The sequence below is a fragment of the Hymenobacter glacialis genome (assembly GCF_001816165.1).
GTDB lineage: Bacteria > Bacteroidota > Bacteroidia > Cytophagales > Hymenobacteraceae > Hymenobacter > Hymenobacter glacialis.
In genome coordinates this window covers 1-44,431 of the sequence record NZ_MDZC01000056.1, presented here as the reverse complement: position 1 = coordinate 44,431, position 44,431 = coordinate 1, and the positions used below count along the sequence as shown (strand labels likewise).

General features: G+C 63.4%; 29 protein-coding genes. 15 read left to right on the top strand and 14 right to left on the bottom strand.

Annotation, left to right across the window (positions count from 1 at the left end):
• The first annotated feature begins 469 nt into the window (after positions 1 to 469).
• Together BEN48_RS07860 and BEN48_RS07855 are read left to right on the top strand one after the other, a co-directional pair.
• Positions 470 to 3,412 (top strand): glycoside hydrolase family 3 N-terminal domain-containing protein, encoded by a 2,943-nt coding sequence (locus BEN48_RS07860; RefSeq protein WP_241502212.1) that lies wholly within the window; start codon positions 470 to 472, stop codon positions 3,410 to 3,412.
• Positions 3,413 to 3,589: 177 nt separating this feature from the next.
• Positions 3,590 to 6,352: a TonB-dependent receptor gene (locus BEN48_RS07855; protein ID WP_083320876.1), complete on the top strand. Its 2,763-nt coding sequence runs from the start codon at positions 3,590 to 3,592 to the stop codon at positions 6,350 to 6,352.
• A gap of 98 nt (positions 6,353 to 6,450) precedes the next feature.
• Here BEN48_RS07855 and BEN48_RS07850 read toward each other — a convergent pair whose 3' ends face one another.
• Complete coding sequence (locus BEN48_RS07850; RefSeq protein ID WP_083320875.1) at positions 6,451 to 7,689, bottom strand: redoxin domain-containing protein; 1,239 nt, start codon at positions 7,687 to 7,689, stop codon at positions 6,451 to 6,453.
• 196 nt (positions 7,690 to 7,885) lie between these two features.
• Between BEN48_RS07850 and BEN48_RS07845 the strand changes: the two genes are divergently transcribed.
• A complete protein-coding gene (locus BEN48_RS07845) occupies positions 7,886 to 9,511 on the top strand; it encodes a 3-(methylthio)propionyl-CoA ligase (RefSeq protein WP_193408664.1) in 1,626 nt (541 codons plus the stop codon).
• Positions 9,512 to 9,518: 7 nt separating this feature from the next.
• Here the strand turns inward: BEN48_RS07845 and BEN48_RS07840 are convergent, their stop codons facing one another.
• The 9 genes from BEN48_RS07840 to nagB all read right to left on the bottom strand — a co-directional run bounded on the left by BEN48_RS07840 (position 9,519) and on the right by nagB (position 22,428).
• Positions 9,519 to 10,265 carry a hypothetical protein gene (locus tag BEN48_RS07840; RefSeq protein WP_125932532.1) on the bottom strand — a complete coding sequence of 249 codons (747 nt, stop codon included), beginning with the start codon at positions 10,263 to 10,265 and terminating at the stop codon, positions 9,519 to 9,521.
• 171 nt (positions 10,266 to 10,436) lie between these two features.
• Entirely contained in the window at positions 10,437 to 11,147 is a 711-nt protein-coding gene (locus BEN48_RS07835; protein ID WP_070734042.1) for a hypothetical protein, read from the bottom strand.
• A 118-nt stretch (positions 11,148 to 11,265) separates the two neighbouring features.
• Positions 11,266 to 12,066: a pyrroline-5-carboxylate reductase gene (gene proC / locus BEN48_RS07830; protein ID WP_070734041.1), complete on the bottom strand. Its 801-nt coding sequence runs from the start codon at positions 12,064 to 12,066 to the stop codon at positions 11,266 to 11,268.
• A gap of 179 nt (positions 12,067 to 12,245) precedes the next feature.
• Positions 12,246 to 12,791, bottom strand: coding sequence for a hypothetical protein (locus tag BEN48_RS07825; protein WP_070734040.1), 546 nt, complete (start codon positions 12,789 to 12,791; stop codon positions 12,246 to 12,248).
• A gap of 323 nt (positions 12,792 to 13,114) precedes the next feature.
• Positions 13,115 to 14,296 carry an acyltransferase family protein gene (locus BEN48_RS07820; protein ID WP_083320874.1) on the bottom strand — a complete coding sequence of 394 codons (1,182 nt, stop codon included), beginning with the start codon at positions 14,294 to 14,296 and terminating at the stop codon, positions 13,115 to 13,117.
• Between the two features lie 138 nt (positions 14,297 to 14,434).
• A complete protein-coding gene (locus BEN48_RS07815) occupies positions 14,435 to 15,781 on the bottom strand; it encodes a RagB/SusD family nutrient uptake outer membrane protein (RefSeq protein ID WP_070734039.1) in 1,347 nt (448 codons plus the stop codon).
• Positions 15,782 to 15,874: 93 nt separating this feature from the next.
• Positions 15,875 to 18,922, bottom strand: coding sequence for a SusC/RagA family TonB-linked outer membrane protein (locus tag BEN48_RS07810; RefSeq protein ID WP_070734038.1), 3,048 nt, complete (start codon positions 18,920 to 18,922; stop codon positions 15,875 to 15,877).
• Positions 18,923 to 19,061: 139 nt separating this feature from the next.
• A complete protein-coding gene (locus tag BEN48_RS07805) occupies positions 19,062 to 20,273 on the bottom strand; it encodes an anhydro-N-acetylmuramic acid kinase (RefSeq protein WP_070734037.1) in 1,212 nt (403 codons plus the stop codon).
• Positions 20,274 to 20,493: 220 nt separating this feature from the next.
• On the bottom strand, positions 20,494 to 22,428 hold the full coding sequence (gene nagB, locus BEN48_RS07800) for a glucosamine-6-phosphate deaminase (protein WP_070734036.1): 1,935 nt from the start codon (positions 22,426 to 22,428) through the stop codon (positions 20,494 to 20,496).
• A 389-nt stretch (positions 22,429 to 22,817) separates the two neighbouring features.
• Here nagB and BEN48_RS07795 point away from each other — a divergent pair, with 389 nt between their 5' ends.
• The 3 genes from BEN48_RS07795 (at position 22,818) to BEN48_RS07785 (ending at position 28,945) form a co-directional block, all read left to right on the top strand.
• Complete coding sequence (locus BEN48_RS07795; RefSeq protein ID WP_070734035.1) at positions 22,818 to 25,952, top strand: SusC/RagA family TonB-linked outer membrane protein; 3,135 nt, start codon at positions 22,818 to 22,820, stop codon at positions 25,950 to 25,952.
• Positions 25,953 to 26,054: 102 nt separating this feature from the next.
• On the top strand, positions 26,055 to 27,605 hold the full coding sequence (locus tag BEN48_RS07790; RefSeq protein WP_070734034.1) for a SusD/RagB family nutrient-binding outer membrane lipoprotein: 1,551 nt from the start codon (positions 26,055 to 26,057) through the stop codon (positions 27,603 to 27,605).
• Positions 27,606 to 27,676: 71 nt separating this feature from the next.
• Complete coding sequence (locus BEN48_RS07785) at positions 27,677 to 28,945, top strand: hypothetical protein (protein ID WP_125932531.1); 1,269 nt, start codon at positions 27,677 to 27,679, stop codon at positions 28,943 to 28,945.
• Positions 28,946 to 29,176: 231 nt separating this feature from the next.
• On the opposite strand, the gene BEN48_RS07780 is transcribed toward BEN48_RS07785, so the two are convergent.
• Both BEN48_RS07780 and BEN48_RS07775 read right to left on the bottom strand, forming a co-directional pair.
• Positions 29,177 to 30,991: a glycoside hydrolase family 10 protein gene (locus tag BEN48_RS07780; protein ID WP_070734032.1), complete on the bottom strand. Its 1,815-nt coding sequence runs from the start codon at positions 30,989 to 30,991 to the stop codon at positions 29,177 to 29,179.
• Between the two features lie 284 nt (positions 30,992 to 31,275).
• Positions 31,276 to 31,554, bottom strand: a complete 279-nt coding sequence (locus BEN48_RS07775) for a hypothetical protein (protein WP_070734031.1) — start codon at positions 31,552 to 31,554, stop codon at positions 31,276 to 31,278.
• A gap of 151 nt (positions 31,555 to 31,705) precedes the next feature.
• On the opposite strand from BEN48_RS07775, the gene BEN48_RS07770 reads away from it, so the two are divergent.
• From BEN48_RS07770 to BEN48_RS07755, 4 genes are all read left to right on the top strand, one after another.
• On the top strand, positions 31,706 to 32,551 hold the full coding sequence (locus BEN48_RS07770) for a hypothetical protein (protein ID WP_070734030.1): 846 nt from the start codon (positions 31,706 to 31,708) through the stop codon (positions 32,549 to 32,551).
• A gap of 112 nt (positions 32,552 to 32,663) precedes the next feature.
• The gene (locus BEN48_RS07765) at positions 32,664 to 33,533 is read left to right on the top strand and encodes a rhomboid family intramembrane serine protease (protein ID WP_070734029.1); all 870 of its coding nucleotides are present in this window, start codon (positions 32,664 to 32,666) and stop codon (positions 33,531 to 33,533) included.
• 210 nt (positions 33,534 to 33,743) lie between these two features.
• Positions 33,744 to 34,754, top strand: coding sequence for a zinc-binding dehydrogenase (locus tag BEN48_RS07760; RefSeq protein ID WP_070734028.1), 1,011 nt, complete (start codon positions 33,744 to 33,746; stop codon positions 34,752 to 34,754).
• A gap of 139 nt (positions 34,755 to 34,893) precedes the next feature.
• Positions 34,894 to 35,166: a hypothetical protein gene (locus tag BEN48_RS07755; RefSeq protein WP_070734027.1), complete on the top strand. Its 273-nt coding sequence runs from the start codon at positions 34,894 to 34,896 to the stop codon at positions 35,164 to 35,166.
• A 92-nt stretch (positions 35,167 to 35,258) separates the two neighbouring features.
• Here the strand turns inward: BEN48_RS07755 and BEN48_RS07750 are convergent, their stop codons facing one another.
• Together BEN48_RS07750 and rfaD are read right to left on the bottom strand one after the other, a co-directional pair.
• A complete protein-coding gene (locus tag BEN48_RS07750) occupies positions 35,259 to 36,647 on the bottom strand; it encodes an FAD/NAD(P)-binding protein (RefSeq protein WP_070734026.1) in 1,389 nt (462 codons plus the stop codon).
• Between the two features lie 144 nt (positions 36,648 to 36,791).
• Positions 36,792 to 37,760 (bottom strand): ADP-glyceromanno-heptose 6-epimerase, encoded by a 969-nt coding sequence (rfaD, locus tag BEN48_RS07745; RefSeq protein WP_070734025.1) that lies wholly within the window; start codon positions 37,758 to 37,760, stop codon positions 36,792 to 36,794.
• A gap of 149 nt (positions 37,761 to 37,909) precedes the next feature.
• Here rfaD and BEN48_RS07740 point away from each other — a divergent pair, with 149 nt between their 5' ends.
• From BEN48_RS07740 to BEN48_RS07720, 5 genes are all read left to right on the top strand, one after another.
• Entirely contained in the window at positions 37,910 to 38,785 is an 876-nt protein-coding gene (locus BEN48_RS07740; RefSeq protein ID WP_070734024.1) for an ABC transporter substrate-binding protein, read from the top strand.
• A gap of 3 nt (positions 38,786 to 38,788) precedes the next feature.
• Positions 38,789 to 39,790 carry a FecCD family ABC transporter permease gene (locus BEN48_RS07735; RefSeq protein ID WP_070734023.1) on the top strand — a complete coding sequence of 334 codons (1,002 nt, stop codon included), beginning with the start codon at positions 38,789 to 38,791 and terminating at the stop codon, positions 39,788 to 39,790.
• A gap of 97 nt (positions 39,791 to 39,887) precedes the next feature.
• Positions 39,888 to 40,304, top strand: a complete 417-nt coding sequence (locus BEN48_RS07730; RefSeq protein ID WP_070734022.1) for a 6-pyruvoyl trahydropterin synthase family protein — start codon at positions 39,888 to 39,890, stop codon at positions 40,302 to 40,304.
• Positions 40,305 to 40,415: 111 nt separating this feature from the next.
• Positions 40,416 to 41,528: a lipid-A-disaccharide synthase gene (gene lpxB / locus BEN48_RS07725; protein ID WP_070734021.1), complete on the top strand. Its 1,113-nt coding sequence runs from the start codon at positions 40,416 to 40,418 to the stop codon at positions 41,526 to 41,528.
• Positions 41,529 to 41,785: 257 nt separating this feature from the next.
• The coding region (locus BEN48_RS07720; RefSeq protein ID WP_125932530.1) for a reprolysin-like metallopeptidase at positions 41,786 to 44,431 on the top strand (2,646 nt) is incomplete at its 3' end.

Genomic DNA, 44,431 nt, shown 5'->3' with positions numbered 1-44,431 from the left:
GACCACGAGCGGCTCAGCCAGACCTTGCAGCAGCTGCATTTTGTCGTTTTCGCCTGCATTATGCTCGCCAGGCATACGAATAGTGCATAACAGCCTCTAACGAGCACAAAAATAACTGGCCGTACAAAAGCAGAATAAACCATTATGCAAACAATGAATATTATATTATTGATTACCAATAATTTACAATAAAATAAGTATGCTGTTGTTCATGCTGGGCAGAACTGTGCTTCATTGCCAAGAGGTTCCGACATTTGCAGCGCCTGACACAACGGGCCACTAACACACATCCGGCACCTTGTCACTCTTCAAGTACATCATTCTGCTTGGGTTTCTGATTGCTCCACTGCTCTCGTGGGCACAACGCCTGCCCGAACCCGCTCGGTCCCCAACCCGACGCTCATCCGCAACGATTTCTCCTAAGAGGAAGCAGACCAAGAAACCGGCTCGTAAGCAAGCTGACATCTCATTGCAGCCCGGTGACCCCGCCTTCATCCAGTACCTGCACTCGCCCTGGGTCGATAGCCTCATGCGGGTGCTCACGCCCAACCAGCGGGCGGCGCAGCTGTTTATGGTGGCGGCCTACTCCAACCGCAAGCGCATTGATGAGGACTCGATTTCGGCCCTAATTCAGCAGTACGGCATTGGCGGGCTGATATTTTTCCAGGGCGGGCCGGGGCGGCAGGCGCGCCTGCTCAACCGCTACCAGAGCCAGAGCCGGGTGCCCCTGCTGGTGGCCATGGACGGCGAGTGGGGCGTGGGCATGCGCCTCGACAGCGTGGTGAAATTCCCCTACCAGATGAGCCTGGGCGGCGATGTGGACACCACCCTGCTCTACGACATGGGCACGGAGGTGGCCCGGCAGTTCCGGCGGCTGGGCATGCACGTCAACTTCGCGCCAGTGGTCGACGTGAACAACAACGCCGCCAACCCCGTCATCGGCTTTCGCTCCTGGGGCGAAAACGCGGCGGCCGTGGCCCGCGATGGTCGCCAGTACATGCGCGGCATGCAGGACGCGGGCATTCTGGCCGTGGCCAAGCACTTCCCCGGCCACGGCGACGTGGACGCCGACTCGCACCTGGCCCTGCCCACGGTGCGCGTCGACCGCCGCCGGCTCGACACCCTGGAGCTGCCACCCTTCCGCAGCCTGATTGCGGGCGGCCTGGGCGGCATGATGGTGGCCCACCTCAACGTGCCGGCCCTGGACGCGGTGCCGGGCCCCAGCACCCTGTCGCGGCCCATCGTCACGGATTTGCTGCGCGATAAAATGGGCTTCAAAGGGCTGATTTTTACCGATGCCATGAACATGAAGGGCGTCATCAGCATGTACCCGCCCGGCGAGGCCGACGTGCGTGCCCTCATGGCCGGCAACGACATTCTGGAGTTCAGCAAGAACGTGCCGCTGGCCATCCAGATGGTGCGCGCCGCTGTGGACAGCGGCCGCATTTCGCAGCGCGAAATTGACGAGCATTGCCGCCGCGTGCTGGCTCTCAAGCAGTGGGCCGGCCTGCACCGCTACCGGCCCATCGAAACCAAAAACCTCATTCAAGACCTCAACCAGCCGCATGCCCAGTACCTCAGCCACCGCCTCACGGAGCTGAGCATGACCCTGCTGCGCAACCAGAAAAACCTGTTGCCCCTGCAGCGGCTCGACACACTGCGCATTGCCACGCTGGTAATTGGCGGCACGGCACGCGACACTACCGACTTCCAAAAAACCGTGGCCGACTACGCGCCCGCGGCCCATTTCCGGATAGCAGCCACGCCCACGCTGGATGAGCTCACCCGGCTGCGCGACGCCCTGAAGCCCTACAACACGGTGCTGGTGGCTCTGCAGGGCCTCGGCCGCCTGCCCGCCACCAGCTTCGGCATCACGGCCGAAACCAACCTGCTGCTCCGCGAGCTGGTGAGCCAGACGCAGCAAGTGGTGCTGAGTGTGTTTGGCTCGGCCTACGCCGTGGCCCGCGTGCGCGACCTGGACCGCGCCGGCGCCGTGGTGCTGGCCTACCAGGAAAGCAAAGACGCCCAAAGCCTGGCCGCGCAGGTCATCTTCGGGGGTAGTGCGGCCAGTGGCAAGCTGCCCGTCACAGTCTCGGACCGCTACCCGCGCGGCTTTGGGCTGCGCACGTCCGGCAGCACCCGCCTGCGCTACGCCCACCCCGAAACCGTGGGGATGGACGGCCGCCTGGAAGCCCGCGTAGACAGCCTGGTGGGGCAGGCCCTGGCCGCCCAGGCGTTTCCGGGCGCGCAGGTGGTCATTGCGCGGCGCGGCACGGTGGTGCTGCGCAAAAGCTACGGCAGCCAGACGTACGCGGGCTTCACCGCAGCTGCCGGCAGCGGCAGCAAATTCCGGGAGCCAGCTTCCGGCCCGAAGGAAGTCTCGGTGCCCCGGCCGGTGCAGGACGGCGACATCTACGACCTGGCCTCGCTCACCAAGCTCATGGCCTCTACTCCGGCGCTGCTGCGGCTGCAGGAGCAGGGCAAGTTCAGTCCCGACAGCACCATGGGCAATTACTTCCCCTTCCTGCGCGGTACCAATAAGGAGGGCCTGAAAATGCGCGACGTGCTGGCCCACCAGGCCCGGCTCAAGGCCTGGATTCCGTTTTGGAAGGAACTTACGAACAAGAAAGGCAAGCTGCGGCGGCGCTACTTCCGGGCCGATTCGTCGGCGCGGTTCCCGCTGCAGGCGGCCCACGAGTTGTGGGCCCGCAAAACCCTGCCGGCCCGCATCTACGAGGAAATAGGGGAGTCGCCGCTCAATGAGAAACCGGGCTACGTGTACTCCGACCTCTCCTTTATCCTGTACCCCGAACTGGTGAAGGCCCGCACCGGGCTGCCGTTTGATGCGTTTTTGCAGCGTGAGGTGTACGGGCCGCTGGGCGCCACCACCCTGGGCTTCCGGCCCACCAACCGCTTTCCGCTCGCGCGCATTGTGCCTACGGAAGTGGACTCGGCCTTCCGCGGGCAGCTGCTGCACGGCACCGTCGACGACGAGGGCGCGGCCCTGCTCGGCGGCCTCTCGGGCCACGCCGGCCTGTTTGGCAACGCCAACGACGTGGCCAAGCTGGCCCAGACCTACGCCTGGGGCGGCCGCTACGGCGGCCAGCAGCTGTTCAGCCAGGAGATTCTGGCCGACTGGACGCGCTGCCAGTTCTGCCCCGACAACCGCCGCGCCCTGGCCTTCGACCGGCCGGCCGCCAACCCCACGGTGAATTCGGCCAAAGGTGCCTCGCCCGGCAGCTACGGCCACACCGGCTTTACGGGTACTTATTTCTGGGTCGACCCCAGGGAAGAGCTGGTGGTGGTGCTGCTCACCAACCGCGTGCACCCGTCGCGGCTGAATAACAAGCTGAGCGAATTGAGCGTGCGCTCGGCCTTGCTGCAGCTGGCCATCGAAGCAGTGAGCAAGTAAGCTGCCGGCCCGCCCGCACCCCGGCCTCACCATGGCTCTTTAACCTACTCCGGTTGTAAAACCTGGCTCAGCTATAGGTGTTAACCAAAATTATTATGCTTGCATACTATAAATTCTTTTTCAATTAGGCATTAAGTGGTTAGGTTTGTGGAATCAATCCCACTAAAACCTGACGGTATGCGCCACCTCTTCGCTAGTATTCTATTGATTCTGTGGCTGCCGCTGTGCGGGTGGGCCCAAACCTTGCAAACCGTGCGCGGCACGGTGCAGGACGAAGCGGGCCGGCCACTGCCCGGCGTCACGGTACTTATCCGGGGCACGGGCACCGGCGACGCCACCAACGAGCAGGGCAACTTCGAGCTAAAGGCCGACTTTGCCAAAGCTCCCGTGGTGCTGGTGGTTTCGTTTGTGGGCTACGCCGCCCAGAACATTCCGCTGAGCGGCCCCGAAAGTGCGCTGGTAGTGAAGATGCGCACCAGCGGCATGCTCGACCAGGTGGTGGTGTCGGCCTCGCGCATCGAGGAGAGCATTGGCCAGGTGCCGGTGACGGTGGAAAAAATAGACCAGCGCCAGGTGAACAACGTGACCACTCCCGACCTTGTGGCGGGCCTGGCCCGGTTCAAATCCATCGACGTGAGTAGCTCCAGCATGCTGCTGACCAGCTTCAGTACCCGGGGCTTCAGCTCGTCGCGCTCCGACCGCGTGATTCAGCTGGCCGACTACGCCGACACCCAGCTGCCCAGCCTGAGCTCTAACTTTGGTAACCTGCTCGGCACGCCCATTCTTGATGTGGCCAGCGTGGAAGTAGTGCACGGCCCGGCCTCGGCCCTCTACGGCGCCAACGCCTTCAATGGCGTGCTGCTCACCAACTCAAAAGACCCTTTTAAGGACACCGGCCTCACGGTGCGCCTGCGCGGCGGCAACCGCAACCTGCTCGATGGGCAGCTGCGCTACGCCGTGAAGCTCGGCGAGCGGGTGGCCTTCAAAATATCGGGCGGCGGCATCCGGGCCGATGACTTCACCGGCCGCAACTTCGACGCGACCTCCAAATTGCTTGAGCCAGCCAACAACCCCGCCGGTTCCAACCTGGGTTATGATGCGGTGAGCGTGTATGGCGACGCCGGCAACACCTTTGGCGCTACCGGCGGCGCGCTCAATGGCAAAACGGTTTTCCTGCCCGGCTTCTCGGAAGCCGACCTCATCACCGATAACAACCCCACGTACTCCGTTAAGGTGTCGCCCAGCCTGGCGGTGAAGCTCACTGAAAAGATAAAAGCCACGGCCAGCTACCGCTACGCGGCCACCAACACCACCTTTCAGGCGGCCAGCCGCTATCGCATTGTGGATGCCGGCGCCCACCAGGGTAAGTTGGCCATTGAAGGACGCAACTGGGTGGTGCGGGCCTTCCAGACCCGCGATTTCTCGGGCAAGCGCGACCCGCTCACCGACGGCTCCTACAACCTGGGCTTCCTGGGCGGCGTGCTGCAGCTGCAGCAGGCCACGGGCGCCAACGGCCAGCCTGTGGTGGACGCCAACGGCGCTCCGGTGAGCTACGCCACGCGCTACTTTGGCACCTATGCGGCTGCGTATAACCAGGCTTTCCAGGCCAACGGCGGCAACGCCGACGCGGCAGCCCTCTCGGCGCGCACCACGGCCAACGCCAACGCGCCCGTGCTGCAGCCGGGCACCCAGGCTTTTAAAGACGCCCGCGACCGCATCATTCACAACCCTACGCCGGGGCAGGGCGCCCGCCTCATTCTGCGTTCGGTGCTTTCCGAGGCCAGCGGCCAGTACAACTTCAACTCCGAAATAGTGGACGTGGTGGTGGGCGGCGCCTACCGCCGCTACGACCTGGGCTCCGACGGCAGCCTGCTCGAAGACACCCGCGAAAGCGGCCGCATCCGTAACTACGAGTACGGTGCTTACGCTCAGGCCAGCCGGGCTTTTCTGGACGACCACCTGAAGCTGGCCGCCGCCGGCCGCGTCGACCGGTTCCAGAACTTTGGCACCGCTTTCTCGCCCCGCGTATCGGCCGTGTATTCGCTGGGTGCTGAGAAGCAGCACAACTTCCGCTCCAGCTACAGCCGCGCCTTCCGCGCAGCCTCGCAGGACGCCCAGTATATCCGGCTCGACGTAGGCCGTGCCATTCTGGTGGGCAACGTCGGCTCGGGCTTCCGAGGCTACACCACGGGTCTGGCTACCCAGCTGCCCGGCATCCTGGCCCCCACCCGCACCGCCGACCTGGCCGCCCTGGAGTACCAGAGCCCCGGCCTGAAGCTTGAGAAGGTGAACAGCGGCGAGGTGGGCTACCGCGGCCAGCTCACCAGCAAGCTGTTCGTGGACCTTGATTACTTCTACAGCGCCTACGACAACTTCATTGCCACCCGCAACTTCATCGGCAACCTCGACGGCAGCCGGCCCACCCCGGCGCAGATTGGCGCAGCCGCACCGTTCCGCTTCGCCAACGCGGCCCTGCCTACCCGCGTTATCCAAATCAACACCAACGTGGACCAGACGGTGAAAAGCCAGGGCGCGGGCATCTCCATGGGCTATAACTTTGGCACGGCCCTCACCCTGACCGGCAACTACAGCTACAACGCCCTTATTACGAAAAACTTTCAGCCCGGTACGCTCTCGTTCTTCAACACGCCCGAGCACAAGTTCAACCTTGGTGTTGACGGCCTGCTGCTTGAGCGCAAGCTGAGCTACAACGCCAACTTCCGCCAGGTGAGCAGCTACACGTTCGAGTCGACATTTGCCACCGGTACCATTCCCTCGGCGCAGGTAGTGGATGCGCAGCTGGGCTACACTGTACCCAAGCTGCATACCACCGTGCAGGTGGGCGGTACCAACCTCTTCGACAGCCGCAACTTCCAGGTATACGGCGCGCCCAGCCAGGGCCGCATTGTGTACGCGGGCCTGCTGTTCGACATCGACTAGGTGCCGCTGAAACTGGGCAACGATGCTTGAATAGGCGCAAAAAAGGGGGAAGTGAGGCCGCAGAAGGCTTTACTTCCCCCTTTTGCGTTGGGGCGGAGCTACCGAGCTACTGCCTTCCCCAATATCGGCTGGCCGGCCGGGGCAGGCGACAGCCGGAGCATGCTGATACTGCGCGGGGCCTCCATCACTTCCAGGCCTAAGCGGGCCAGCGCGGTGGACACGGATGCTTTGATGTCTTCGTTCTGGGTGGTCAGGGTCACATCGTATCGGCCGGTGAGGCCGGTTTCGTCCACCACGGGTTTGCCGAGCTCGTTTTCGAGGTAGTCGCGCAGGGTTTCCATCGGGCTGCCTTCCATGCCAAACTCCCCGCCGCCGAAGCTGTACTTTTTTGGTTTGGTGGAGGTGGGCAGCGCGGGCGCGGCTTTGCGCCGCCGTAGCACGTAGGCGGGTTTGGTTGTCGGTACCCACTCGGCCTTCACCGGCAAATACTGCCGCAGGGCTTCGCGCATAATGGGCCGCAGGTTGGCTTCCTGGCCGGGCGGCACTATCAGGTCGAAGCAAACCAGGTTCAAATCGTCGTACTGTCGCAGGCTGTCGGGCAGCTGGTTGAGAATGCGCCGGCTGGTGGTTTCGTAGGCCAACTGAAACAGCACGTTGGCACTCACGTTGATGGCCGTCAGCCGTCGCTGCGCAAACGGACCCTTGCGCTCCGGTCGCATCATACCCTGCAGGCCCTGAATGTACGGGCGCACGTTCACGCCGTAGCTGGTGGTCGAGTCGACGGAAAAGTAGCTCATGGGGTCGCCGTTCAGCACGTCCTGCTTCAGCTTGAGGCGCACTGGCCGGCCGGCGGCCACGTCGAGCAGGGCCGCTTCGGTAAGTTGCTCCGGCGAGGTGATGGCCACCACGCGCCGGTTTTTATCGACCACCACTGTGTGCGACACCATGCGGTGCGGAAACAGCTTGTTGATTTCATCAGCATCAGGTGCTGACGCCAGCGGCACCGGGAGCGGCCGTTTTGCCAGAAACTTCTGCAGCCGGGCTTCTGAGTCTGTGGAGATGCCCACCACTTGCAGTTCCTTGGGGTGGCGTTGCTGCAACGCAGAAAGCTTTTCCAGCGCCGGGATGCAGGGGCTGCAGGTGGTGCTCCAGAATTCGAGCACAAGCACTTTGCTTTTGGCGTCGTCGGGCGTGAAGGTGGGGGCCATGCCATTCACCACGCGGGGCAGCACAAAGTCGGGCAGCTGGTCGCCCACTTTCAGGGGCGTTTGGGCGGCGGCATTCGGTGCAGCAATCCCCAGGATTGCCCCCAACGCTAACAGAAGAGGCTTTTGCATAAACAGGATAGAATCTGGTGGAGGTGTCGGGCAACAAATCGTAAACGTAGTTATTATCCAGCATCCCACGGCTTTTGTGCGCTAGCAAGGCGCCGGTAGGTGGAGCAGTCGCGCGGGTGGTCCGGCCGCTGTGCGCCAACCCATTATTATTGGGTAGCTTGGCGTTTCGTACTTCTCACCCCACTCGTTCCCTCCCATGCAAGGACTCATGATGGCCGACCAGCTCCGCGTAGCTGGCCTTCTCGAACACGCTGCCAAGTGGCACGCCGATACCGAAATTGTTTCGCGTTTGCCCGAGGGGGGCATCCACCGCTACGGCTACGCCGCCGCGCACGGCCGCAGCAAGCAGCTGGCCAATGCCCTGCTGAAGCTGGGCATGGCCAACGGCGACCGGGTGGGCACGCTGGCCTGGAATACCCACCGGCACTTCGAGCTGTACTACGGCGTGGCGGGCATTGGAGCGGTGTGCCACACCATCAACCCGCGCCTGTTTCCGGAGCAGCTCGTCTACATCATCAACCACGCCCAGGACCGGTTGCTGTTCTTCGACCTGACCTTTCTGCCCCTGGTGGAGCGGCTGGCGCCCTTGTGCCCCACCGTGGAAAAGTGGGTGCTGATGGCGCCCGCCGCGCACCTGCCCGCCACTTCCGTGATGCCCGGCCTGTGCAGCTACGAAGACCTGCTGGCTGCCGAAACCGCTGACTACGAGTGGCCCATGCTTGACGAGAACACGGCCTGCTCCTTGTGCTACACCTCCGGCACCACCGACCAGCCCAAGGGCGTGCTGTACTCGCACCGCTCCACGGTGCTGCACGCGCTGGGTATTTCATTGCCCGATGCCCTGAGCTGCTCGGCCCGCGACGTGATAATGCCCGTGGTACCCATGTTCCACGTCAACGCCTGGGGCCTGCCGTATGCCGCGCCGCTCAACGGGGCCAAGCTGGTGCTGCCCGGCGCCGGCATGGACGCCGCCAGCCTCTACGAGCTGTTTGAGGCCGAAGGCGTTACGTTCTCGGCCGGGGTGCCCACCATCTGGCTGGGGCTGCTGCAGTTCATGCGCGAAGGCAGCCGCAGGTTCTCCACCCTGAAACGTACCGTAGTGGGCGGCTCCTCGTGCCCGCCGGCCCTGATGAAGGCGTTCGAAGAAGAGCTGAATGTGACCATTCTGCACGCCTGGGGCATGACCGAAACCAGCCCCCTGGGCACCACCAGCAGCGTGAAACCCAAACACGCCGCCCTCAGCCCCGCCGACAGCCTGGCCCTGCGCGCCAAGCAGGGCCGCCCCGTGTACGGCGTGGACATGAAAATTGTGGGCGACGACGGCCACGAGCTCCCGCACGACGGCGTGGCCTTTGGCGACCTGCTGGTGCGCGGCCCCTGGGTGGTGCGCGACTACTACGGCAGCGGCACGTCCGGTGAGCTCACCGCCGACGGCTGGTTTCGCACCGGCGACGTGGCCACCATCGACGGCGACGGCTTTATGCAAATCACCGACCGCTCGAAGGACGTCATCAAGTCCGGTGGCGAATGGATTTCCAGCATCGACCTCGAAAACCTGGCCGTGGGCCACCCCGCCGTGGCCGAGGCCGCCGTTATTGGGGTGCCCAGCGCCAAGTGGAGCGAGCGGCCCCTGCTGGTGGTGGTGCGCCGCCCCGGCATGGAGGTGTCGGCGCAGGAGCTGCTCGACTTTTTTCGGGGAAAGGTGGCCAAGTTCTGCGAGCCTGACGCGGTTGAATTTGTGGAGCAATTGCCCCACACGGCCACCGGCAAGCTACTCAAAACGCAGATTCGCAAGGACTTTGCTGGGTATTCGGTGGCGTAGGGTGTCTTCAGAGCGAATCGTAGTAGACCAAGAGCCGGACCGCGTCGGTCTCGCGCCGAAGGTCCAGCTGCTGGGCGCGGGCGTAGGCGGCCAAGGCGTCGGCGTGGGCGGGACCCAAGGCGGCCAGGAAGGGCGCGGGGCTCAGCTTCACGGGCGTGAGCTGGTTGTCCGTTGTTTTGAGAAAGTAGGTGAGGACGTCCCGCGTGCCGGGGAGGCCGTGGCTCACCTCGCCTGCACGCACGACGTGCGTGCGCTGGCATAGCAGGGCCGTTTTGCCGGCATCGTAATGCACCTCAAAAAAGGCCTTGCGCAGGGCCGGTTTTGCCATGCGCGCACCAAGGTAACGGCGGAAGGTCAGGCGCTGGCCCAGCAGCGAGTCGCCCACCGAGAACTCACGGAGCAAGTCCGTATCCACCACCTTAACAACTTCAGTTGCTCCGACGAGGGTGCGGTAAATGAGCTGATGGTCAACGGCATTGTACTTCAGCCACTCCCGACGAGGTGCGCCAGTATAGGGCCGCAGCACGCCTTGCGTCCAGCGCGGGAAAAGGTACAATTCAGCCCTGGAGCCAAGGGCTTCGGTGCCATTCTTCGGCGGCGAAGGCGCTGGAGCATTGGGTTGCTTGAAGTATTTGGACATGTCGACGGGCTGGACTTTGGTAGGGCCGCCACCCCCTGGGGGCGTGCGGTAATCTTGTGCGCGAGCGAGCTGTCCGCTGAGCAGCGCCAGGATGAGCAAAGACAAAGGGCGCATGATGCGAATAGGGGAAAAGTGCCCGGCAAGATAGCCCCGAACGCGGCCTGTACCCCGGGCCGTGCTTAGTTGGTGCATACGAGGGGACCAGGGATTATAGGAGTAGAGATGAGAATTTAGGAAGACCATTTTTTTAGTAAAAGAAATTTTTCAAATATGCGCAAGCGCGGTTTACAGCGAGTCGTAGTACCTGAGTAGTTTCACCACATCCGTTTCCTGGCTGAGGTCGAGGCGCTCGCGGGTGACGTAGGCCGTCAGGAGCGGCGCTTTTGCTTTGCCCAGGGTGGTGAGCACCGCTTTTGCGTTCAGCTTCACTGGCTCGATGACGTTGTCGGAGTTTTTGAGGTAGAACGTGCTGGTTTCCTCCCATTTTCCGGCTTGGCGGCCAGCCAGAGAAGGGCCGTTGCTGCCGCCAAGGATGGTGCGCGTGCGGCGCCGCAGCAAGGCCGACTTGCCTTCGTCGTAATTCACTTCAAAAAAAGCCGTGCGCAAGGGATAGCTGGCAATCCGGGCAGCGAGGTAGCGCCGGTAAGTGTAAATCTTACCACGGAGGGAGTCAGCCAGCGAAAACTCCGTCACCAGGCTGGTGTCAAGCTCAAGTGAGTCGGTAGGCGAGCGCCGCCAAAGTAGCCGGTCTTTGGCCAAATCGTACTTCAGCCACGGCCGGGGCACGCGTCCGGTGGTCATCAACACGTTGCCGCGCGACCAGTAGGGCATCAGAAAGGGGGTGCCGTCTGCGGCCATATTGGAGTGGCCTTTGCCCTTGGCCAGCTCGCGGTTGATGTATTCGGGGTCGGTGGCCACCACCGGGCTTAGGGCTGCCTGGGCAAAGGCGACGGGCGTGGCCGCGGCCACCAACAAACCGATGAGTAGAAAGCGCATAGTGAACGGAGGAAGTAGAAACGTGGAAAGCTACCCGACTTACCTCAAATAACAGCATATTTATTTGAGGAAGGAGTTCAATTGCTTTGACCGAGAATTACCCCAAAAGGCTGCTTGCTTACTTGCCCAATTCTTCGGCCCGGTCGCGGGCGACGCCGGCCCCGGCCATCAGGCCTTCGCGCACGTGCCCGGCCCCAAACGTGTGCATGGCGGCTTCGGTAGTGCCGCCTTTGGAGGCCACCTTGGCAATCCAGTCGGTGCAGCTCAGGCCCGATTGGGAGTACAGCTCCACGGCACCCCGAAACGTCTGGCTCACCAGCAGCTCGGCTTCGGCAGGACTGAAGCCCATGGTGGTGGCCGCTGCCATCAGGGCGTCCATGCAGTAGTACACGTAGGCCGGGCCGCTGCCCGAAATGGCCGTGGCCGCGTCAATGGCCGCTTCTTCCTCCACGTACACCGTTTTGCCGGTGGTGCTGAGCAGGTTTTGCACCTGCACCAGCTCGGCGCGGGTCACGGCGTCGGTGCTGGTGAAGGCCGTCATGCCCATGCCGATTTGGGAGGGCAGGTTGGGCATGGCCCGAATAACTTTGGGCGTGCCCAGGGCCTCGCGCAGGGTGGCAATGCGCACCCCGGCCATGATGCTGAGCACCACCTGCTGCGGCTGCACCAGCCCGCGCAACGACTCAAACAGCGCGGGCGAGTCCTGCGGCTTCACGGCCAGAATGAGCAGGTCGGCGCCGGGCACGCACTCGCCGGGGTGGCCCCACACCGTGCCAATTTCGTGAATGGCCAGGGCGGGTACCCGCTCGGGCGAGCGGGCCAGCAGCCGCAGGTCGAGGCGCGAGGTGATGTGGGCGCGCACGAAGCTGCGGGCGTAGGTCAGGCCCATGTTGCCCCCGCCGATGATGAGAATTTTCATGCTTGTAAACGCTTGCAACCAAGGAGTGAGGGCTCAAGCTGGGAAAAACGAGTCAATAGTCGCCTGGCAACGGTTTCCAAAGAGCCAACTGGTACAGTCAAGCCATTTCTCCGAAAACGACGATGCCACTGCGCCGCGCTTTTGCGGGGACGGCAGTGGCATCGGCCAGCCCGGAACTGCTACAACGTGTCGTAGTAGGCTAGCAGCTCAACCACATCAGCCTCTTCAGTCAGCTTTAGGCGCTTCTGCTTGATGTGGGCAGCCACGGCCACGGCATGCGGGGAATCCAAAGCGGCAAGCACGGCTTCCTGCGTAAGCTCCGTAGGAGTTAATCTATTGTCCGGCGTTTTGATGAAATATTTGGTGACCACACGCTGTTGGAACTGCCCCGAACGCTGGCTTCCCCTAGTATGGACGGCGTTTTCAACCAAAGACCGGCGGCAAAGCAGGGCCGTCTGCCCGGCATCGTAGCGCACCTCGAAGAAAGCCAGCCGCAATGCCGGATTCTCAATGCGGGCATTGAGGTAGCGGCGGTAAGTGCGCTGGGTTTTGAGCAGGGAATCGCCCAAGGTAAATTCCCTAATATTGTTCAAATCAACTTGTTCGGGCTCGCCAGAGGGCAATCGGTAGGTCAGGTTTTCAAATACAAGGTCGTACTTAAGCCAGGGGCGCGTGGCCGGGCCTGCGTAGGGCTGTACGGTGCCACGCGTCCAATACGGCAACATGTGGGCGGAGGAGGGGTCCGTAAGAGCCGTCGCAGTACTGGCTGGAGCCAGCTTCTGGGAGGTATACCGAGGTGCTGAGCGGGGTTCTGAGCTTGGCCCCCCGCGTGGGGTAACTCCTCCCACGGATTGACCCGAGGGCAGAAGACTGCCAGGCGTCATGACGCCTCGGCTAGTCAAGTCCTGTGCTTGGGCTATTTGGGTGATGATTATTCCTAGCGCTGGTAATAGGTAGAATCGCATGGCAAAGAGGAAAAGAAACGACGGATGGGATTGTTCAGTAAATATATGTAAGGAAACGGCTAGAGTGATGACAACTCAGGAGTTTACACCTTCAGTACTACATTTTTCTTATACATCCAGCTCAGGATAAAATACCAGATGATGATGAGTACCACCGCGCCCATCAGCGAAGCCGCGCGCGGGTCGGTGAAAAACGGCGCGATGCCCCACTCGTAGAGCCACTCCTTCAGCCCCCCGGTTTTGCCCGTGGGCAGGGCCAACTTAAACAGGCCGAACGTGCGCGAAAGCAGCGCCGACAGGCAAAACACCAGAATGGCATTGACGCCATAGACCAGCGCCGGCCGCGTCCAGGCGCGGTAGCCCTGCACGTCGCATACCCAGTAGAGGGCGGCCAGCCCGGCTATGGCCAGCCCGCCGGTGTAAAGCACGTAGGGGCTGCTCCAAAGGGCTTTGTTGATGGGGAACCACGGTGCCCATACCAGCCCCAAAATGGTGACGGCGCCGGCGGCTACGAACAGCCACGCCACTTTGGTAGCGGGCTCCCGGTCCCGGCGCCGCAGCCACTGCGCCGTGAGCACGCCCAGCAGGCCCGTGCCCAGCGCGGGCAGCGTGCCCAGCAGGCCTTCGGGGTCCCAGGTTTTGCTGGATTTCCAGAGGTGGGCTTCGCTGAATACCAGCCGGTCGAGCCAGGCGCCAAGGTTGGTGGCGGGCTCCAGGTTGGCGGGGCCGAAGCCGGGCACCGGCACCACCTGCATCAGCACGGCGTAGCTCACCAAAAACACCACCACCAGCCATGCCTGCGTGCGCCAGCTGGATTTCAGAAAAATGAAGCTGCAGCCCAGAAAGACCAGCGCAATGCGCTGCAACACGCCCATAATGCGCACCACCGAAAAGTCGAATTTGGGATAGAGCGACAGCAGCAGCCCCAGCCCGAACAGCACTGCCGCCCGCCGCGCCACGCGCCACAGCACCGCTCCCTGCGGGCCGCCCTGCTGCTTCACCCCATCCAGGGCATACACCAGGCTCACCCCCACAATGAAGAGGAAAAAAGGGAAAATCAGGTCCGTGGGCGTGCAGCCGTTCCATTCGGCGTGCTCGAAGGGCGGGTAGATGTGGCCCCAGTCGCCGGGGTTGTTCACCAGAATCATGGCCATCACGGTGATGCCGCGGAAGACATCCAGCGAAACGAGGCGGCCGGGCTGCGAGGCCTCAACCAGCGGCTGGGCCCCCGTGGTGGCCACAGCAGCTTGGGTAACGGTATTCATGGGCGGCGAGTGGGGAAGGATGCGCTGCTAAGGTCGAAATTCACTTGTCATGCTGAGCGCAGCGAAGCATCTTATCACCGCTGAACAAATCGTTTTCACGTGATAAGATGCTTCGCTGCGCTCAGCATGACAAGCGCCCTAAATAGCCGGGTCAGCCGGCGTATTGGGGTTGTTCACCCGCTCCTGCTGGGGGTAGGGGTAGAAGTTGCGGGTGCGCTCAGTCAGGTTGGCGGGTGGGGCGGGGCGGCCAAAGCGGCGGCTGTCTTCCAGGCGCTGGCCGCTCAGGAACAGCTCGGCGCTGCGCTGCTTGTACACTTCCAGCAGCAGGGCGTCCACGGTGAGGGGGCCGGCGTAGGCGGGCAGGTTGGGGTACACGTTCCACGGGTCGCCGGTGGTTTGGGTACGCACGGCGTTGATATCGACGAGCGCCGCGGCCAGGTCGGGCGCGGCCTGGCGCAGGTTGGTTTCGGCCCGAATGAGGCGCATCTCATCGGGCTGGTAGGCCGGGATTTCACTGGTTTGGGTGAGGAAGAACCCGGCCAGGGTGCGCACGTTGTCGGTGCTGCCGTTGTTGCGGTCTACCACCACCGGCCCGCTCAGAAAGAACGCCAGGCGGCCATCGCCGGGCTCCACCAGGGCGGCGGGCAGGCCAAAGTTGTCGCGCGGCCGGAAATTAGCCCCCGCCAGTGTCGAGTTCTGGAAGATGGGGTTCGGTAACTGGTTGGAGTAGGCGAAGGCCGAGCGCACGCTCAAGGTCACGAGGTTGGCGGCGGCGCGGGCGGCGGCGTAGTTGCCGGCCCGCAGGTTGAAGCGGGCGCGGTAGGCCTGAATGGTATTGGGCAGGTTGAACCCGGCGCCCAGCACCTGGGTGTTGAAGTCGGCGGGGGGGGCGTTGCTGGCAAACTCCGTGGCCGCCAGGTCGAGCAGGCGAATGGCCTCGGCCAGCAACTGCGCGCGCGGCACGAAGGCGGGCGCGCCGTCGGCGGCCGTGAGCGGGCCCTGCTCGAAGCCCTGGGCCACGCCGGCCAGCGCCGCCGCCTTAAAGAGGTAGGCATGGGCCAGCACCGCGCTGCGGGCGGGGGCATCGGCGGCCAGCACGTTGGGTGCGGCGGCAATGAGCTGGTCGGCCACGCGCACCACACGGTAGTTGCGGGAAAACAGGGCCGTGGTGTTGGCATTGTTGGGCGAAAGCTGGGCCCCACCCTGCTCCACCTCCGTCACGTTGAAAAACGTGGTGACGCCCTTCACCTCGCGGGTCGTGGCGCCGGTGGTGAGAATGATGGGCTCCAGGGCCGAGGTGGAGTAGGCCTGGCGCAGGCCCACGCTCAGGGCAAACAGGCCCTCGCGGGTGGTCAGGGTTTGCACGTCGTCGCCGGCGTTGGGGTTGGGCAGGTCGAGGCTGCAGGCGCTGGTGGCCAGCAGGACCGCCCCAAGCAGGAGCTGGGCAGCCAGGCGGCACGGCCGGGTGAAATCAGAAATAGTCATGTTGAAGGAATATCGAAGTGTACAATCAATAGGTTGGCCGCCATGCTGAGCGAAGCCGAAGCATGACGGTTTTTTTCGGCTGACCTCGCGGCTTTAAAAAGAAGCGTTGAAGCCCAGCGACACGGCCCGTGGGATGGGCACTTCCACAAAATCGAAGCCGCGCACGGCGTTGCTCTGGCCCGCTGCGCTCACTTCGGGGTCGTAGCCGCTGTATTTGGTGAACACCAACAGGTTGCGCCCGGCCAACGACAGGCGCAGGTCGCGCAGGCCCAGCAATTTGGGCGTGAGGCGGTAGCTTACCGAAGCTTCGCGCAGCTTCACGAAGGAGCCGTCTTCAATCCACTTATCAAACGTGTTGTAGGCGGCAATGCTGCTGCCCTTGGCCACCTCGCCGCGCAGTTCGGGCTCGTAGCCGGCCAGGCCGCCGAAGATGTCGCGAGTGCCCACGCGCTTCGTGAAGTTGAACACGTCGAAGTCCTGCTGGGTGTCGAACTGCACCCGAAACACGAGGTTGCCCTTCAGCAGCTCCACTTCGTTGATGAGCGAGGCCACGTAGCGCGGGTTGGGATTGCCGAGCACGCCGTTGAGCAGGGTGCCGCTGGGCTGGCCGTCGGCGCCGCGCAACGGTACGTTGGGCGCCCCAAACGTGCCCTGGGTGCCGCGCTCGCGCTGGGGCAGGCCGCCGGGCGTGAGCAGCAGCGAGCCGTCGGGCCGGCGGGCCGAGTACGTGCCGTAGTACGTGCCCAGGGGCCGGCCCTCCACGGCCGCCACCAGCCCAAAACCGTCAGGGAAGGTGAGCAGGCCGTTCGGAATGTTGGTAATGCGGTTCGTGTTGTGGGTGAAGGTGGTGGTCACGGTCCATTTCACGGCCGCGCTCTGCACCGGCGTGCCGCGCACCAGCAGTTCCACGCCCTGGTTGCGCATGTTGCCGATGTTGTCGAAGCGCGAGGAAAAGCCGCTGCTCAGGTTCAGGTCGCGGCGCAGCAGCAGGTCGGTCACCTTCTTGTCATAATACGAGAATTCGATGCCCACCCGGCCGCCAAACAGGCCCAGGTCGGTGCCCACTTCAAACTCAGATTGCCGCTCCGGGCCCAGCACCGAGTTGCCCTGTAGCGTAGACGGGAGCAAGCCCGGCAGGGTGCCCGCCACGACCGGCCCGAAGTTGGTGAACCGGTCGTAGGGCCCAATGGCCGTGAGGTTACCCGCCTGCCCGTAGGAAGCGCGCAGCTTGAGCTGAGGCACGAGGCGGCCCAGCGGCCCGTCTTTCCAGAATTGCTCTTCCGATACCACGTAGGCCACGCTGGCCTTGGGGTAGTACTGGGTGCGGTTGCTGGGGCCATACACCGAGGCCACGTCCACGCGCAGGGCCCCGGTCAGAAACAGCCGGTTGCCCAGGCCCAGGGTTTGCTGGGCAAATGCCCCGCGAATGCTGCGCTCCGAGCGGGCCTCGCCCGCCACGGCAATGCCGCTGGCCGTGGTTTGCACAATGGGGGCCAGGGTGGTGCTCACAATGCCGGTGGCGAAGCCCTGCTGGTACTGCAGCGTGCCGCCTACGGTGGTGGTGCTGGCCAGCCAGTCCGTGAAGTCGCGCCGGTAGCTGGCCGTCAGGTCGTTGTTCACCAAAATGGTGGTTTGGTCGGCGCGGCGGGCATAGCCGCCGGTGTAGGTGGGGGCGGTGCTGCCGGTGGGAATGAAGCCCGTGGCCACCTGCGTGCTGGCGTCGTAGCCCAGCACGTAGTCGAGGGTGAAGCCCTCAAACGGCGTGAGGTTCAGCTGCGCGTCGCCGATGAAGCGGGAGGTGCGCTGGCGGAAATCAAAGCGGTTGATGGCTTCCAGCGGGTTGGTGCGGGCTATGCTCAGGGCCGTGCTGGGGTAGCGCCCGGTGGCGGGGTCGCGGCTGGGGTCGATGAAGTTGTTGGAAAAGATAAAGCCCGTGAGCGCGCCGTAGGCCTCGCTGATGCCGCCGTTGGGCACTTCCTTGCTCTGGCTCAGGGTGTAGTTGGCGCCCACGCTCAGGCTGGCCTTCGAGCCCAGGGTTTGCTGCAGGCGCACCCGGCCGCCGCCCCGGCTGAAGTTCGTATTGTCCACGATGCCCTGGTTGCGGAAGTAGTTGCCAGAGGCGAAGTACTTGGTGGTGCTGCTGCCGCCGCTGAGCGACACGTAGTCGTCGGTGCCCACGGCGGTCCTGAAAATCTGGTCCTGGTAGTCGTAGCGCGTCACCGGCACCTGGCTCAGGTCGGTGGCCACGGTGTTGGTGAAGCGGAAGGGGTGACGGTTCACGTCCAGCTTCTTGCGCAGCTGCGACACCATGAACTGCGACGATACCGTGACCTGCGGGGCGCCGTCGCGCCCGCGCTTGGTGAAAATCTGCACCACGCCGTTGGAGGCGCGCGAGCCGTAGATGGCCGCCGCCGCCGCCCCCTTAATCACCTCGATGCGGTCCACGTCGTTGGGGCTGATGTCAACCAGCCGGTTTTGGGCGTAGCCGCCCAGGTCGAGCAGCTGGGGCGAGTCGTTGTTCACAATCACGCCATCGATGATGTAGAGTGGGTCGGAGGAGCCGGCCACGGTGCTGGGCCCGCGCAGCCGCACCGAAATGCCACCAGCCGGGTTGCCCGAGTTCTGGGTAATCTGCACGCCCGCAAACTTGCCCTGCAGGGCTTGGTCTATCTGAGTGGGCACCACCGTGCGCAGCTCCTCGCCGCTCACCGTGGCAATGGTGTTACCCAGCTGCCGCTTGCTGGTGGCCACCGACGTACCGGTCACCACCACTTCGTTCAAACCCACCAAATCCTCCGTCAGCCCCACGTCGCCCACCGCTACGGTGGTTTCGGCGCCCAGGGTTATGGCGCGGCGCAAGGGCCGGTAGCCCACCGAGGATATCTCGAGCTGGTAGGTGCCAGGGGAGAGGCCGGCATCAATGGCAAAGCGCCCATCGGTGCCCGATGAGGTGCCCACTACCGTGTTGAGCAGGCGCACCGTAGCACCGGGCAGGGCATCATTGCTCGCATCGGTCACCCGGCCCTGAATGGTGTAGCGGGTGTTTTGCGCCGCTGCCGGCCCGGCGAGCAACAGTACCAGCGCGGCCAGCAGGCCCAGAAAGTAGCCCGGCAGGCCACGCGAATTGTAGGGGTGGGACATAGGAAAAAATGAAAAGTGGATGTAAATGCTGGAAATGCCTGGTCTGCTCAATTCGTAATGTACATAATTGAGATTATGCAATATATTAATGAGTGGCAAAGCTGGTGGTATATACCGGTGACTTGTGGATTTGCAGGCGTCAGCCCGGGAAGGAAATCTTGCCCATGCTCACCGCGGGCACCCGCTGCCGCCCCGCCCCAATGCTAATGGGCTGGCCGGCCACCGCTTCGTTGGCCAACACAGCAAACAAGATGGCTTCCTTGGCATCGCCGGGCACGCCCAGCGCATCGGTGCTCCCGAAACGGGCTTCGGGCAGGTGGCGGCTCAGGGCGGCCAGCAAGGCAGGGTTGTGCGCCCCGCCGCCGCTGGTGTAGATGGCCGCCGGAATGGCCTGCTCGGCAAAAGCTGCCCGCACGGCCCGGGCCACGCCCACGGCGCTCAGCTCGGCCAGGGTGGCCAGCGTGTCTTCCAGGCGCAGGTGGGCGGTGCCGCTGCGCTGCTGCGCCTCCGCTAAAAAGGAGGGGCTGAAAAGCTCCGGCCCGGTGGTTTTGGGCAGCGGCGCGGCAAAAAACGCATGGCCCAGCAGTGCCGTCAGCAGTCCTTCGTGCACCTGGCCGGCTGCTGCCAGCCGCCCGTCTTCATCGTACTGCATACCGGGCCGCTGGGCGCGCACCGTGGCGTCGAGCAGGGTGTTGCCGGGGCCGGTATCGGTGCTGAAGGCCGTGCTGGCGTTGCCGCCGGCGCGGGGCAGGTAGGTAAAATTGGCAATGCCGCCGAGGTTGAGCAGCAGGCGTTCTTCGTCGGGGCTGCTGAGGAGTAGGAAGTCGCCGTAGGCGGCCAGCGGGGCACCTTCGCCCCCGGCGGCAATGTGCTTTTGGCGGAAGTCGCTGAGGGTGATGATGCCGGTTTCGACGGCCACGTGGTCGCCGTCGCCCAGCTGCAGGGTGGCGTTGCGGGGGAAGTCGGCGCGCTGGTGCTGGTGCTGCGGGGCGTGGTACACCGTCTGGCCGTGGCTGGCTATCAGGTCTACTTCGGCGGGCGCAATGTTCCAGTCGTCCAGGCACTCCAGAATGGCGGTGGCGTGCAGGCTACCCAGCCAGGGGTGTAGCAGCGTGAGGTATTCCAGGCTGACTTGCTCCCGCGCAAACACGGTACGGATGCGCGCGCGCGTCTCCTCACTATAAGGAATGGTGCGGAACTGCTCCAGCTCCAGCTGCGTGCCCGGCCCGTGCCCCGTGAGCCGGCACAGCGCCACATCCAGTCCATCGAGCGACGTGCCCGACATAAGGCCAATGATGCGGCGGCTGGGAGCCTGGGCCAGGTGGTGGAGGCGGGCAAGGAAAGGATTCATAGCGGAAGGATATAGAACGACCAACTCCCCTCCTTTTTTAAGGAGGGGATGTTCGAGCCAACGGCTCGAACGGGGGTGGTTGAACTCGTTGAACGATACCCGAACAGTGACAATGGAACGACCCTGCCGCGAGTCGTTCAACGACTTCAACCACCCCAGCCAAACCTGCGGTTTGGCGTCCCCTCCTTAAAAAAGGAGGGGAGTGATGTTCAGCCTATTCTCAAAATTGCCAGCGCACAAAGGCCTCAATGCCTTCGTATTCCGGCAGGCCCAGCTCGTCATACAGCTTAGCGGTGGTGCGGTTGCGGGCCTCGCTGCGCTGCCAGAATTCGCGCTGGTCGGCGCCCGGGAACAGGGGCCGGTCCTTCTGGCTCTGGTGCTTGAAAATGGCGCGGCGCTTGCGCGTGAGCTCCTGCGGCGAGAGCGGCACGGCCATCTCAATCTGGTCGATGTCCCATTCCTGCCAGGCCCCGCGGTAGAGCCACACCCAGCAGTCATCCAGCCACGGCGTGCCGGAGGCTTTGAGCTGCTGAATGGCCTGGAAAATGGCCGCCAGGCACACGCGGTGGGTGCCGTGCGGGTCGCTCAGGTCGCCGGCCGCGTAAATCTGGTGGGGCTGAATGCGGTTCAGCAGCTCCATGGTGAGGCGCACGTCTTCGTCGCCGAGCGGCTTTTTGCGCACCCGGCCGGTTTCGTAAAACGGCAGGTCCTGGAAGTGGGCGCGGGTGGCGGGGTCCAGGCCGGCGTAGCGCAGGGCCGCCCGCGCCTCGCCCCGGCGAATGACGCCCTTGAGCTGCTGAACCTCGGCCGAGTCGACCTGGCCGGGGGCCTTGGCGTGCAGGAAATTGGTCACCCGCTGATAAAACTGCTCGCCGGCCGGGTCGTTTTGCTGAAACAACTGGTCGTACTCGGCCGCGAAATCAGCGAAGCGAATGGCTTCTTCATCAAACACGGCGATGTTGCCGGAGGTCTGGTAGGCCACGTGCACCTCGTGGCCCTGGTCCACGAGCCGCAGCAGCGTGCCGCCCATCGAAATCACGTCGTCGTCGGGGTGGGGCGAAAATATGAGTACGCGCTTCGGGAACGGCACGGCGCGCTCGGGCCGGTAGGTGTCGTCGGCATCGGGCTTGCCGCCGGGCCAGCCCGTGATGGTGTGCTGCAGCTCGTTGAACACCCGAATGTTGATGTCGTAGGCCGGGCCCGACTGGGCCAGCAGCTCCGATAGCCCGTTTTCGTTGTAGGCTTCGTCGGTGAGCTTAAGAATGGGCTTGGTTGTGGTGCGGGCCAGCCAGGTCACGGCTTTGCGCACCAGGGCAGCGTCGTGCCAGTCGCAGGGCAGGCCCTGGAGCCAGGGTGTTTTGCAGGGCGTGAGCTCGGCGCCGGCGGCCTCGTCCAGCACCACCTGCACGGCCGGGTGGCGCTGCAGGTAGGTGGCGGGCACGGTGTCGCTTACCTCGCCTTCCACCATGCGCTTTACCACGGCGGCTTTGCCCTCGCCCCAGGCCATGAGCACGATGTGCCGGGCCTCCAGAATGGTGCCCACGCCCATGGTGAGGGCGCGGCGCGGCACGTTTTCTTCGCCGTAGAAGTCCGAGGCCGCGTCGGTGCGCGTCACGTGGTCGAGGGTGATAAGGCGCGTGCGCGACGCCGAACCCGAGCCGGGCTCGTTGAAACCGATGTGGCCGGTGCGGCCGATGCCGAGCAGCTGCAAATCGATGCCGCCGGCCGCGCGAATCTGAGCTTCGTAGTCCAGGCAGTAGGCGACTACCTGTTCGGGGGGCACCGTGCCGTCGGGCACGTGCACGTTCTCGGGCCGAATGTCGACGTGGTCGAACAGGTACTCGCGCATGAAGCGCACGTAGCTCTGCAGCGAGTCGGGCGGCATGGGGTAATACTCGTCAAGGTTGAAACTAACCACGTTCTGGAAGCTCAGGCCTTCTTCGCGGTGCAGGCGCACCAGCTCTTCGTAGACGCGGGTGGGGGAGGAGCCGGTAGCCAGGCCCAGCACGCAGGTTCTGGACTCAGCCGCGCGTGCCCGGATAAGGTCGGCTATTTGGGCCGCCACGGCGGCAGACGCTTCTTCCGAACCAGCATAGAGACAAGCAGGCAGGTGGGCGCCATCCGTAGCGGGCAGGGCAACAAGAGTGGAAGCCATAGAAACAAGCAGATGTAAAAGTGGCGGGAAAGGTGGTGAAACCCGGGCGGTATTCAAAGCCTGCCCCCGTAGCCGGGCGCTGGCCTGGTGAGGCAGGTGGTTAATTACGGCTAATTAGTATAATAAAATTTTGAATATTGAATAAGCGCAAAGGTTTCGAATCAGAGGAATAATAAATGAATGTTAGGCGAATATTTCGCACATTTGAAGCTGTAGCACTTCGCCCTCGGTGCTTCGCAATGGTTCTATGATTGACAAGCCATTCTGTTGTAGCTGTGTACTGCTTTGTTCGACCTTGCTGGCCGGAACCTGATTGCGCGCGGCGCCGGGGTCCGGCTTTTTTGTTTCCCGTCCTTTTTTCCTTCATTTCCCGCCCAATTTACTTTTCTATGAAAAAAAAATACTGGTTGCTCTTCCTTTTGCTCAGCATGCTGCTGGCGCCTCCCGGCTGGGCCCAGGCGCCCGGCACCGTGACCGGCACCGTGACTTCGGCCACTGACCAAAGCCCGCTGCCGGGCGTGACCGTGCTGGTGAAAGGCACCACCGTGGGCAGCACCACCGGGGCCGACGGCCGCTATGCCGTGCAGGCGGCCCCCGGCGCGGTGCTGGTGTTCAGCTTCATCGGCTACACGCCGCAGGAGCGCACCGTGGGCTCCGACGCCACCCTCAGCCTGAGTTTGAAGGAAAGCACCACCGGCCTCGACGAGGTGGTGGTGACGGCCTACAATATTGCCCAGGACAAGCGCGAACTGGTAACGGCCGTGCAGGAAGTGAAGGCCAAGGACATCATTGACTCGCGCCAAACCAACGTGGTGAACGCGCTGCAGGGCAAGGTGGCCGGCGTCAACATCACCTCGTCGGGCGGCTCGCCGGGCGAGGGTGCTTCCATCATCATTCGGGGCGGCACCTCGCTCGATGGCGACAACCAGCCCCTGTTCGTCATCGACGGGATGATAATGGACAACAGCTCGTTTCAGGAGAGCACGGCGCCGGGCGGCGGCTCGGCGTTCAACGGCCTGCTGGGCCGCTCGGTGGGCTCGGCCAACCGCGCCGGCGACCTCAACCCCGAAGACATTGCCAGCATCACGGTGCTGAAAGGCCCCGCCGCCGCCGCCCTTTACGGCCTGCGCGCCGCCAACGGCGCCGTGGTGATTACCACCAAAAAAGGCGTGGCCGGCCGCACCACGCTCAACTTCCGCACCCAGTACTCGGTGGATGCAGTGAACCGCCTGCCCAAAATGCAGAGCGAGTACGGCCGCGGCTCCAACGGCATTTTCGACGCGGCCACGCGCATCTCCTACGGCCCGCGCTTTGCGCCGGGACAGGAAGTGTACGACAACCTGCGCAACTTTTACCAGAAGGGCCAAACCTTTCAGAACTTCCTGAACATGTCGGGCGGGTCGGAGAAGGCCAACTTTTTTGTGTCGGCCTCCAACCTGGAGCAGACCGGTGTGACACCCAGCAGCCGCTACGACAAAAGCACGGTGCGCCTGTCGGGTACGGCTGAGATTTCGCCCAAGCTGAGCGTGAGCGGCTCAAGCCAGTACCTGACCTCGGGCGGCGAACGGCCCATTCAGGGCCCGGGCCTGTTTGGCTCGTCGGGCGGCTTTATGCTGAGCTTGCTCAACTGGCCCCGCGACGACGATGCCCGCAACTTCCTCAACCCCGACGGCAGCCGCCGCCGCTTGCTGGCTCTGGGCAACGGCACCGACGCCGACGCCGACAACCCGTACTGGACGGTGCGGAACAACCCCCAGACCGACCGGACCAACCGCTTCATCGGCAACGTGCAACTGGGGTTTAAGGCCACCAACTGGCTGCGGCTCAGCCACAACATCGGCACCGACCTGTACACCACGCGCACCACTTCGGTGCGCGCCGTGGGCACCTCGCAGGTAGGCAATCAGAACGGCGGCCTAGCCGAAAGCGTGGTGCAGTCGCGCCTGATTACGGCCACCAGCCTGGCCACGCTCTCGCACACCGTGAACGACAACCTGAGCGGTTCGCTGATACTGGGCAACACCATTGAGGCAAACGAAAGCGAGGCCGTGGACTACATCGGCCTGATTTTCCAGAATCCGACCTTCATCGGTCTGAACAACACCGTGAACCGCAATGCGTTGCAGCGCGATGCCACGCGCCACCTCATCGGCAACTTTGCCCGCCTGAACACCACCTTCTTCAACCAGGTGTTTCTGGAGCTGCAGGCCCGCTACGACCAGTCGTCGACGCTGCCCCGGCCCGACGAAGGCAAAATATTTGGCAAGGGCTTTCTCTACGGCTCGGCCGGCCTGGGCTACGAGTTCAGCAAGACGCTGGGCCTGGAGCAGAACAATATCCTCAACTACGGCCAGCTGCGGGCCTCGGTGGCCGAAGTAGGCCGCGACACCGGCCCCTACCGCGTGCTGTCGGCCCTCACGCAAAACCAGTTCATTGGCGGCGGCTTCCGCAACGACTTCTTCGGCTCGAACCCCAACCTGAAGCCCGAACGCACCCGCACCTACGAAGCCGGCGTGAAGCTGCAATTCCTGAAAAACCGGCTGGGGCTGGACTTCAACTACTATTACTCCCGCACCCGCGACCAGCTCATTGCGCCCCGCGTGAGCCAGGCTGCAGGCTTCATCCTGCAGTACATCAACGGCGGCATCGTGACCAACGAAGGCCAGGAAATTGCCATCACCGGCACGCCCGTGAAAACCGCTTCGGGCTTCACCTGGGATGTTATTGCCAACTTCTACCACAACACCAACCGCGTAGAAGAGCTGCCGAATCCCCTCACGGTGGTGTTCCAGTCCGACGCCTTCATCACCAACGTGCACCAGGGCGGCGCATTCCCCGGCCGGCCCATCTCGGGCGTGGGCGCTTCGGACTTCAGCCGCGTAAACGACCCCAACAGCCCCGATAACGGCAAAATCATCATCAACGGGGCCACGGGCTATCCAGTGGTGAGCCCGGCCTTTGCCTACGCCGGCAACCGGGCCCCGCGCTTCACCACCCAGTTCACCAACACCTTTACTTACAAAGGCTTGTCGCTGACTTCGCTGCTCGACTTCCGCGTGGGCGGCGTGGTGATTAACGGCAACGACTGGTACCAGACCACGGTGGGCACCTCGACCCGCACCGCCGACCGCTACAAGCAGGTTGTATTCGATGGCGTGGTGCGCAACTCCGACGGCACCTTCACGCCCAACACCCGGCCCGTGGAGCTCACCCAGGCTTACTACACCAGCATTCTGGGCGCCGCCGGCACGGCCTTCATCGAAGACGGCTCGTGGGCCCGCCTGCGCTACATGACCCTGAGCTACGGCCTGCCGGTGTCCTGGCTGAGCGCTACCAAGTTCATCAAGAGCGTGGAACTGAGCGTGACCGGCCGCAACCTGGTGCTGCTGACCAACTACTCCGGCGCCGACCCCGAAACGTCGGCGGCCGGTGCCGGTGTACGCGGCGGCGGTTCGGGCGGGTTCGATTATGGCAACGTTCCGGCTACGCGCGGGGTTGACATGGGCCTGCGGGTAAACTTCTAATTGTCAGGGGTCGGTGAGCTGTGGAGCAGGCTGCATCGCACCTGCTTACAGCCCTCCGGCCCCGATGCTGACAATCCTTAACTACTAATCGACACTTGCGATATGATAACTAAGAAATACCTGCTTGGGCTGGGCCTGCTGCTTGGTGGCAGCGCCCTCACGGCATGCGAGAAGTTTCTCGACGTGAACACCAACCCCAACAACCCGACTGTTGCCACGCCCAATTTTATTTTGCCTGGCATTATTTCCAATGGCATTCAAACCCAGATGTTCTCGGCGTTGCGCGTGAATTACATCACCCAGTACATTGTAAACCGAACGCCTACCAGCGCCAACGACCAGTACTTTTTCACGAACGCCCAGAGCACCAACACCTTCAACTTTTCCTATTTTCAGTCGGGCGGTAACATTCCCGGCATGGTAAAGGCCGCGGAGGAAGAAGGCTCCTCGTACTTTGTGGGAGCCGGCAAAATCATGCAGGCCATGATTCTGGCCCACCTCACCGACATGCTGGGCGACGTGCCCTTCTCGGAAGCCTACCAGGGCGGGGCCAATTTTACGCCCAAGTACGACCCGCAGGAAAAGCTCTACGGCGACATCAACCGCCTCTGCGACGAGGGCGTGGTGGAAATGGCCAAGCCCGCAAGCAGCCAAAAGCGCCCATTTTACAGCACGTCGCCCAGCGAAAGCGGCGATATCCTCTACAAAGGCGACCCCGGCAAATGGACGCGCCTGGCTTACGCCCTCAAGGCCCGCCAGGCCCAGCACCTCACCAAAAAAGCCAGCTACGACCCCGCCGCCGTGCAGGCCCTGTGCGCCCTGGCTTTCCGCAGCAGCGCCGACGACGCCCAGCTGCAGTTCCAGACGCCCGTGGCGCCGCTCGTGAACACCACCAACATCTTCGGCATCACCCGCTCCAACTTCGGCGGCGCCACGTTCTCAACCAACCTCATCAATTACCTGAACGGCACCACTTTTACCGGCGTAGTTGACCCGCGCTTCGGCGTTATTGCGCCCACTACCAGCACCGGCGGGCGGCCCGGCGTCACGACTCCGGCCGGCACCAACGTGGCCCCCGGCAGCACCACTACCACCGACTTCTACGCCAGCTGGTACGCCCGCGACCTGGGCTACTACGAGGTTATTACCTACCACGAGGTCAAGTTTATTGAGGCCGAAGCGGCTTTCCGCGCTGGCAACACGGCCAAGGCCCTGGCCTCATTGCAAGAAGGCGTGCGGGCCCACATGCGCAAGATTGGGGCCGGGGGTACCTTCGCGCCGCCCACTGTTACGTTCCCGGTCATCACCGAGGCGCAGATTACGGCCTATTTGGCCAGCGCGGCCATGCCTCAGACTGCGACGGCCGTCACGCTGCGGTCCATCATGGAGCAGAAATACATTGCCATGTTCCTGAACCCGGATTCGTGGTCGGACCTGCGCCGCCTCGATTTTGACCCGGCCACCTACGTCAACTTCCTCTACCCGGTGGGAGCCAACAGCATCGTGTCGGGCCAGGCCGACCCCACGCGCCGCTACCCGCGCCGCCTGCTGCCGGGCGCTACCGAGGTAACCGCCAACCCCAACGAAGTGGCTCGCGTCGGCGGCAACGAGCCCGACTACATCACGCGCCCCCTTTGGTTCGACATGCCCTGAGTGGCCCGCCGGCGTGATGACCGGCCCTTTCCTTCTGGCCCCCGGGCCGAAACCCTAACCGAACAAGCACCATGCATTCAAAAATAAAAACCGGGGCCTGGCCCCGCTTGCTCCTGCTGCTGGCCGTGCTGGCCACGGGGTGCAAGAAAGACGAGCTTGATGACTACTACACCGAAGTTGGGCCGCAGTTTCCCACCTTCCTTGGCAATGCGCTCAACACGGCTACCAAGTACGCCACCGGCGAAATCGTCACGTTTGAGCTGCAGTTCGCTCCGCAAACCGACCCCATCAAGCAGGTAGTGATTCTGCAAAAAGTAGAGCCCTCGCGCGACTCGGTAGCGGTGCAAACCATCCCGTATGCGCCAGCGTTTTCCCGCCTGAAACGGGCCGATACGCTCGCAGTCCGGTACACGGTACCCGCCGGCGCCAACAAGGCGCTGGTACGCGTAGACGCCCGCATAGAAAGCACCAACGGCCAAAGCAAAACCCGCACTTTCTACTACCGTCTGGCCGAAGCTACCCCCACCATTGTGGTGAACTCCGGCCCCACCAACGTGACCGTACCCGCTGCCGGCTCTCCCGCGCCCGGCGACGTGGTGCGCTATAACGTGACCCTGAACGCCGGGGGCATTACCACCGCGCCGGTGCCGCCCTCCACCGCGGCCGTGCCCGCCGGCACGCTTTACAAAGACCTTGACAGCCTGGTGGTATGGGCCAAAGTAGGCACAGCGACCGAACGCCGGGTGGTGCGTATCAAGACTGCCAATAGTGGTGCCCAACTCACCCAAAACGTGGATGTACCCCTGCCCGCCGGCAGCGCCGGGCAGCCCGTGGTGCTCCGCTTCGAGGCCAAGGTGCGCACGCCCGCGCGCACGGCATCGGTCACGGTGGCGGCCATTACGCCGGTGGCGCCCACGCCCTTTAGCGCCACCATCCGCACGGCCGCGCTCACCTACACCGGCACCACCGGCGGCGACCTGGCGGCTTACGACCTCACCACGTTTGCCGCAGTGGCGGCGGCCGGCCCGGCCACCAGCAAGGACTTGGTCATCAGCAGCACTGCTACCAACCAGGTGCAGTTCCGCACGCTGAGCACCAACACGCGCCTGGTGCGCTCCACCACGGCCGTTTATAACGCGGCCACGCTCACCAGCATTCGGCAGCTTTACAATGCCACCGCGGCGGCATCTCAGGTAACTACGCTCGATAACATTGTGGTGGGCGATGTCATCATCACCAAGCTACGCGGCCTCGACCAGTACGCGGTGGTGCAGGTAACCAGCATCAACCGCACCTCTGCCACAGATGTGGCGGTATCGCTGAATATCAAGGCACTGTAGCGCGGAGTTGGTTCAGCTTTCCTGCTAAAAAAAAGACCCGCTCTCCAAGCAGGAAGGCGGGTCTTTTTTGTTTGAGCACTCGTACCGTTGGCGCGCGTCTGTGACGCGTTGCCTACTGGTTTCGAGCCTGTGGCTCGCCCAGGCACAACTCGCGGCAGGGCCCTGTTAACCACACAGGGAAATAACGCATCGCGGAAAGGTGCCAGCCATAACCGCAACGGCTGCCAAGCGCTAATTGCCAAACAACCGGTCCAGGAAACCGCGTTTTCTGGGCTTCACCTTTACTTTTACTTTGGCAGGGGGCGCGGCGGTCTCCGGGCTCTCGGTAGAAGGGGCGGGGCGAACGGCCGGGCGTGGCTGCGGGCGGGGCGGCACGGGCTGCGTGACCACGGCCGCTGGGGCCGAAGCGGGGGGCGATACGCCCGCCGGCGACTGGCCCACGGCGAGCTCTACCGCCTGCTGGCCCGAGGTGATGACCCGCATGGGCCGGCTTTCGTTGTGCAGGCGGTCCACGGCCGTCACGTAGTAAGCGTAGGCCTGGCCGGGCGCCGCCGTGGTGTCCACAAACGTAGCGGGGAAACCGGGCGCCGGGCGTGGCAGCGCCAGAATGCGGCGTGGGTCGTTCGGCGACGACCGTTCATCGGCCCCGAAGCGGTAGAGCACGTAGTACGTGGCAATGTCGCCATCGGAGGCTGCTGCCCCCGACTGCCAGCTCAGCGTGACCGCGCGGCCGAGGCGGCGCAGGGTGAGGTTGGCCACGGGCAGGGGCGGCACGGCATCCATCCAGGGCATGGTGGGCATCAGGGCCGGGTAGCGAAACAGGTCCTGGCGAAGCGAGTCGGTGGTGCGCAGGGGGTTGGCCAGCACCGATTTGGCCGAGAAGAACACGCTGCCGCTGGCATCGTCCGGGTAAGTGCGGTTGAGGCGAATCTGGCGGGGCAGCTCGCGCGGGTTGCGCCAGGTGGTGTCGGAGCGCGTGCTCTCCAGCATGCGGTAAGTGCCGTGCCCAATGTAGAGGTGGCGGTCGAAGTGGTTGCGCGTCCACCACTCCAGCAGAATGGGGTAAGGCACGAGCTTGAAATTGGTGCTCCAGTACAGTTGGGGCAGGATGTAGTCAATCCAGCCTTTCTCCAGCCACAGGCGCGAGTCGGCATATAGGTTGGAGTAGGACGGCTGCCCGGCGCGGGTATCGGACCCCAGCGGATTGGCCGACTTGTTCATCCAGACGCCGAAGGGCGAGATGCCGAATTTCACCCAGCGCTTGGCGGTCTGAATGCTGTCGTGCAGGTCGCGAATAAGCACGTTCACGTTGTTGCGGCGCCAGTCGCCCAGCTTTTCGAAGCCATCGGGGTTATGGTCGCGGAAGGCGGCTTCGTCGTGAAATACCAGGTTGGGGGCGGGGTAGGGGTAGAAATAGTCGTCGAAGTGCACGGCGTCGATGTCGTAGCGGCGCACCACGTCCAGAATTACCCGCGTGATGTGGGCGCGCACTTCCGGCAGGCCGGGATTATAAAGCAGCTGCCCGCCGTAGCGCAAAAACCACTGCGGGTGCCGGCGGTAGGGGTGGTTGGGTGCCAGGCGACGCGTGACCGAGTCCATGGTGGCGCGGTAGGGGTTGAACCACGCGTGAAATTCCATGCCACGCCGGTGGGCCTCCGTGATGAGAAAGGGCAGCGGGTCGTCGCCATCGGCCGGGGCTTTGCCCTGCGTGCCAGTCAGCCACTTGCTCCAGGGCTCGATATCGGACTTGTAAAAAGCATCCGACGCGGGCCTGATTTGCACAAACACGGCGTTGAGGCCGGCGCGCTGGCCGGCATCGAGCAGGCGCAGGTATTCGCGGCGGTACTGCGCCGGCGATTCGCCCCGCTGGGTAGGCCAGTCGATGTTTTCGACGGTGGCAATCCACATGCCGCGCATCTCGCGCTTGGGCGGTGGGTCGCCGGATAAATCAGCCGCCGGCTGGGCTTGGGCCGAAGCCGTCAGGCTGCCCCAGCCAATGAGTAAAAGAAAGAAATAGCGACAGCGAGCGGCGAGCGAAGGGAACATCAACAAAAATCAGCAACACGGATAATAGCCGCAAATTACGGCGCAGCCACCCCACCAAGCGCAACTGGTGCTTTGGATGGCTGAGTAGCAGGGGAAGCAAACCGGGAAATCCGGCTCCATAGAACGCATCAAATACCAGTCCGCCTCAACGCCGAACGGTCCGGCAAAGCACCCTCAAAGCATCTTTTGCTTTGGAGGCGCTTTGCCGGACCGTTCGGCTGGCAGCACAACGCTCTCAATGGGCACGTTGCCTTTAGAAGGTGTGAGCCTGACAGTACTGGGCCTTACGACCCGGTGAGCTCGGTGTCGGTTTTGGGCAAATCGGCCCCGCCTTCCATGCCGTTGGTCTGGCTGGCGTTGCCGTAGTCGCCGCGGATGCCCGCGCCGTCGCCCATGTTTTCCTGGGTGCTTTTGGGAATGGCACCGTCGGCGGCGGTACCGGCCTCGGGGTTGCCGCTGGCGTTCTGGTCGCTGTCGGTGCCCTGGGGCGTGGTTTCGCCGCCGGTGCTGGTGCTGGCCATGTCGGGACGGGGGTCGGTGGGGGTTTGCTCGGGAGTAGGCATGGGCTGGAAATGGGAAAGGGTGAGACCGCAGCGCGGGTGCGCTCCGGTACCAGGCTTTACGGGTGCGGCGCTCAACGGTTGGGGGCAGGCAGATTGCGCGCTATTCGCGAACTTGCTGCATCCGTCATTTCCACCAGCTCAACCCGCGGCCATGTCCAGCTCTGCCAGCTACTTCGACCACCAAAAAACCAACGACGAACTGCTGTTTTTCGTCCAGAACCCCAGCCAGTACGAGCCCGGTGTGGTTGAGGCCGCTCGGCGCGAGCTGGAGCGTCGCGGGGCCGCCTCGCCAGCTTCCCCTCAGCCCGCAACGGCTCCCTACGTGTCGCCGCCCGTGGCCGCCCCGGCCAGCCCGGTGGGCAAAATGGTGGCCCTGGGCCTGCTGGTGGTGGCCCTGGGCGGCGGCGCCTACTGGCTAAAGCAGCGCGACGACGCCCAGATGGCCACCGTGAAAGCCCGGCAGGAAGCCCGCCGCAACCGGCCGGCTCCCAAGCTGGTGGAAGTAGCCACCAACGCCATTCCCAGCTACGACGGTGTGGTAGCCAAAACAGTGGCCGCGCAGCTGAGCAAAATTCCAACTCAGGAAAAAGCCAACCCGCAGCACATCCGCCAGTTCCGGGAGCTGGCCAAGCGCTTCTGGGCCGCCCAGGCCCAGTCCGAATACCTTATCGACCAAGCCACCTCTGGCAAAGCCAACCCCATGTTTGGCGAACAAACCGTGGTAGCGCGCCAAACCTGGACCGCCTGGAACCACGCCGCCGTGTACACCTACAAGTTTGGCCCGGAGATGACCCGGCAGGTGGAGCACATGGGCAAGGTGGCCAGTAACCAACAGCACATTCTCCACAGACTGCCCGACCTGCTGGCTGACAACGAATACAAGTGGGACAAGGAGATGCTGAGCCGAACCGCCGAGGTAGAAGACCTGATGGCCGGCATCCTGCCCGTGTCGCCCGTGTCGGGTCGCCCATACAAACGCACCGTGCTGCGCATGTGAGTGGCCACCGTTGCCGTGGGCCAGAACTGCCGGATTGGGCCCATCAATCTGAACAACATGGCAAAGTGGCGGCTTGCTAAGCGTGGCGCACTCCTTGCCGCGCATCGTTCCTATGGAAGCACCTGACCCCGGCCTGCCCAACCCCGGTTCTACTGCGGCGCTGGCCGAGCAGCTATTTGCCCAGAAGCCCGAAGCCGAACTGCTGTACCTGGCTCAAAACGCGGCCCGCTACCCGCCCGCCGTGGGCGCCGCCGCCATGGCCGAGTTGCGCCGCCGCGACCTGCTGCCCGAGGCTGGCCCCCCCGCCGTGGCCGTGCCCGAAACCCACGAAACGTGGCCCGAGCTCATTGGCCAGCTGCTGCGCGGGCTCTTCATTCCCTCGCGCCGCTTCCTGGCCACGCCGTTGCTGCTCAACCTCAACCTGCTGGTGTTTGGTCTGATGGTTTTCAGCGGCGTGTCAGCTTCGGACCCCACCGGCCGGGAGCTGGTGGCTTGGGGCTCCAACGTGTCGGGCCTCACGCTGCACGGCGAGCCGTGGCGGCTGCTCACCAGCCTGTTTGTGCATGCGGGCCTCTCGCATTTGCTGCTCAACATATGTTCCCTGTGGCTGCTGGGCCTGCTGGTGGAAGACCGGGTGGGCCCGCTGCGCTTGGCCGTGGTGTACCTGGCCAGTGGCGTGGGCGGCGGACTGGCCAGCCTGTGGTGGCACAGCAACGGCATCAACTCTGTGGGCGCGAGCGGGGCCATTTTCGGCCTCTACGGTTTCCTGTTGGCCTTGCTGGTAAGCAAAAGGCTGGTGCTGGATAAATCTGACCGTCGCGCCATGCTGGGGTTGGTGCTGTACCTCGTGTTCAGCAACCTGCTTTCCGGCCTCACCGGCAACATTGATAATGCGGCTCACCTCGGCGGCTTGCTTACGGGCTTGCTGGTGGCCGGGCCGTTGGCCATGCCGGGCATGAAATCAGCGAACAACAGCAAGTGATGATAAGTAACCGTTTGCACAAAGCTGCTGTTTAGAGGGCTTTCAGAATGAATTCAGAACGTCCTGCTGAGCGCAGCCGAAGCAGCTCTACCGCCATACTAAAATTGATTAGTTCCACGGTAGAACTGCTTCCACTGCGCTCAGCATGACGTTCCTTATGCTCACTGCTCACTGCTCACTGCTCACTGCTCACTGCTCACTTAAAAAAATATGCAAGCCCTTCAGCTCGATGCCGTTCACCAGCCCGTTGCCGTGCGCGACGTGCCCACCCCCACGCCCGCCGCGGGCGAAATCCTGGTTCGGCTACACGCCGCCGCGCTCAACCACCGCGACGTTTTTATTCAGGACGGCAAGTACGCGGGCATTAAGCTGCCCTGCACCCTCGGGTCTGATGGCGCCGGCGAAGTAGCCTCCCACGGCGCCGGTGTGCCCGCCGATGCTCCAGCCGTGGGCAGCCGCGTACTCGTCAACCCCGGCTTGCGCTGGGGCGACAACCCCCGCGTTCAGGCCTCTGATTTTGTAGTGCTGGGCATGCCCGACCCCGGCACCTTTGCCGAATACATCAGCCTGCCGGCCCGCTACATCCGGCCCCTGCCCGCGCACCTCAGCTTTGAGCAGGGCGCGGCGCTGCCGCTGGCCGGCCTCACGGCCTACCGGGCGGCGTTCACCCGTGCCCAGGTGCAGCCCGGCGAGCGGGTGCTGGTAACGGGCGTGGGCGGGGGCGTGGCCCTCATGGCCGTACAGCTGTGCGTGGCCCGCGGGGCCGACGTCTGGGTGACTTCCAGCTCCGATGAGAAAATTGCCCGTGCCCAGGAAGCCGGTGCTAAGGGAGGCATTCGCTACAACGCCGAGAACTGGGTTAAAACCCTGGTTAAGCAGGCAGGCGGCGCGTTCGATGTCATCATAGACAGCGCCGGGGGCGCCGCCTTCGGGCCGCTGCTGGATGCGGCCGCGCCCGGCGGCCGCATTGTGTTTTTCGGTGGTACCCTGGGCAATATCACTGATATACCGCCCGGCAAAGTGTTCTGGAAGCAGCTCAGCATCCTGGGCTCCACCATGGGCACCGAGCAGGACTTCGAAGACATGCTGCAGCTCGTGACCGAAAAAGGCATCGTGCCCATCGTAGATAAAGTGTTTCCTCTGGCCGAAGGCGAAGCCGCGTTGCGCCATTTGGAGGCCGGCGCGCAGTTCGGCAAAGTGGTGCTGAAAATAGGCGCGTAAATACTTGTTAACGAATTAATTAACAGCTTGTTATAAAGCGTTAAAAATGTTTAAAATTTGCGGTTTTTGGGAATGAAATAACAGCTGATTTGGTTAATAAAGCAACCCGATTATTGTCTCAAATTCAGCCCGTTTCGCCATGAAGTCTGCCGCCGAATACCTTGAATCGCATGTTTTCGAAGCTCGTCGCCCGCGCCGCGAACTGCAGCCTGTTGTGGCCCATTCCGATGCCGTAGCCGCCATCGAGCAGGCCCTGGCCGATGCCGAGAAATACAAATACCTGCTGATGCGCGCCCTGCGCCGCCACGCCGATGACACCGCTGGTGTGCCCGCCGCCCCCGCAGCTTCTTTTTTCAACGAAGCTGCGCCGGTGTTGCCTCTCTACCCCAGCCAGGAGCGCATGGCTGCTTAGATACAGGCCGCCTTTCCTTCAAAACAAAAGCCCCGGCTGCCTTCATCAGGCACCGGGGCTTTTGTTTTTCGGCAGTAAAACCAGCCGTCAGCTCATACCCGGCGGGCAATTTCGGCCGCCAGGTCGGCGGCCTGCTGCCGCAGCTCCGGCACGGCCGTCGACTCAAAATACGCCGGCCGCCGGCTGGGTCCCAGCGTAAACAAAGTGGTTGAGACCACGCCATCGGCCCCGCGCAGGGCACCGTGGGCATCGGTTTGCAGACCCAGCCGCAGGCAATCGGGCGAGAGATGCCCCGCGTCGCGCAGGCTCATCACCAGCGGGTCGGCAATGCGGCCGTAGTCGAGCAGGGGGCCGGCGCAGCACACCACGTGCCGGGCCACGTGCCAGCTGCCGGGCGCATCGTGGGGGCGCACCCGCACCCGCAGCCCATCCCCATCGGGAATTATTTCGCGCACCGTGCCCACGTGCAGCTGTACCAGCCCGGCCGCGGTGAGGGCCTCTACGGCTTCGGCATTGCCGGGTGGGCTGCGGTGGCGCGCCACGGCCCACAAGCCCACAAGGTGACGCAAAAACCGGCGCTGTTCACACAGAGGCCACGCCGCCCAGATGCGGCCCAGGTCCGGGCGCAGCGAATCGAGCACCGGCCGCCAGTCGATGCCCTGGGCTGCCGCCGTACGCAGGTGCCGCCTGAACACCGCCAGTACCCCACTTACGGTGGTTTCGGCCGCCAACTCGGGGTAAAAATTGGGGTAGGATACCCCTACGGGGCCATGGGCCTTGGGCCAGCGCCCGTGGCGGGCCACCACCGTTATGGGGGCGCGGTGGCCGTCCTGGCGCAGGGCCAGCAGCACGTCCACGGCCGTCAGCCCGGAGCCGATGAGCAGCACGTCGTCGTCGGGGCCAATGCGGCGCAGGTTGCCAGTGGCCCAGGGGTCGGCGTGGTAGGCGGGGTGGTGCAGGTAGCGGTAGTCGGGTGCAGCCGGGGGCGGGGGCGGGTAGTTGCCCAGCGCCAGCACCACAAAGTTGCTGAGCAAGGTGGTGCCATCGGCCAGCACTACTTCGCGGCGGCCGCCGGAGCGCAGGGGGGCTGCCACGGCGGTGGTTTGGTGCCACTGCACGCCGGCGGCACCGCCGCCCGCATCCGCCAGCACGGCCGTGAGTTCTTCGTGCAGATAGCGGCCGTAGGTGGTGCGGGCCGCAAACTCGGGCACGCCGGCTGCGCTTTCGGGCTGCAGCCGCAGCCAGTCGGCAAAGTGCTGGGGGGCGTCCGGGTAGAGGCTCAGGGAGCCCGGGCGCACGTTGAGCAGGTACTCGGGCCGGCGGGCGGTGTAGGCCAGGCCGGGCCCGGGAACGGCCCGGGGCTCAATCAAATGAATTTCGGCCTGGGCCAGGGCTGGCTGCCGCCGGAGCTGCAACGCCAGCGCCGTGCCCGCAAAGCCGCCGCCCACAACAGTAATAACGGGCCGGGTAAAGTGGGTCACAGTAAAAAAATGGGTGAAAAAGCAGCAAAGTACTCCGGTGGTTGGGCACGCCGGCAAGCGAAAGCAATGGTCCAGAAAACGTGCTAACCGCTGGCTTTCCGGGTGGGTTTTGGGCGGCCCTGGCTGCGCAAGCTAAAAAAAAGCTTACAAATACCGCCCGGGTACCAGGTAATTCTGCACGTAGTCGGCTATTCCGTCTTCCAGGCGAGTGAAGAGCCGGGTGTAACCAATGCCTTTGAGCTTGCTCATATCGGCTTGGGTGAAGTACTGGTACTTGTCCCGAATGTCCTCAGGCGTATCCTTAAAGTGGATATCGGCCGTGCGGCCCAGGGCCTGGAACGTATTCAGGGCCAAATCCAGGAAGGTGCGCGCTTCGCCGCTGCCCAGGTTGTAGATGCCCGAATCTTTCCGATGCTGCAGCAGGAAGAAGCACACTTCCACCACATCCTTCACATACACGAAATCCCGCATTTGCCCGCCGTCGGTGTAGTCGGGGTTATGCGACTTGAAGAGCATCATGGAGCCCGTCTTTTGAATTTGGTCGAAGGCGTGGAGTATCACCGAAGCCATGCGGCCCTTGTGGTACTCGTTGGGCCCGTACACGTTGAAAAACTTCAGCCCTGCCCAGAAATACGGCTTTTCTTCCTGCGCAAGGGCCCAGTTGTCGAAGTCGTTTTTAGAGTCGCCGTAGGGGTTCAGTGGGCGGTAGAGGGGAAACAGAGCCTCGTCGGTGTCGGTGTAGCCCAGGATGCCATCGCCGTAGGTAGCGGCCGAGGACGCATACACCAGCGGCAACTGGTATTGGCAGCAGGCCTGCCACATCTGCTTGGAGTAGTTCAGGTTGAGCAGGTCGAACACGGCCGGGTCCATCTCCGCGGTATCGGTGCGGGCGCCGAGGTGAAACACAAATTCCACCTGCTCGTGGTTGGCGTCGAGCCACTCGAAAAACGTTTCCCGGTCCACGTACTCGCGCAGCTTCTTGCCTTCGATGTTGGGCAGCTTTTTGGCAACCGAGAAATTATCCACCACGACTACGTCGTTGAAGTTGGCGGCGTTGAGGCGGGAGACGAGGCAGCTGGCAATGAAGCCGGCCGCACCAGTGACTAATATCATAGGGGGCGGGTTGGGGAGGGGCAAAGGTAAACCGGCGCGCCGGCCGAACGGATGCTGCCGTTTTCCACTCCGCTGGTGCCCTGCGAGGGCCCTGACAGCACCATGCAGACTGGAAATTTGCGGCACCCGTTGGGTTTACCTTTGCCGCCATGCGTTTTCTTTTGCTGCTTTTACCCCTGGCCGCGCTGTTGGGTTGCCAGCCGGCCCCGGAGCAGGCCGCCACCGTTGTCACCACCGACGACCTGGGCCGCCGCCTCACCCTGCCTGCCCAGCCGCGCCGGGTGCTGGCCCTGGCCCCTAGCATGACCGAAATGCTATACGCCGTGGCCGATACCGCCACCATCGTGGCCCGCGTACCCCAGGACAACTACCCCGCCGCAGTGCTGCAGAAGCCCGTTGTCAACAACTACCCCGTCGACCTGGAAAAGCTGGTGCTCCTGCGCCCCGACATCGTGTTTACGATAGATGGCATCACGCCCGTCGACGATGCCCAGCGCCTGCAGGAAGTGGGCGTGCCGGTTTTTTACCAACGCTTTCGGCTAGTGGATGACGTGTTTACCGGCCTTGAGAAGCTGGGCCGCCTGCTGGGCCGCCCGGCCAGGGGCCGCCGCGTGGCCGATTCGCTCCGCACCGAGCTCAAGGCGCTGGTAGCTGCTCCTAAGCGCGCAGCCCCGCCCACCGTGCTGGCCATTACCTGGCAGGACCCCATCTATTGCTACGGCCAAAACACGCTCTTCACCGACCAGATTCGCCTGGCGGGCGGCCAGAACGCCGTCACCGAAACCTTTCCCCAGCCCTACCCGGCCCTCACCCGGGAGTACATTCTCAAGCTGAATCCCGACGTGCTGCTGGGCGGCACCTTCGAAAAGATGGACAGCACCTTTTTCAAAAACTACCCCGAGCTGCGGCGCATCAAAGCCTACCAAAACCGCCGCGTATTCGCCATCACCGGCAACCTGATGGAGCGGCCGGGCCCGCGCGTGGTAGAGGCAGTGCGCGAGCTGCAACAGTTGCTCAAAAAATAAAAATTGAAGAATCCCCGCCCCCTCTTCTGGCTGCTATTTGGCGTCCTGCTTGTGCTTGTGCTGGCGTTGGGGGGCCTGCGCGTGGGCAGCTATTCCACCTCCTACGGCTTTGTGCTGAACACCCTGCAGCATTACGACCCCACCGACCCGGCCCAGCTGGCCCTCGTGCAATTGCGCCTCCCGCGCATTGTGCTGGCGCTGCTGGCCGGTGCCAGCTTGGCCGTGAGCGGCTACCTGCTCCAAACGCTGGTGACCAACCCCCTGGCCGACCCGTACCTGCTGGGCACGGCTTCGGGGGCGTCGCTGGGGGCCATTGCCTCGTTTGTGCTGGTGCCCTCGCTCACGGTGGCGGGGGTATACCTGCCGCCGGTGGCGGCGCTGGCGGGGGCTTTTGGCGCCACGCTGCTGGTGGTGGCGCTGGGCACCCGGCGCGGGCGCATCTTGCCGGCGCCGCTGCTGCTGGCAGGCGTGGCCGTGGGGGCGCTGGCGGCGGCGCTGGGCAGCCTGCTCACCTTCATGGCCAGTGCCGAGGGCAGCTTGCGGAGCGTGGTGTTCTGGGCGTTTGGCAGCTTCGAGCGGGCCGGCTGGGACGTGCTCCCGTACCCGGCAGCGGCGCTCGGCATCAGCTTATTTGTACTGGCTTTCATGCAAAAAGACCTCAACCTGCTGCTGCTGGGCGAGGAGCGGGCCGCCGCGCTGGGCCTGCCCGTGGCGCAGCGGCGCTGGCTGCTGGTGCTGCTGGCCGCCGGCCTCACCGGGGGCGTGGTGGCGCTGTGCGGCCCGGTAGGCTTTGTGGGCCTGCTCATTCCGCACCTCACGCGGGGGCTGCTGGGCACCACCGGTCGCTACAATTTACTGGTCTGCGCCCTGCTCGGTGGGGGGTTTCTTCTGGCCTGCGACTTGCTTGCCCGCCTGCTCTACCCGCCTGCCGGCCTGCCGGTGGGCTTGGTCACGGCCCTGTTCGGGGTACCCTTCTTCGTATATTTGCTGCGAAAAAATAATTAAGCTACTGGCTTTTAGCTGCTAGCTGTGAGCTTCTTTCCAAAAGAAGTTACTTGAAAGCAGCTGGCTAAAAGCTAGTAGCTAATAGCTTAGGAATACAATGATTTACGTTAGCCGTCAGGAACATTTCAACGCCGCCCACAAGCTGCACAACCCCAAGTGGAGCGACGAGCGCAACCGCGAGGTTTTTGGCCCGTGCGCCAACACCAACTGGCACGGCCACAACTACGACCTCATTGTGACGGTGAAAGGCCAGCCTGACCCCGAAACCGGCTTCGTGGTCGATTTAAAGGCGCTTTCCGACCTGTTGCGGGAGCACATCACCGAGCAGGTAGACCACAAAAACCTCAACCTGGACGTGCCGTTCATGGCCGGCCAGATGGCCAGCACCGAGAACCTGGCCATTGCCTTCTGGCAAATTCTGGAGCGCGAGCTGCCGGCTATTACCCAGGCGCGGCTGCATTGCGTAAAGCTCTACGAAACGCCGCGCAACTTCGTGGAATACTACGGAGCGTAGCGCTCAATTACAAATTTTGAATTATGAATTATGGGTGATGAAGTGCTGATTTTCAACAGGAAACATCGGCTTAATTCATGATTCACAATTCATAATTTATAATTCCCTCCAATGAAATATTATTTAATAGCCGGCGAGCGGTCGGGCGACTTTCACGCAGCCAACCTCATGCTTGAGCTGCGTGGGCAGGATGCCGAGGCGCAGTTCCGCTTCTGGGGCGGCGACCAGATGGCGGCGGTGGGCGGCGAGCTGGTGCGGCACTATCAGGACCTGGCCATCATGGGCTTTGTGGAGGCGGCCACCAGCGTCCTCAAGTTTCGCGGGTACCTGAAGCAGTGCCAGGCCGACTTGTTGGCCTACAAGCCCGATGTGCTGATTCTGGTCGACTACGCCGGTTTCAACATGCGGATGGCCAAAGTGGCCAAAGACCACGGTATTAAGGTTTTCTACTACATCTCGCCCAAAATATGGGCCTGGAACCAGGGCCGCGTTGAGAAAGTGAAGGCGCGGGTAGACAAAATGTTCGTCATTCTGCCCTTTGAGGAGGAGTTCTACCGGAAGTTCGACTACAAAGTGGACTACACCGGAAACCCCACCGCCGACGCCGTGGCCGAGTTTCAGCCCGCGCCCGACTTTTTTGAGCGCAACCGCATCGACCCCAACCGACCCATCATTGCCGTGCTGCCGGGCTCGCGCAAGCAGGAGATTGAGGAGATGCTTCATGAAATGATTGCCATTTTGCCGGGTTTCCAGGAGTACCAGTTTGTGGTGGCCGGCGTGAGCAACCTCGACCCCAACTACTACCGCCACTTCGAGCGCAACGGCATCAAGTTCCTGTTTGAGCAGACCTTCGACTTGCTCCACCACGCCAAGGCGGCCCTGGTCACCAGCGGCACGGCTACGCTGGAAACCGCCCTCTTCGATGTGCCCCAGATTGTGTGCTACCGCACCAGTGCTCTGAGCTATGCCATCGGCAAGATGGTGATTAAGGTGCCCTACATTTCGCTGGTCAACCTCATTGTGGGTCGGGGTGTGGTAAAGGAGTTGATTCAGAGTGATTTCAATGCCCGCAACCTGCTCGACGAGCTGAGAACCATGCTCACCGATGCCGACTACATGGCGCGCCTCAAAGCCGGCTATTCGGAGTTGCGCGATAAGCTGGGCCAGCAGCAAGCTGCCCGAAAAACTGCCGAGCTGATGGTAGACTACCTGAAAAACGGCTAAACCGAGTCAGCGCCTTGCCTAAAGTATCCAAAGTGCTGCCTTTAAGTGCGTTGTTTAGGTGCAAAGTGTTGTTTAACTAATCTCAGCTTACAGCCTTTTACCACAGCCCCGGTGTTCTGCACCGGGGCTTTTTGTTGTCTTTCTGTCCGATAAATGCGTCCTCCACACCACCACAGTTCGCATCGCAACACAATCAGCGCTTTGTGTCCCCGCTTTGCCTTAGATTTACTTCTTCTACTTCAATCACCATAGTTTAGATGACAAAGCGGTACGACGGCCATTGGGCTACTGTAGGGGCAACGGCGGTTTCAGCAGTCGGCGCGTGGCTGGGCCGGGCTGGCGCTTTGCTGTTCCTGATACTGGGCATGGCCCTGGGGGCCAGGGCGCAATTCAAGGCCACCGCTCCCTTTTTCCGGGCCGACGGCGAAGCTCGTGGAGCCGCCGCAAAGTCCAGGCTGGGGGCGGCCCTCTTCCGTTCTCAGGCCCTGACCCTGGACGTAGCCGGCTTGCGCGGGGCCCTGGCCGCGGCGCCATCGGAAGCGCAGGCTGGCGCGGCTCCCTTGGTGCTGGTGCTGCCCCTGCCCAATGGGAGCACCGGCCGCTTTGCCATCCGGCAAGCTTCGGTGTTGGCACCCGCACTCGCGGCCCGGTTTCCGGAGATAAAAACCTACGCCGGGATGGGGCTTGACGACGCAACTGCTTCCGTGCGGCTTGACCTGACGCCGCAGGGCTTCCATGCCCAGGTGCTCACCGGTGACGGTAATAGCTTTTACATCGACCCCGTAGCCCCCAACGATACCCGGCATTACCTCGGTTTTTATAAGCGCGACATGAACCGCGCCGCCACGGCCCTGGCCTGCGGCTTCCAGGCCACCGCTGCCAACAAAAATGCCACGGCCGCCCGGCGCAAACTGGCCCAGGCCACGGCGGCGGCCCGGCCAGCGGCCAGCGGCCCGCTGCTGCGCACCTACCGCCTGGCCCTTGCCAACACTCCCGAGTATGCCCTCACCAAGGGCAACACTGTGGCCGGTGTGCTCGCGGCTGAAGCCACCACCGTGAACCGCGTGGTGGGCGTGTACGAGCGGGAGCTAACGGTGCGCATGGTGCTGGTGCCCAACAACGACCAACTGGTGTTCCTGAGTGGCACCGGCCCCCAGCCCTCGCCACCCTATACCGACAACAACGGCGAAGCCATGCTGGCACAAAACCAGACCAACATCGACCGCATCATTGGCGACGCCAACTACGACATTGGCCACGTGGTGAGCACCAACGGTGGGGGAGTAGCCTTACTGGGCGTGGTGTGCGTGCCAAGGCAAAAAGCCCAGGGCGTGACGGGCCTGCCCAACCCCGTGGGCGATGCCTTTGATATTGATTTTGTGGCCCATGAAATGGGGCACCAGTTTGGTGGCAACCACACCTTCAACGGCGATGGCGGCAACTGCGCCGGCAACCGCAATCCCAGCACTGCCTGGGAGCCGGGCTCGGGGTCTACCATCATGGCCTACGCCGGCATCTGCGCCACGGCCGACAACCTGCAACCCAACTCCGATGCCGTTTTCCACACCGGCAGCTACGAGGAAATTCGGGCTTTCGTAGATGGCACTACCTGCGGCACCAGCGCCGCCACCGGCAACACGCCCCCCGCCCTCACGGTCCCGCGCAACGTGCGGACGCTGCCCATCGGCACACCCTTCAAGCTGATGGCCACGGCTACCGATGCCCAGAACGACCCCATAACCTATTCCTGGGAAGAGCTGGACCTCGGCCGGCCCGGCCCGCTTACCGCGGCCCAGGTGCCCAACGACAACCGGCCGCTATTCCGCTCGCTCACGCCCACCCCGTCCGGCACGCGCTATTTCCCGCGTTTGAGCAGCTTGTTGTCCAATACCGCAACCTCCGACGAGCGGTTGCCGACAGTCACGCGCCAGCTTAATTTCCGCTGCACCGTGCGCGACGAGCACAACGGACCCGTCGGGGTAGTGGGCGGCATCGATTTCAGCCCCACCCTGCGCCTGAACGTGAGCAGCACCGCGGGCCCCTTCGAAGTCACCGCCCCCAACACCGCCGTGTCCTGGACCGGTGGCAGCGCCCAAACCATTACCTGGAACGTGGCCAACACCACCGCCCCGCCCGTGAGCTGCGCCTTGGTCAACCTGCGCCTGAGCCTCGACGGCGGCCTGACCTACCCCGTGGTGCTGGCCCTAAACGAGCCCAACGACGGCAGCGCCGTGGTGGCCGCTCCCAACGTGGCCAGCAGCCAGGCCCGCCTCATGGTGGAGTCCGTAGACAATTACTTTTTCGATATCTCCAACGTCAGCTTCAGCATTGCGTCTGTTGCGGCGCCCACCATCAGCAGCTTCTCGCCAGCGGGCGGGCTATCCGGCACGGTGGTCACCATCACCGGCACCAACTTCTCCGGGGCCACGGCCGTGAGGTTCAACGGTACTCCGGCCACATCATTCACGGTTAATTCGGCTACGCAGATTACGGCCACGGTAGCGGCTGGCACCAGCACCGGCGCCATTACCGTAGTGGGCCCTACCGGCACCGGCACTTCCGCTACGCCTTTTGTGGTGGGCGCCCCGCCCGCCATCAGCAGCTTCACGCCCGGCACCGGCGCGGTGGGCAGCCAGGTAGTGCTCACGGGCACAGGTTTTACCAACGCAACCACCGTGCAGTTCAACGGCATTTTTGCTCCGGTATTTACTGTAAACTCGGCCACTCAGATTACGGTGACAGTACCCCCGGGTGCGGTTTCGGGTCCCATTGCCGTCACTGCGGCCACGGGTACGGGTATTTCGTCGGGTAGCTTCGTCGTGATTCCGGCTCCGGTTATCACTTCGTTCACGCCCAACAGTGGCTCGGCCGGTGCCGTGGTCGTGCTCACCGGCAGCAACTTC

Excerpts from the sequence above, each read along its gene's own strand:
- BEN48_RS07770 (WP_070734030.1), top strand. The coding sequence starts at position 31,706 with ATGTCCAGCTCTGCCAGCTACTTCGACCACCAAAAAACCAACGACGAA.
- BEN48_RS07820 (WP_083320874.1), bottom strand. The coding sequence starts at position 14,296 with ATGAATACCGTTACCCAAGCTGCTGTGGCCACCACGGGGGCCCAGCCG.
- BEN48_RS07835 (WP_070734042.1), bottom strand. The coding sequence starts at position 11,147 with ATGCGCTTTCTACTCATCGGTTTGTTGGTGGCCGCGGCCACGCCCGTC.
- BEN48_RS07855 (WP_083320876.1), top strand. The coding sequence starts at position 3,590 with ATGCGCCACCTCTTCGCTAGTATTCTATTGATTCTGTGGCTGCCGCTG.
- BEN48_RS07730 (WP_070734022.1), top strand. The coding sequence starts at position 39,888 with ATGATTTACGTTAGCCGTCAGGAACATTTCAACGCCGCCCACAAGCTG.
- BEN48_RS07785 (WP_125932531.1), top strand. The coding sequence starts at position 27,677 with ATGCATTCAAAAATAAAAACCGGGGCCTGGCCCCGCTTGCTCCTGCTG.
- rfaD (WP_070734025.1), bottom strand. The coding sequence starts at position 37,760 with ATGATATTAGTCACTGGTGCGGCCGGCTTCATTGCCAGCTGCCTCGTC.
- BEN48_RS07780 (WP_070734032.1), bottom strand. The coding sequence starts at position 30,991 with ATGTTCCCTTCGCTCGCCGCTCGCTGTCGCTATTTCTTTCTTTTACTC.
- BEN48_RS07805 (WP_070734037.1), bottom strand. The coding sequence starts at position 20,273 with ATGAATCCTTTCCTTGCCCGCCTCCACCACCTGGCCCAGGCTCCCAGC.
- BEN48_RS07740 (WP_070734024.1), top strand. The coding sequence starts at position 37,910 with ATGCGTTTTCTTTTGCTGCTTTTACCCCTGGCCGCGCTGTTGGGTTGC.
- BEN48_RS07825 (WP_070734040.1), bottom strand. The coding sequence starts at position 12,791 with ATGTTGCCGTATTGGACGCGTGGCACCGTACAGCCCTACGCAGGCCCG.
- BEN48_RS07795 (WP_070734035.1), top strand. The coding sequence starts at position 22,818 with ATGAAAAAAAAATACTGGTTGCTCTTCCTTTTGCTCAGCATGCTGCTG.
- BEN48_RS07790 (WP_070734034.1), top strand. The coding sequence starts at position 26,055 with ATGATAACTAAGAAATACCTGCTTGGGCTGGGCCTGCTGCTTGGTGGC.
- BEN48_RS07775 (WP_070734031.1), bottom strand. The coding sequence starts at position 31,554 with ATGCCTACTCCCGAGCAAACCCCCACCGACCCCCGTCCCGACATGGCC.
- BEN48_RS07850 (WP_083320875.1), bottom strand. The coding sequence starts at position 7,689 with ATGCAAAAGCCTCTTCTGTTAGCGTTGGGGGCAATCCTGGGGATTGCT.
- lpxB (WP_070734021.1), top strand. The coding sequence starts at position 40,416 with ATGAAATATTATTTAATAGCCGGCGAGCGGTCGGGCGACTTTCACGCA.
- nagB (WP_070734036.1), bottom strand. The coding sequence starts at position 22,428 with ATGGCTTCCACTCTTGTTGCCCTGCCCGCTACGGATGGCGCCCACCTG.
- BEN48_RS07760 (WP_070734028.1), top strand. The coding sequence starts at position 33,744 with ATGCAAGCCCTTCAGCTCGATGCCGTTCACCAGCCCGTTGCCGTGCGC.
- BEN48_RS07810 (WP_070734038.1), bottom strand. The coding sequence starts at position 18,922 with ATGTCCCACCCCTACAATTCGCGTGGCCTGCCGGGCTACTTTCTGGGC.
- BEN48_RS07845 (WP_193408664.1), top strand. The coding sequence starts at position 7,886 with ATGCAAGGACTCATGATGGCCGACCAGCTCCGCGTAGCTGGCCTTCTC.
- BEN48_RS07815 (WP_070734039.1), bottom strand. The coding sequence starts at position 15,781 with ATGACTATTTCTGATTTCACCCGGCCGTGCCGCCTGGCTGCCCAGCTC.
- proC (WP_070734041.1), bottom strand. The coding sequence starts at position 12,066 with ATGAAAATTCTCATCATCGGCGGGGGCAACATGGGCCTGACCTACGCC.
- BEN48_RS07755 (WP_070734027.1), top strand. The coding sequence starts at position 34,894 with ATGAAGTCTGCCGCCGAATACCTTGAATCGCATGTTTTCGAAGCTCGT.
- BEN48_RS07765 (WP_070734029.1), top strand. The coding sequence starts at position 32,664 with ATGGAAGCACCTGACCCCGGCCTGCCCAACCCCGGTTCTACTGCGGCG.
- BEN48_RS07840 (WP_125932532.1), bottom strand. The coding sequence starts at position 10,265 with ATGCGCCCTTTGTCTTTGCTCATCCTGGCGCTGCTCAGCGGACAGCTC.